The organism is Streptomyces sp. NPDC088794 (assembly GCF_044750545.1).
Taxonomy (GTDB): Bacteria; Actinomycetota; Actinomycetes; order Streptomycetales; family Streptomycetaceae; genus Streptomyces.
On the sequence record NZ_JBIVKB010000014.1, the window covers coordinates 283,028 to 339,179 of the forward strand.

Annotated in this window: 46 protein-coding genes and 1 pseudogene (2 of these 47 cut by a window edge); 20 read left to right on the forward strand and 27 right to left on the reverse strand. The window is 71.5% G+C overall.

Translation table 11 applies throughout. The features are described 5' to 3' along the window. A protein-coding gene (locus ACIP6U_RS34415) for a sigma-70 family RNA polymerase sigma factor (protein WP_401726074.1) crosses the window boundary here: on the forward strand, positions 1–84 show its final stretch. 486 nt of this gene lie to the left of the window's left edge; only the last 84 of its 570 coding nucleotides appear in the window; its start codon lies off the left edge, out of view; it ends in the stop codon at positions 82–84. Positions 85–518: 434 nt separating this feature from the next. Here the strand turns inward: ACIP6U_RS34415 and ACIP6U_RS34420 are convergent, their stop codons facing one another. Both ACIP6U_RS34420 and ACIP6U_RS34425 read right to left on the reverse strand, forming a co-directional pair. Then, a complete protein-coding gene (locus ACIP6U_RS34420) occupies positions 519–1,556 on the reverse strand; it encodes a zinc-binding alcohol dehydrogenase family protein (RefSeq protein WP_401726075.1) in 1,038 nt (345 codons plus the stop codon). Positions 1,557–1,710: 154 nt separating this feature from the next. Further along, positions 1,711–2,073 (reverse strand): helix-turn-helix domain-containing protein, encoded by a 363-nt coding sequence (locus tag ACIP6U_RS34425; protein ID WP_124000724.1) that lies wholly within the window; start codon positions 2,071–2,073, stop codon positions 1,711–1,713. A 123-nt stretch (positions 2,074–2,196) separates the two neighbouring features. On the opposite strand from ACIP6U_RS34425, the gene ACIP6U_RS34430 reads away from it, so the two are divergent. The 3 genes from ACIP6U_RS34430 (at position 2,197) to ACIP6U_RS34440 (ending at position 7,501) form a co-directional block, all read left to right on the forward strand. After that, positions 2,197–5,376 (forward strand): AfsR/SARP family transcriptional regulator, encoded by a 3,180-nt coding sequence (locus ACIP6U_RS34430; RefSeq protein WP_401726077.1) that lies wholly within the window; start codon positions 2,197–2,199, stop codon positions 5,374–5,376. A gap of 121 nt (positions 5,377–5,497) precedes the next feature. Continuing rightward, a complete protein-coding gene (locus ACIP6U_RS34435; protein WP_401726079.1) occupies positions 5,498–6,406 on the forward strand; it encodes an SGNH/GDSL hydrolase family protein in 909 nt (302 codons plus the stop codon). A 174-nt stretch (positions 6,407–6,580) separates the two neighbouring features. Then, positions 6,581–7,501: a hypothetical protein gene (locus tag ACIP6U_RS34440; protein WP_401726081.1), complete on the forward strand. Its 921-nt coding sequence runs from the start codon at positions 6,581–6,583 to the stop codon at positions 7,499–7,501. A gap of 52 nt (positions 7,502–7,553) precedes the next feature. Here ACIP6U_RS34440 and ACIP6U_RS34445 read toward each other — a convergent pair whose 3' ends face one another. After that, entirely contained in the window at positions 7,554–7,937 is a 384-nt protein-coding gene (locus ACIP6U_RS34445) for a hypothetical protein (protein WP_401726083.1), read from the reverse strand. A 133-nt stretch (positions 7,938–8,070) separates the two neighbouring features. After that, the gene (locus ACIP6U_RS34450; RefSeq protein WP_401726085.1) at positions 8,071–9,522 is read right to left on the reverse strand and encodes a PLP-dependent aminotransferase family protein; all 1,452 of its coding nucleotides are present in this window, start codon (positions 9,520–9,522) and stop codon (positions 8,071–8,073) included. A 116-nt stretch (positions 9,523–9,638) separates the two neighbouring features. Here ACIP6U_RS34450 and ACIP6U_RS34455 point away from each other — a divergent pair, with 116 nt between their 5' ends. Together ACIP6U_RS34455 and ACIP6U_RS34460 are read left to right on the forward strand one after the other, a co-directional pair. After that, positions 9,639–10,229: a TIGR03086 family metal-binding protein gene (locus ACIP6U_RS34455; protein WP_401726087.1), complete on the forward strand. Its 591-nt coding sequence runs from the start codon at positions 9,639–9,641 to the stop codon at positions 10,227–10,229. A 97-nt stretch (positions 10,230–10,326) separates the two neighbouring features. Next, entirely contained in the window at positions 10,327–11,202 is an 876-nt protein-coding gene (locus ACIP6U_RS34460) for a DUF3592 domain-containing protein (protein ID WP_401726089.1), read from the forward strand. Here ACIP6U_RS34460 and ACIP6U_RS34465 read toward each other — a convergent pair. Genes ACIP6U_RS34465 through ACIP6U_RS34480 form a run of 4 tightly spaced genes read right to left on the reverse strand, consistent with a single transcriptional unit; the run spans position 11,195 to position 16,766 of the window. Continuing rightward, a complete protein-coding gene (locus ACIP6U_RS34465; RefSeq protein WP_401726091.1) occupies positions 11,195–12,445 on the reverse strand; it encodes a CHAT domain-containing protein in 1,251 nt (416 codons plus the stop codon). The two genes, ACIP6U_RS34460 and ACIP6U_RS34465, sit on opposite strands and share 8 nt — an antisense overlap. Positions 12,446–12,462: 17 nt before the next feature. Beyond that, positions 12,463–14,160, reverse strand: a complete 1,698-nt coding sequence (locus ACIP6U_RS34470; RefSeq protein ID WP_401726093.1) for a hypothetical protein — start codon at positions 14,158–14,160, stop codon at positions 12,463–12,465. Positions 14,161–14,163: 3 nt separating this feature from the next. Continuing rightward, positions 14,164–15,387, reverse strand: coding sequence for a hypothetical protein (locus tag ACIP6U_RS34475; protein WP_401726095.1), 1,224 nt, complete (start codon positions 15,385–15,387; stop codon positions 14,164–14,166). After that, positions 15,387–16,766 (reverse strand): hypothetical protein, encoded by a 1,380-nt coding sequence (locus ACIP6U_RS34480; protein ID WP_401726097.1) that lies wholly within the window; start codon positions 16,764–16,766, stop codon positions 15,387–15,389. Before ACIP6U_RS34480 ends, ACIP6U_RS34475 begins: the two co-directional genes overlap by 1 nt. 113 nt (positions 16,767–16,879) lie before the next feature. On the opposite strand from ACIP6U_RS34480, the gene ACIP6U_RS34485 reads away from it, so the two are divergent. Beyond that, positions 16,880–17,305, forward strand: a complete 426-nt coding sequence (locus tag ACIP6U_RS34485) for a hypothetical protein (protein ID WP_401726099.1) — start codon at positions 16,880–16,882, stop codon at positions 17,303–17,305. A 168-nt stretch (positions 17,306–17,473) separates the two neighbouring features. On the opposite strand, the gene adh is transcribed toward ACIP6U_RS34485, so the two are convergent. From adh to xylB, 7 genes are all read right to left on the reverse strand, one after another. Next, positions 17,474–18,997, reverse strand: coding sequence for an aldehyde dehydrogenase (gene adh / locus ACIP6U_RS34490; protein WP_401726101.1), 1,524 nt, complete (start codon positions 18,995–18,997; stop codon positions 17,474–17,476). Between the two features lie 144 nt (positions 18,998–19,141). Then, the gene (locus ACIP6U_RS34495; RefSeq protein WP_401726103.1) at positions 19,142–20,473 is read right to left on the reverse strand and encodes a GAF domain-containing protein; all 1,332 of its coding nucleotides are present in this window, start codon (positions 20,471–20,473) and stop codon (positions 19,142–19,144) included. A gap of 71 nt (positions 20,474–20,544) precedes the next feature. After that, entirely contained in the window at positions 20,545–21,144 is a 600-nt protein-coding gene (locus ACIP6U_RS34500) for an N-acetylmuramoyl-L-alanine amidase (protein WP_401726105.1), read from the reverse strand. Between the two features lie 56 nt (positions 21,145–21,200). Then, positions 21,201–22,214 (reverse strand): acetamidase/formamidase family protein, encoded by a 1,014-nt coding sequence (locus ACIP6U_RS34505; protein ID WP_401726107.1) that lies wholly within the window; start codon positions 22,212–22,214, stop codon positions 21,201–21,203. Then, complete coding sequence (locus ACIP6U_RS34510; RefSeq protein ID WP_401726109.1) at positions 22,211–23,695, reverse strand: APC family permease; 1,485 nt, start codon at positions 23,693–23,695, stop codon at positions 22,211–22,213. The genes ACIP6U_RS34505 and ACIP6U_RS34510 overlap by 4 nt, the downstream gene beginning before the upstream one ends. Positions 23,696–23,891: 196 nt before the next feature. Further along, positions 23,892–25,136: an ROK family protein gene (locus ACIP6U_RS34515; protein WP_401726111.1), complete on the reverse strand. Its 1,245-nt coding sequence runs from the start codon at positions 25,134–25,136 to the stop codon at positions 23,892–23,894. 37 nt (positions 25,137–25,173) lie between these two features. Continuing rightward, entirely contained in the window at positions 25,174–26,613 is a 1,440-nt protein-coding gene (gene xylB, locus ACIP6U_RS34520; RefSeq protein WP_401726113.1) for a xylulokinase, read from the reverse strand. A gap of 215 nt (positions 26,614–26,828) precedes the next feature. On the opposite strand from xylB, the gene xylA reads away from it, so the two are divergent. Together xylA and ACIP6U_RS34530 are read left to right on the forward strand one after the other, a co-directional pair. Then, positions 26,829–27,995, forward strand: coding sequence for a xylose isomerase (gene xylA, locus ACIP6U_RS34525; RefSeq protein WP_401726115.1), 1,167 nt, complete (start codon positions 26,829–26,831; stop codon positions 27,993–27,995). Positions 27,996–28,190: 195 nt separating this feature from the next. After that, positions 28,191–28,664 carry a hypothetical protein gene (locus ACIP6U_RS34530; protein WP_401726117.1) on the forward strand — a complete coding sequence of 158 codons (474 nt, stop codon included), beginning with the start codon at positions 28,191–28,193 and terminating at the stop codon, positions 28,662–28,664. A gap of 19 nt (positions 28,665–28,683) precedes the next feature. On the opposite strand, the gene ACIP6U_RS34535 is transcribed toward ACIP6U_RS34530, so the two are convergent. The 3 genes from ACIP6U_RS34535 to ACIP6U_RS34545 form a co-directional block, all read right to left on the reverse strand. After that, positions 28,684–30,129, reverse strand: coding sequence for an NF041680 family putative transposase (locus tag ACIP6U_RS34535; protein WP_401726119.1), 1,446 nt, complete (start codon positions 30,127–30,129; stop codon positions 28,684–28,686). A 161-nt stretch (positions 30,130–30,290) separates the two neighbouring features. After that, positions 30,291–31,259: an alpha/beta hydrolase gene (locus tag ACIP6U_RS34540; protein WP_401726121.1), complete on the reverse strand. Its 969-nt coding sequence runs from the start codon at positions 31,257–31,259 to the stop codon at positions 30,291–30,293. Between the two features lie 102 nt (positions 31,260–31,361). Further along, positions 31,362–31,679 (reverse strand): putative quinol monooxygenase, encoded by a 318-nt coding sequence (locus ACIP6U_RS34545; RefSeq protein ID WP_401726123.1) that lies wholly within the window; start codon positions 31,677–31,679, stop codon positions 31,362–31,364. 144 nt (positions 31,680–31,823) lie between these two features. Here ACIP6U_RS34545 and ACIP6U_RS34550 point away from each other — a divergent pair. Together ACIP6U_RS34550 and ACIP6U_RS34555 are read left to right on the forward strand one after the other, a co-directional pair. Continuing rightward, positions 31,824–32,584, forward strand: a pseudogene (locus tag ACIP6U_RS34550) (AraC family transcriptional regulator N-terminal domain-containing protein). 157 nt (positions 32,585–32,741) lie between these two features. Then, on the forward strand, positions 32,742–33,491 hold the full coding sequence (locus ACIP6U_RS34555; RefSeq protein WP_401726125.1) for an SDR family oxidoreductase: 750 nt from the start codon (positions 32,742–32,744) through the stop codon (positions 33,489–33,491). A gap of 215 nt (positions 33,492–33,706) precedes the next feature. On the opposite strand, the gene ACIP6U_RS34560 is transcribed toward ACIP6U_RS34555, so the two are convergent. From ACIP6U_RS34560 to ACIP6U_RS34570, 3 genes are all read right to left on the reverse strand, one after another. After that, complete coding sequence (locus ACIP6U_RS34560; protein ID WP_401726127.1) at positions 33,707–35,047, reverse strand: esterase-like activity of phytase family protein; 1,341 nt, start codon at positions 35,045–35,047, stop codon at positions 33,707–33,709. A 195-nt stretch (positions 35,048–35,242) separates the two neighbouring features. Next, entirely contained in the window at positions 35,243–36,526 is a 1,284-nt protein-coding gene (locus ACIP6U_RS34565) for an SWF or SNF family helicase (RefSeq protein WP_401726129.1), read from the reverse strand. After that, positions 36,523–39,456, reverse strand: coding sequence for a DEAD/DEAH box helicase (locus ACIP6U_RS34570; protein ID WP_401726131.1), 2,934 nt, complete (start codon positions 39,454–39,456; stop codon positions 36,523–36,525). The genes ACIP6U_RS34565 and ACIP6U_RS34570 overlap by 4 nt, the downstream gene beginning before the upstream one ends. A 183-nt stretch (positions 39,457–39,639) precedes the next feature. Here ACIP6U_RS34570 and ACIP6U_RS34575 point away from each other — a divergent pair, with 183 nt between their 5' ends. Continuing rightward, positions 39,640–39,822, forward strand: coding sequence for a hypothetical protein (locus tag ACIP6U_RS34575; protein WP_401726133.1), 183 nt, complete (start codon positions 39,640–39,642; stop codon positions 39,820–39,822). A gap of 246 nt (positions 39,823–40,068) precedes the next feature. Then, entirely contained in the window at positions 40,069–43,470 is a 3,402-nt protein-coding gene (locus tag ACIP6U_RS34580) for a hypothetical protein (RefSeq protein WP_401726135.1), read from the forward strand. Between the two features lie 186 nt (positions 43,471–43,656). Here the strand turns inward: ACIP6U_RS34580 and ACIP6U_RS34585 are convergent, their stop codons facing one another. From ACIP6U_RS34585 to ACIP6U_RS34595, 3 genes are all read right to left on the reverse strand, one after another. Beyond that, positions 43,657–44,511, reverse strand: coding sequence for a hypothetical protein (locus ACIP6U_RS34585; protein WP_401726136.1), 855 nt, complete (start codon positions 44,509–44,511; stop codon positions 43,657–43,659). 135 nt (positions 44,512–44,646) lie between these two features. Beyond that, on the reverse strand, positions 44,647–44,943 hold the full coding sequence (locus tag ACIP6U_RS34590) for a hypothetical protein (RefSeq protein ID WP_401726138.1): 297 nt from the start codon (positions 44,941–44,943) through the stop codon (positions 44,647–44,649). A gap of 114 nt (positions 44,944–45,057) precedes the next feature. Continuing rightward, a complete protein-coding gene (locus tag ACIP6U_RS34595) occupies positions 45,058–45,657 on the reverse strand; it encodes a class I SAM-dependent methyltransferase (RefSeq protein WP_401726140.1) in 600 nt (199 codons plus the stop codon). Positions 45,658–45,809: 152 nt separating this feature from the next. Here ACIP6U_RS34595 and ACIP6U_RS34600 point away from each other — a divergent pair, with 152 nt between their 5' ends. The 5 genes from ACIP6U_RS34600 (at position 45,810) to ACIP6U_RS34620 (ending at position 50,804) form a co-directional block, all read left to right on the forward strand. Next, positions 45,810–46,583 carry an MHYT domain-containing protein gene (locus ACIP6U_RS34600; RefSeq protein ID WP_401726142.1) on the forward strand — a complete coding sequence of 258 codons (774 nt, stop codon included), beginning with the start codon at positions 45,810–45,812 and terminating at the stop codon, positions 46,581–46,583. Between the two features lie 109 nt (positions 46,584–46,692). Next, positions 46,693–49,227, forward strand: coding sequence for a nitrate- and nitrite sensing domain-containing protein (locus tag ACIP6U_RS34605; protein WP_401726144.1), 2,535 nt, complete (start codon positions 46,693–46,695; stop codon positions 49,225–49,227). Beyond that, on the forward strand, positions 49,224–49,661 hold the full coding sequence (locus tag ACIP6U_RS34610) for a roadblock/LC7 domain-containing protein (RefSeq protein ID WP_124000755.1): 438 nt from the start codon (positions 49,224–49,226) through the stop codon (positions 49,659–49,661). The genes ACIP6U_RS34605 and ACIP6U_RS34610 overlap by 4 nt, the downstream gene beginning before the upstream one ends. A gap of 20 nt (positions 49,662–49,681) precedes the next feature. After that, the gene (locus tag ACIP6U_RS34615; RefSeq protein WP_401726145.1) at positions 49,682–50,095 is read left to right on the forward strand and encodes a DUF742 domain-containing protein; all 414 of its coding nucleotides are present in this window, start codon (positions 49,682–49,684) and stop codon (positions 50,093–50,095) included. Between the two features lie 103 nt (positions 50,096–50,198). Beyond that, a complete protein-coding gene (locus ACIP6U_RS34620) occupies positions 50,199–50,804 on the forward strand; it encodes a GTP-binding protein (protein WP_401726147.1) in 606 nt (201 codons plus the stop codon). Between the two features lie 24 nt (positions 50,805–50,828). On the opposite strand, the gene ACIP6U_RS34625 is transcribed toward ACIP6U_RS34620, so the two are convergent. Beyond that, positions 50,829–51,257, reverse strand: a complete 429-nt coding sequence (locus ACIP6U_RS34625; RefSeq protein WP_401726149.1) for a PPOX class F420-dependent oxidoreductase — start codon at positions 51,255–51,257, stop codon at positions 50,829–50,831. Positions 51,258–51,349: 92 nt separating this feature from the next. On the opposite strand from ACIP6U_RS34625, the gene ACIP6U_RS34630 reads away from it, so the two are divergent. After that, positions 51,350–51,763 carry a roadblock/LC7 domain-containing protein gene (locus ACIP6U_RS34630; protein WP_401726151.1) on the forward strand — a complete coding sequence of 138 codons (414 nt, stop codon included), beginning with the start codon at positions 51,350–51,352 and terminating at the stop codon, positions 51,761–51,763. A gap of 125 nt (positions 51,764–51,888) precedes the next feature. Next, on the forward strand, positions 51,889–52,836 hold the full coding sequence (locus ACIP6U_RS34635; RefSeq protein WP_401726153.1) for a DUF6397 family protein: 948 nt from the start codon (positions 51,889–51,891) through the stop codon (positions 52,834–52,836). Position 52,837: 1 nt separating this feature from the next. On the opposite strand, the gene ACIP6U_RS34640 is transcribed toward ACIP6U_RS34635, so the two are convergent. Together ACIP6U_RS34640 and ACIP6U_RS34645 are read right to left on the reverse strand one after the other, a co-directional pair. After that, on the reverse strand, positions 52,838–53,704 hold the full coding sequence (locus tag ACIP6U_RS34640) for an acyl-CoA thioesterase (RefSeq protein WP_401726155.1): 867 nt from the start codon (positions 53,702–53,704) through the stop codon (positions 52,838–52,840). Between the two features lie 37 nt (positions 53,705–53,741). Further along, positions 53,742–56,152: the 3' portion of a DEAD/DEAH box helicase gene (locus ACIP6U_RS34645; protein ID WP_401726157.1), read on the reverse strand. It continues 103 nt past the right edge of the window; only the last 2,411 of its 2,514 coding nucleotides appear in the window; the start codon falls outside the window, past its right edge; it ends in the stop codon at positions 53,742–53,744.

Consider the following 56,152-nt stretch of genomic DNA (forward strand, 5'->3'; position numbering starts at 1 on the left):
CCGCCGGGCACGGTCAAGTCCCGGACCCACCTGGCCCTCAAGGCCCTGCGCGCCGCGCTGGTCGAACGGGGCTACACCCCGTGAGGGGGCTGCACGCCGTGTGCGCGCCCCGTGGAGCCACGATCCGATTCCGAGGGAGGGCGAATTCGGAAAACGGCGGTCGCGTATACGTCGCTAGCGCGCTCCACGATTCGCAGCGGGCTCGCGCCGATTCGCCCGCCGGCGCGCCGCGTCCACCATGCTCCTTTCCTCCTGGGTCAGGAGATTCATGAGTCTCTCGTTGTTGACCCAGTCATTCAGCAGGGCGTGCGAGCCTCCCAGACTCAGGGAGTACGCCCACATGCTCCGCCCTCGCCTCGTTCCGTCCCATTCGGCTGCCCAGCGGAGCAGATGACCCATTCGCTGCTCCGGCGTGAACCTCGTCAATCGCATGCTCGTCACGTTTCCATGGTTACGAGAAGGCCTGTTCTTCTTCCGGTCTGTAGACGGGGCGCAGAACAAAGAGGTTCACGAAAGGCTCAGAATCCGGTGAGCGTCACCTTGCCGATGGTGCTGCCGGACTCCAGGATCCGGTGCGCCTCGCGCAGATGGGCCGCGTTGATCGTGCCGAGGTCCTGGGTGGCCGTGGTCCGCAGGGCACCCTCGTCCACGAGTTGGGCGATCCGGTCGAGGATGTGGTGCTGCGTCACCTCGTCCGGGGTGTGGAACAGCGAGCGCGTGAACATGAGTTCCCAGTGAAAGGAGATGCTCTTCGCCTTCAGCAGGCCGATCTCCACGGGACCGAAGTCGTCGATGGCGAGCAACTGCCCGAACGGCTTGAGCATGTCGGCGTACGCGCCGAGGTTCCGGTCCGTGCCAGCGGTGCCGAAGATGTGGTCCACCCCGCCGGGCGCCACCTCGGCCACCTGCGCCGGCAGCGGGCGATGGTGGTCGACCACGTGCGTCACGCCCATCCGGCGGGCGAACTCGACGGTCTCCGGTCGGGAGGCGGTGCCGATCACGGTCAAACCGGTGAGAGCGCGGGCCAGCTGGGCCACCATGGCCCCGACGCCGCCCGCCGCCGCGGTCACCAGCAGGGTGCCGGTCTCGGCCGAAGCGCCCTCGCGCAGGCCGAGCCGCTCGAACAGGCCCTCCCAGGCGGTGAGGGAGGTCAGCGGCAGCGCCGCCGCCTCGGCGAAGGAGAGCGTGCCGGGCTTGTGGCCGACGATGCGCTCGTCGACCGCGTGGAAGCGGGAGTTGGTGCCCGGCCGGTCGAGCGCGCCGGCGTAGAAGACCTCGTCGCCGACCTCGAACAGCTCCACTTCCGCACCGACCGCGACGACCCGCCCGGCGGCGTCCCAGCCGAGCACCTTGGGCTCGCCGCCCGGGTCGTTGTTCTGCCGGATCTTGTAGTCGACGGGGTTGACCGCGATGGCCTCCACCTGGACCAGCAGATCGTGCGGACCCGGCTGCGGCACGGGCAGTTCGACGTCGACCAGGCTCTCGGTGTCGTCGATCGGCAGGCTCTTGCGGTAGGCGACGGCGGGCATGGTCGTCGTCTTCCAGGTCTCACTCATGGGGGATCTCCTCGGCAGGTGCGGTGGGCCGACGAGGACCGGCGGCCACGACGCGCACGGTACCTATCAGGAGGTAGTAACCATCAAGGGAGTCTACTTCCCAATAGGAACTATTGAGGTGGGGCCGCTGAGAGGAGTCCAGGATGCCGTCGGATCAGGCGGATTCCGGGAACCGGTCGATGTTCTGCTCCACCCAGGTGCGCAGATGGGAGAGCGGCGCGCAGGCGTCCTTGCCGAGCGGGGTCAGGCTGTACTCCACGCGCGGCGGCACCTCCGCGTAGATCTGCCGGTCGACCAGCCCGTAGTCCTCCAGCCGGCGCAGCGTCTGGGTGAGCACCTTGGGGCTCACGCCCTGCAACCGGCCGCGCAGTGCTCCGAAGCGCTGAGGCCCTTCCTCCAGCGCGCCCAGCGCGAGAGCGCTCCACTTGTTGGCGAGCAGGTCCAGCATGTCGCGGCAGGGGCAGGCGGCCGAGTAGACGCTCTTGGGGTCGTCGCAGAGGCCCGATGTCTTCGTCATACGGCAACAGTACCCAACGGGAACCAATGTGCCTTGCCGGTAACCACACCCCTTCTCGTACGGTCACGGGCAGGTTCGGAGACCCCGGATTCGAACATCGGAACCGCTGATGAAGGCTGACGCATGAACGATGACGCCCTGCACCTCCGACTGCTCGGCCGCCTGGAGCTGGCCGACGGGAGCGGTGCCATCGCGCTGCCGGGCGCCGTCTCCCGTGCGATCGTCGGCCGGCTGCTGCTGGCCGGCGGAGCGGTCGTGCGCCGCGACACCCTCATCGACGAGCTCTGGGCGGACCGCGACGCCAAGGACCCGGTCAACGCGCTCCAGGTCCAGGTGGCCAAGCTGCGCGCGGCACTCGCGACCCGCGGCCAGGAGGGGCGGCTCCAGTCGCGGCACGGAGGGTACCGCTTCGCCCTCGGACCGGACGACGAACTCGACACGCTCCGTTTCGAGGCGGCGGTCCACGAGGGGCGCGAACACTTGGCGGCCGGGTCGCACCGGCGGGCGGAGGACGTTCTTCGCAGGGGACTCGCGCTGTGGCAGGGCCGCGCACTGGACGGACTGAAGGGCCGGGTCTTCGACGCCGAGCGGCTGCGCCTCGAGGAACTGCGCCGCAGCGCACAGGAGGACGCCGGCGCCGCGGGCCTCGAACTGGGCCGCGCGGAGGAACTGATCCCCGAACTGACCGCGCTCGTCTCCACCGCACCCCTGCGCGAGCGCTCCCGGGCCCGCCTGATGCTCGCGCTCCACCGCTGCGGACGCCGCGCCGAGGCACTGGACGTCTACGAAGCGGGCCGCAGCCTGCTGAGATCCGAGCTGGGCGTCGACCCGTCGCCCGAACTGCGGTCCCTGCACGCGGAGTTGCTGACAGCCGACCCGCACCCCGGTACGGCGACCGCGGACGCCGTACGGTTGTCCCCGGCGCCCCCCGATTCCCCCGCGACGCCCGCCGACTCCCGCCCGACGCCCGCCGAGGGCGGCCCGGACCACCCGCTGGGCCCGTTCGTCGGCCGCGGCGCGGAACTCGACCGACTGCGTGCGGTCCTCGACCGCGAGCGGCTGGTCACCGTCGTAGGACCGGGCGGTGTCGGCAAGACCCGCCTCGTCCTCGAGGCCTGCGTGCTGACCGAGCCCTCGTACGACGGTGTGTGGTGGGTCGATCTGGCCGCCGCCGACGGCGTGGGCGTCCTCCCGGCGATCGCCGCGGCCCTGGGCCTCTCGGACGCGTCGGTCCGCCCCGACCAGCCCCCGCACGACTACGTGCACCGGCTCACCTCGTTCCTGGCCGGACGCCGGGCGCTCCTCGTGCTCGACAACTGCGAGCACCTGCTCGACGCGCTCGCCCCGCTCGTGGCCGTCCTGCTCGGCCGGGGCCCCGCACTGACCGTCCTGGCGACCAGCAGAGCACCGCTGGCCATCGCGGGCGAGACGCTGTACCCCCTGGCACCGCTGCCCGACGGCGAAGCCGCAGAACTCTTCCGCACCCGAGCCGTCATGATCGACCCGTCCTTCACCGTGGACGAGACGGCGATGGACGACATCCGCTCACTGTGCCGCAGACTGGACGGCCTGCCGCTCGCGGTCGAACTCGCCGCCGCGCACGTGCGGTTGCTGCCGGTACGCGAGATCGAACTCCGCCTCGACAACCGCTTCGCCCTGCTGGCCAAGGGGAAGCGGACCGCTCCCGCCAGACACCGCACCCTGCGTGCCGTCCTCGACTGGAGCTACACCCTCCTGGACACCACCGAGCAGCGGGTACTGACCGAACTCGCCCTGTACGTCGGCGGCTGCGCCCTGGACATCGCCGAGACGGCGATCCCGCTGCCCGGGCCGTACCACCACGAGATCCTGCACGTGCTGGCCCAACTCGTCGACAAATCCCTGCTGTTCACCGTCTCGACGCCCGACGGGAGCCGGCTTCGGATGCTGGAGACGGTCCGCGAGTACGCGCTGGACCGGCTCCGGGAGGAAGGACGGGCGGCCGAGGCGGAGGAACGCTTCATGGCCTGGGCCCTGAGTTCCGTACCCGAGAGCACGGACGGGATCGCGCCCGGCGACCAGGGCGAGTGGAACAGACGGCACACCGCGGAATCCGCCAACATCCGGGCGGCCTCCGACCTCATGATGGCCCGGTCGAGAACGGCTCAGGCGCTGCGGCTGGAAGCACGCCGGGGCAGCTACTGGATCATCAGTGGCCGCGAGGAAGAAGGGATCGACCGGCTCCGGCGCAGCCTGCGGGCGTACGACACCGCGGCCGGACAACGGATGGCGGCACCCACCGAAGAGGACGAACGAGCGCTCTTCTACGCCCTCGCCTGGCTCGTCTGGCTCAACCACGTGGTCGGCCGGCACGCCGAGGGCAGCTGCTTCATCAACCGGTACAGGACGGCCTGGCGCCAGGCGAAGAACCCCGACCTCGCCGTCCTGGGGCCCTGCTACGAGCCGCTCCACGCCATGCTGAAGGGGCAGGCCGACGTGGAGGAACTCTTCGTACGGGCCGAACAGGGCGTAGCGGGCACCGAGTTCCACTGGGAGCGAGCGATCCTCCTGACCAACTGGACGACGTACTGCCTCCAGGTCGGCGACATCGACGGCGCCCGCGGCCATGGCCGGGCCGCCGTCTCGTCGGCACGCGCCTCCGGCGACGACTTCGCCACGGCATGCTCCCTCACGCTCCTCGGCGACGCCGACGAGAGCGCCGGCCTCCGCGACCACGCCCGCGCGCACTGGACCGAGGCGGCCCGCATCCTCCGTTCCATCGGCGCGCGCGGCCAGTACGCGTACGCCGCCCTCAGGAACGTGTGCCTGGACATCGCGGAGGGAGCGGTCGAGAGGGCGGAGATCCGGCTCTCCGAGGTGATCCGGCTCGCCGACGACCTGAGCGCCGACGACCTCCGGGCGGCGGCAGCCATCCTGCGCGGAGCACTGGCCTTCCACGCGGGCCGCTTCCCGGACGCGCAGGCGATCTTCGCCGGTGTCTGGGACAGCCCCACGGCACCTCTCGACCGCCGAGCGATGTCCGCCGTCGGCCTGGTGGCGGTGGCGACGTTCGGCCCACCCACCCCCTCGGCCGCCACCGACGCCCGGCGGTGGATGGACCGCGCCCGCGAGGCACTCGACCGTGTCCGCGAGCCGCTGGCCCGCCGCGCGGTGGGCGCCCTGCTGGACCAGCTGGACGCCTACGTCGAATCCGGCCCCAGCGGCGAGATCGGAGCGGACCGGGTCCGGGCCTGGCTGGCCGGCAACCCGTCCGTACTGGCCGGCTTCACCGGCGTCCTGAACGGCCCGGGCCGGCACCGCTGACCCGTCCTCAGTAACAACCAACAGCAGTACCCATCAGTACGTGAACCTCCTTGACGCACAAGCCGTTTGACGTTTCGCCAGGACAATGCCCCACCCTTCGGGGCCCGACGAATGGAAGGTCTTGAACAAGCAGACCAAGAGATCCCCCGGCCGGCGCGGCCTGCTGCGCGGCGCCCTGGTGGCGAGTTGCGCGCTGGCCCTGTCCGCCGCGGGCGCGACAGCGGCGAGCGCCTCGACACCCGCCCCACGCACCGTCGACTACGTCGCGCTGGGCGACTCGTACGCCTCCGGCCCCGGCATCCCGACCCAGGTCGACACCGCGTGCGCGCGGTCCGACCGGAACTATCCGTCGCTCCTCGCGGCGGCACGGAACTGGCGGCTGACCGACGTCAGTTGCTCGGGCGCCACGACCACCGCCCTTGCCGGGCAACAGGGTGCGCAGCCGCCGCAGCTCGACGCACTCGGTGCGGACACCGACCTGGTCACCCTGACCATCGGCGGCAACGACCTCGGCTTCTCCAACAACCTGGCCACCTGCGCCGGCCTGACGTCCAAGGACCCGACGGGCCACCCCTGCCAGACCTTCTTCACGAGCGACGGCACCGACTGGCTGGCGCAGCGGGTCAACGACATCGCCCCCAGGATCACCGCCGCGCTGGACGCCGTACGGGAGCGGGCTCCGTACGCCAAGGTCGTGGTGGTCGGCTATCCCGACCTGTTCCCGGACGACGGGGTCGGCTGCACGGGTTCCGCCGTACCGCTCGCGGCCGGTGACTTCGCCTACCTGCGGGACACCGAGAAGAAGCTCAACTCGATGCTCGCGAGCCAGGCGTCGGCGAACGGCGCGGGGTACGTCGACACCTATACGCCCACGGTGGGTCACGACATGTGCCGGCCGGCCGGAGAGCGCTGGATCGAACCTCTGGTCGCGACGGCTCCGGCCGCACCCGCGCATCCCAACGCCCAGGGCCAGCAGGCCATGGCCGCTGCGGTCGAGCACGCCCTCCACTGCCGCGCGTACCGCCGTTGATCCGAAGGGGAGAGGGAAGGGGGTGTCGGCTGTCCCGGGAGAGCAGACACCCCCAACTCCCGTGATTTCGCGGCCTCGTGAACCTCTTCGTGGCCACGCCCGTAGCCAGTGCAGTGCCCGCGGCGATCCCGTGGGCCACCGATCGTCGACGCACAGGAACGGATGAACTCAACAATGAGATCCAGGACCGCGATGCGCTTCCCGCTCGACCGTCCCGCCCGCTCGCTCGACCGTCCCGCCCTTTCTCTCGGCAGCCGTGTGGGCACGCTGGGCGTCTCGCTCGCCCTCGGCGCGTTGCTGGCGTCGGGCACGGCAATCTCCCTCGCCGCTCCGGCCGTTGCCGCGACGGGAGACGTCAAGTGCCCGTCCACGGCGTGTGTGCAGGTGGCGTCGGGAGCCGGTTCCCCGGTGGGCATCGCTCCCGACAACGCCGGGTCGGTGTATCTGGCGTACTCCGGAGGCGATCTGCTCAAGCTCGACCTGGCCACCGGAGCGCTCAGCACGATCACCACCGGCCTGGGCAACCTCCGCGGGGTGGCCGTCGCCGACGGCAACGCGTACATCACCAACTTCGAGGGCACGCTTCAGCAGGTCTCCCTCGCCACCGGCAGTCGCCGTACCCTGGCCGCCGGTCTGCCCTCGCTCTTCGGCGTGACGCGCGTCGGCACCACCACCTATGTCACCGACGGCGACGGGGAGATCGTCGCGGTCCCGGACGGCGGGGCGGCGCGCGTGGTGGCCACGGGTCTCGGGTTCTCGTACGGCATCGCGTTCGACAAGGCGGGGCTCGCCTACACCGCGGACATGATGACCGGCCGCATTCTGCAGACGAACGTGGCCACCGGTACGACCCGCACGCTGGTCACCCAGACCTACGAACCCACGTCGATCTCCGTCGGCCCCGACGGCCTGGTCTACTTCATGGTGGCCAACGAGGTGAAGCGCGTGAACCCCACCACCGCGGTCCAGGCCCACGTCACCAATCTCGTCGGGATCGGCAGCTTCAGTTTCTCGCTGGCGGCGTCCGGGGACGCGTACACCGCCGGCAACGGCAACGACGGGCTGTGGCGGATCATCGGCCTGACCGCGCGATGAGCCGCTAGGACCCGTTCGGAGTCACCCCTGGTCCTGGCGCCCTCCGGTCACGTCACGCGTGCGTACCGGTGAGCCGCGCCGTCAGGAACTGTCCGGCGCTGTCCAGCGCGGCGATCGCTTCGTCGAGGAGCGGACCGTGGCCTGGAAGACCTGCGGTACCCCAGGGGTGACCTCCAACGTGACCTGTACGTCCGACGCGGCGGCGACATGACAGGACGTAGACACCACCGTGGAAGTACATGACGACGTACCGGGGTTCGACCCCGTCGACCGTGATCTCGGTGACGGGAACACCGCTCAACTCGCCCGATGTCACGGTCACTTCGGGTGACAGCGGCTGCACCGACGTCAACTCGCGGAGCAGACGCCGTAGTTCGTCGACGGAACTGTCTACGGGGAAGAGGGCCTCCGCCCGCGCCGACCACCACCGCCACACGTTCGCTCATGAGTCCGCCTCCTTGCCGGCGTCGTGCTCCGGCCGCTTGCCAGGTTCGCCGCGGGAGAGGTGAGCGGTCCTCACCGGATTCCGGTGATCTCACGGCCCCAAGTGCCGGGTGCCTCTTGCTCGTTCAGCGGTCCTGGCACGGGCTCAGCACCCGGAGCAGGCCCGCCTCGATGTCCGGCGCGCCGATCGCGCCGTAGCCGAGCGCGAGGCCCGGTCGCGCGGAGCGGTGCGCGGCGACCTCCGCCAGCGTGTGGACCGCCACACCGGACGCGCGGGCGTGGCGAACCTGGGCCAAGAGGGCGTCGGGGTCGGCGAGTGGGCCCCGGGTGAAGGCGGTCACGTGCAGGCCCGCGGCGGACGGCACCAGCTCGACCAGGTCCCCGTGGTCCCCGGTGAGCGCGCGAGTGACGACCTCGTGCCGGGTCGCGTAGACGTGCTGCATCCGACGCACGTGCCGGGCCAGCCGCCCGTCGTCGATGAAGCGGGCGAGCGCCGCCTGCGTGGGAACCGTCGTGTGCCAGTCGGCGGTGTACTTGGCGGTGCGCAGTGCCGTGCGCAGCGGGGCGGGCGCCACCAGGAAGCCGACGCGCAGGGACGGCAGCATCACCTTGGAGAACGACCCCACGTAGATGACATGACCGTCCCGGTCCAGACTGTGCAGCGTCTCGACCGGCCGGCCGCCGAACCGGAACTCGCTGTCGTAGTCGTCCTCGATCACCGCCGCGCCGTGCCGTCGAGCCCATCCCAGCAACGCGGTTCGGCGCCGCAGGGACATCGGCATGCCGAGCGGGAACTGGTGGGCGGGGGTGACGTACACGGCACGGGTGTCCGCCGGCAGGGCGTCCACCACGAGACCTTCGTCGTCCACGGGTACACCCGTGACCTGGGCACCCTGCGCCAGGAACGGCAGCCGGGCCGGTGGATAGCCGGGTTCTTCCACGGCCACCCGGTCACCCGGTTCGAGCAGCACCCGCCCGATGAGATCCAGGGCCTGCTGCGTGCCGGTGGTCACCAACACATCGTCCGGGTCGGCCCGTACGCCACGGGAGAGTCCGATGTGCCGGGCGAGTGCGGCCCGCAGTCCGGCGTGGCCTGCCGGATCGCCGTATCCGGCCGACCCGGACGCCGAGAGGCGCAGTTCCCGGGCGATCAGGGGCCGCCAGGCGTCGTACGGGAAGAGCCGGGCGTCGGGCAGGCCGACCCGGAAGTCGTGGCTCGCCGGGGTCGGTCCGGTGGTCGGCGGGATCGACCAGGGGGACAGGCTCGACCACAGGGCGCGCGGGCGCAGTCCCGGTCCGGTGGGTTCAACGGCCGTCTCGGGCGAGCCCGTTGGCAGCCCGGCCGACCGCACATAGGTCCCGGAGCCGACCCTGCTGTCCGCGTAGCCCTCTGCGACGAGCCGTTCGTAGGCGACGCCGACGGTGTTGCGGGCCACCGCGAGGCGGCGGCTCAACTCCCGGGTCGGAGGCAGCGGTTCACCGGGCCGCAGCAGTCCGTCGTGGATCGCGGCGCGCAGTTGGCGGTAGATCTGACCGGACAGGTCGCGCTGCCCGTCGAGCCTGACGTGCACGTCCATCTCGGTTTTCCACTCCCGGGGTTGGGCTGCTGTCGACCGCCGGCTGTCGATTGGCCCAATCAGTTGGTGTCCTATTGGCTCTGGAGCTGGGCCGCTGGCGATTTTACGCTCCGGCCATGGACATACGAGGACTGGACCGCCAAGCACTGTTACTGGCCGGGGAGTTGGTCTCCCAGCTGAAGACCGATCAGCTGAGGCTGGCGACGCCGTGCCCGGACTGGACCCTGTACGGACTGCTGCGCCATCTGGTCTGCCAGAACGAGGGCTTCGCCGCCTCCGCGCGCGGTGCGGGGGAGCCGTGGGCCGTCTGGCGCGACGGGGACCTCGGCGACGATCCGGCGGGAGCGTACGAGGCGTCGGTGGAGGAGGTCACGGCGGCGTTCGCCGAACTCGACGTGCTGGAGCGGCGGTTCGCGCTGCCGGAGGTGGGCGAGGGCTTCGCCGTCCCCGGGCGACTGGCGCTCGGCTTCCACCTGCTCGACTACGTGGTGCACGCCTGGGACATCGCGGTGACGATCGGCGCCCCGTGGGAGCCCGCCGCCGAACTCACCGCCGCCGCGCTGGACATCGCCGCCCTGGTCCCGGACGAGGGCCGTGGAGCCGGAGCCGCGTTCCGCCGCCGGCTTCCCGTCCCGGACGACGCCGAGCAGGGCGACCGCCTGCTCGCCCTGCTCGGCCGTGACCCGTCCTGGATCTCCCCGGTCTAGAGGAAGCCGAGCTTCTTCGGGGAGTATCACAAAAGGGCTGGTCGGCCCGGCTCGAACCTGGGATCGGTAGGAGTCCCGGCAGCGACAGCCTCGCCGTATGGACGTGCAGACGATGCTCGGGCTGTGGTGGACGGTGCCCGCAGGGCTGGCGTTGGCCGGTTACGTGTGTTCGCTGGCCGGGCTGACCCGGCCGCAGCGGGCGGTGTGGGTGACGGCTCGGGTCGTGGAGGTGCACGCGCCGGGACATGGTGAGCCGGGGAACGACGGGATACCGGTGACGATCGAGTACCAGGACCCGGGCACCGGGCGGGAGTTCAGGCTGCGGCACGAGAACAAGCGGGGCGACCGGGTGCTGGTGGCCTGGGTGGGGCAGGAGTTCCCGGTCCGGTTTCCGCGGCGGCGGCCGGAGCGGTTCCATCTCATGCTGGACAGCGAGGGGCGGACCTCCGGGACCGGCGGGCCGAACTGCATGGTGATCCTGCTGGTGTTGGGGCTGGTCGTCCAGTCGTTCTTCGCGTGGGGCTGGCAGTGGGGGCTGATCTGCGTCGGTGGACTGCTGCTGCTCGTCGCCGCGTTGAGCCGGGACGGCGAGTACGCCCGCGCCCGCGCCGCCCAACTGGCCGCCGGCGTCACCGTCCAGGGCCGCGTGGTCGCCGTCACCAGGGACCTCTACTCCGACGGCGAAGGCGGCGAGAGCGTCAGCCACGCCTCCGTCGTCGCCTTCACCACCCACGAGGGCGTCGAGGTCACCGCGCTGTGCACGCAGGGCATCCGGAACATCGCCAGGTCCCTCGGCCGTGACATCCCCCTCCGTTACGCGCCCGCCGACCCGTCCCTCCTCACCGCCGACCCCGACCACGAACGCCATGAGCGCGCGTCGAACATCAAGTTCATCGCCACCCTGCTGGTCGCCGGGACCGCCTCGATCGGGATGGGCGCGTACTGCCTCCACCACCCCTGGCCCCTCACCTGACGATGCAGGTCAGGGCCGCCCAGAGGAGGGGCGAGTGCTCGATCCGGCCGTCGGCGCGCCACTGGTCGAGCAACTGTCGTTGCCAGACGCCGAGATGCCGGACCGGGTCGTGGTCCTCGTGGGCCGCGTCCACGGCGACCACGGCCTCCGTGAGCGGCCGAACGGACTCCGGCAGACCGGCCAGGCGGTGGAAGGCGAAGCTGGTGGGGAGCACCCAGCGGGTGGCGGTGACGAGGTGGGCGCCGTTGTGGATCATCGCTGTCGCCAGGCCGAAGGACTCGGCGAAGCGGAGATCGCCGCCGCTCTCGCAGGCGATCAGCGCGACGCGCGGCGGTGCGGGCCAGAGGTGAGCGCCCGGCACACCGTCCGCGCGCAGCGGGAGCGTGCCCAGGAGAAGGTCCTTGGCGGACAACGGGCGGTGGGTGCGCACCGGTTCGGCCATCCCCGTGGTCTCAGGGCCGCAGCACAAGTGAAGGGTGACGTCCTCGCTCTGCCCGCCCTCGACCGGGGCGCCGCTGACGTGACCGACGTACATCAGGCGACGGGCACCCTTGCGCAGCGCCTCGCCCAGCCAGTCACGGTCGAGGTCGATGCGACGGAAGGCTTCGGCGGGGGTGGCGACGGACGGTAGGACGGTGCCCGCGTCGAGCCTCCGCCGCACGAGGGACAGCAGCGCCGGGTCCGAGACGGGCTGCCCCAGGACCGAGCCGAGCGGGGAGTCGGCGCGGAAGCCGGGGACACGGGGGTCCAGGACGAGAACCACGGCGTCCGAGTCCGGGTCCGGGTCCTGATCGGTCGGGGTGGTGCCCGCCCGCCGTAGCGACGCCGGTGCCGTGGTGGCGATGTCCACGAGGTCGATCAGGCGTACGTCGCTGTCGTCACCGTCCACGGCCAGCAGCTCCCACGGGACCTGGGCGACCCGGGGCGACGGCTGGAGCCGCATCAGCGGACGGCCCAGCTGGGCCGACACCTGGCGGATCTGGTCGGTCAGGCCCGGCGGCCACAGCACCTCGGCCAGCATGCGGGCGAGGCGGAACTCCTCCTCGTACGTGGCCAGTGCGCCGGACGCGAACACGCGCCGCATGCCCTCCGTACCGCCGCCCGGCAGTTCGGCGGCCAGCGCACGGATGGCCTCGTCCACGTCCGCCCCCGGGGCGTACCCGGTGCCGAAGCCCTGCGCCCCGCGGGTCCACGTCCAGGTCATGTGCAGATCACCGGCGTCGGCGAGGCGGACCTGGACCACCGGACGGTTCGGGTCGGTCAGATCGTCGGCGGACAGAACGGCACCTCTTCCTCGCTCACGATCCGCCGGTGATAGCGGAACTCGGCTGCCTGGACGTACTCCTGGAGCGCGGTACGGCCGCCCGCCTCCGCCCACATCACGATCTTCGGCGGCGGTGCGACCCGCAGACCGACGGAGGCGGCGGCCTCGGCCGCGATGCCGCCCAGCGTCAGCGGAGCTCCGTCATCGGGGGCGTACGTCTTCATGGCGGCGTCCGTTTTCATGGCTGCGTCCGGGAAGACCGCGGCCGCCTTGCCGGTGGTGGAGGTACGGCTCAGTGCCAGGGAGGCGCCCGCGCACCGGTGTTCCACCAGCTCGAAGATCAGCCCCTGGTCGTTGCTGCGGAGGGCCAGACGGAAGACCAACTGCATGGCTTCGTCGGCCAGTTGGAGCCACTGGCTGCGAGCGTGGGCGGTGGCGAAGTCGTAACGGGCCGCTTCCAGTGTCAGGGCGGCGGGCAGGGCGAGGGAGAGCGCGTTGGCGAGCGAGGCGCGTTCGTGGACGCCGTGGTCGGTCCGGTTCAGGTTGTCCTCAAGGGTGCGCGCGAGCATCAGGTCCACCTGGGCGCACCGCTCGTACACCCCGCGCTCCTGGTACACGTCCCGCGCGCCCTGGGCCAGCCGCTTCATCTCGTCGATGTCGCCCCGCTCGTACGCGTGCCGGGCGCCCAGCAGCATGGTGTCGGCGGCGGCGATCGAGGCACCGACCTGCTGGAAGCGGGCCAGGCTGGACGCCGTCAGAGCGGCGGCGCCGGCCGCGTCCCCGCGGTGCGCGGCGATGGCGGCACGGGCCTGTTCACAGACCGCCAAGTCCTCGGCCTGGCCCTGCCGTTCGAAGATCTCGGCGGCCGCCGCGTACAACTCCTCCGCGCGGTCGAGGTCTCCGGCCCGCAGCGCCGCGTAGGCTCGGTGGGAGAGCACCTGTTGGCGCCCCGCGTGGTGGCCCAGCGCCAGATAGGCCTCCTCCGCGCGGGCGAAGTAGTCCTCCGCCTGCTCGAACCGAACCGTCGAGGCGCAGACGACCCCCAGGCAGTCCAGCAGATACGGCTCGGCCGACGGCGCGTCGGCCAGCAGGGCCGAGGCCAGCTCCTCGGCCGCGCCCCACGCACTGCGGTCGATCAGCAGATGCACCCGGCTCAGGCCGATCTCGGCGGTACGCAGTCCCTCGGGGTCGTCGAACTCGGACAGCAGGGCCGTCGCCTCGTCCATCGCTTCCTGCGCCTCGTCGAACTGCCCGGTCCTGCGCAGCAGTTCGACTCTGGCCAGGAGTGTCTTCAGCAGGACTTCCAGCCACAGCCGGCGGCCGTTCGGTCCCATCGGCACGGACGCGATGCCCCGCACCAGATCGAGGGATTGCCCGATGGACAGGCCCGCCCCGGGCAGATCCGTGGCCGCGAGCTGAACCGTCCCGATGTCGGACAACAGATGCCCGCGCAGGAGCTGTACGTCGGGGGAGTCCTCGAACGACTCGGCCACGGCGAGGAGTTCGCCGTAGACGGCCAGCGCGGCCGGGAGATCCGGGGTGAGTTGATGGCGCTCGGCGAGCGCGAAGCCGCTGTCGAAGGGCTCGCCGTAGCTGAGCGCCGCTGCCTGCTCTTCGTGTTCCGCCGCGTCTTGCGGGCCTTGAGGGTCTTGAGCGGCTTGAGGGTCTTGAGGGTCTTCCGGCTCTTCCGACACGGGCTAGAAGTCCTCCTCCATGGCAGTGGCGGCCACGATCTCGGCGACGAAGGGGAGGTCCGGGTGGGCGGCCTCGTTGTCGTGCGGTGCCGCCGCGACGCCGAGCCGGTGCCGGGCCAGGGCTCGTACCGCCTCACGTGCCGCACGATCATCGGCGGCGCCCGGTCCCGGGTCGAACCCCGGCAGCAGGATGCCGACTTCGATGCCCGGTGTCGTCGAGGCCGGGATGTCCAGGTCCGCCCGGCCGGCCCACATGTCCTCCTGCCTGGCCAGCAGCACGCGGTTCGGCGGGCTGCCGTCCACGCGGACCTCCGCCGCGAGGCGCACCTCGCCCGAGGGGGCCGCGCTGTCGGCGACGACCTCGACCTCGATCCGCCGCTCGGCGCCGAGCGCGTACGCGGTCCAGGACACGGCGTTCTCGGCGGCGTCGACGAAGCCGGGCGGACAGCGGCACCAGTCGTTGGTCCCCGAGCCCCGGGCGACCACGCGGCCGGTCGCGGTGCGGAGACTGCCTGCCGCGAGGGCGAACTCCTGCTGCGCTACGAAGAGTTCGGCGAGGTCGAGCGTCGTGGCGGTTGTGGCGGCCGTCCTGTGGTCCTGTTCAAGGGTCGACCGGAGGCGCCGTAGCGACTCCCCGTCCAGCCCGGCGTTGTCGGCCGCGTCGTCGATCAGCCTTAGGACACGGTCCAGTTGGCGAGGCGGGGCTGCCGACCGTCGCCAACGGATCAAGGGGTCGAGCGCGGCCAGGTGCTCCTCCAGCAGTTCGGCACCCTCCAACTCGCCTGATTCATCGAAGAGTTGCTGGCATTCGTGGGCCAGTGCGGCCAACTCGAGGCCCAGTACGTCCGGTTCGAGCGCGGGAATCCCGTCCAGGTGCGACGTCGGCCACCAGCGGGCCGCCCAGTGCCCGAGGGCGAGGCGGGCGGCGGCCTCGGCGAGGGCGGTGGGCTGCTCGGGCAGCGCCGGCTCGGCGGCCGGGGTCCCCGACGCGAAGGCGTCGACAGCGGCGGCCGCACCCTCGCCGTAGACCGCCCACAGCCACTGCTGGGCCAGCCCCACGTCGTGGATCTCCGCTGCCGGCAGGCCTGTTGGGCCGAGCACGGGCCAGGTCAGGACAGCGCCCGCGACATCGAGAACGGCCCGGGTGAAGGCGGGCCCGGCGGCGGTTCCCGCGAGGCGTACGGTGCCGTCCTCGGCCCGAGTGATGGCACAGCGCTGGTCAGGCATCATGCGCTCCTCGGCTCGGCGGAGTGCGCGGCGCTCGCGGCGGTCGCCGACAGGGCGCGCAGTGCCGTACGGACTCGTGCGCGGTGGTCCATCATCACCGAGCGGGCGACCCCGTCGAGCACGCCCCAGGCCGATGCCGCGTCGGGCAGTGCCGCGTCGCGGACGTCGCGCCCGTGCAGCCGTACCCAGAGGCGCCGCATGTACGCGGTCCACGGGGTGCGCAGGTCCTGGGCGAGGGCGTTCAGCACACCGCCGTCCGGGTCGGGGCGGGGGGAGACGGTCATCCTGCGGGCGCGAAGAACCGAAGCCTCCCGCTGCCAGCGGGAGTTGACGATGCGGTGTGCCGCCGTCGACCCCGCCACGGAGGTCCCGGTGCCCAGCGGATCGAGGCCCACCGCGAGTCGGCCGCCGAGCACGACGGTGACGCGCAGGCTCTCGTCGTACAGGCCGAGCGGGGCGCAGCTGCGGCCGGCTTCCCGCCGGACGAGCTCGGGCACGGTCGGCAGTTGCTCGCGGTGGGCCGATGCCTGGAGCACGGTGAAGAGCCGCTCGAAGAGGGTGCGGTCGAACGGCGCGGGGAGTGTGGCGGTCGAGGCGCTCCGGCCGACCTCGGGGCGCGGGGGCACGCGGTGCGCGGTCAGTCCGAGGTGCGGGGGTACGTCGGCGCGGTCCCAGACGTCGACCGGGTGCGCCGCCCACAGGGCTCGCCCGACGAGGCTTCCGTGCCCGGCCCGGATCATGGCGGCGAAGGCGGGCGAATCGGCTCCCGCCGTCCCCGCCGCACCGCAGGCTTCGAGAACCTCGGCCGCCAGGCCCGTATCGAGGGGATCCGATACCGCTTCGCGTCCGTCCCACGCCGTCGCCAGCTCGGCGTCGAGCCGGGCGCGCCGGGCGGCGTCCGCCAGATGCTCCCTCAGCGCCTCCACGGTCCGTCCGCCGGAAGCGTCCACGACGTCTTCGAGTACCGCCCTCGCCACCGCGTCCGCGCCGGGTCCCGGCGCCCCGTGCTCGGTCGCCAGCTCGAAGCACCGCTGGAAATACAGGTCCTGGGGGTTGCCCGCCACGATCCCCAGGGCCCGGCGGGTCTTCTTCAGCAGCGTGAACCACCGTGCCGTCGCCTCCAGAACCGCGCCGGACTCCCGTATCAGCGCGTCGAGTCGCTCCGCCTCCTGTGCGTCGAGGAAGTCGGCGGCGAGCTCCGGACGCAGCGCGGGCCGGACGATCAGCGGCAGCACGATCAGCTTGACCGTCCGGGTCAGCGGCGCGCCACCGGGCCCGCTGAGCGCCTGGGGACCCGGCCCGAGGCCGCGCCAGGCCCTGTCGATGACCATGGCGCGCGGACGGCGCTCGCCGGTCGACGGCCGGCTCGGGGACGACATGATCAGAGCGTACGTCCTGGGGGAAGTGGTGGTCGAACCTGGGATCGGTAGGCGCTGCCCGCCTCCTAATGTCCACATCACCAGGCAGAACGGACCGGAAGGGCAGGCACAGCATGGGAATCTTCGGCAAGGGCAAGAGCCGCGAGGAGAAGGCCGCCAAGATCGCGGAGCAGATGGCGAGCGGTAAGGGTTTCTACGGCCGTATGACGCGCGCGACGCTCGCCAGTGAGGACTACGCCAAGCTCCAGCAGTCGCTCGGCGCGTACCACTCCGGTGCCACCGCGCAGCAGTTGCTCGCCATGGGCGCGCCGACGGTCCCCGCCGTAGTCGTGTCGATCAGCGACACCGGCAAGATGGTCAACTTCGACCCGGTCGTCGACCTGGTCCTCCAGCTGACCGGGGTCACCGCCGACCCGATCCGGCTCCAGACCCTCGTCTCGAAACTGCGCATCCCCCGCGCCGGTGACCAGATCCTTCTGATCGCGGACCCCGCCAACCCGGGCGGCTACCTCTACGCGGGAGACGGAACAACGCCGTGACGACAGCGCCGTCGGCCGAGAGACAGCGGCTCTGACGTGACCGACGGGGAGAACGGTCCCGCGCCGACACAGGTGTCGAAGGTCGGTCCCTGGGCGGCTGCCTGGAGCGCAACGAGGCGTCCAGGCAACCGACTTCGGGCTTTCGAAGACCCCGCCCTTCTTCGGGCTCTAGAAGAACCCGAGCTTCTTCGGGCTGTAGGAGACGAGCAGGTTCTTGGTCTGCTGGTAGTGCTCCAGCATCATCTTGTGGTTCTCGCGTCCGATCCCCGACTGCTTGTAGCCGCCGAACGCCGCGTGCGCCGGGTATGCGTGGTAGCAGTTGGTCCAGACGCGGCCCGCCTGGATCGAACGGCCCGCGCGGTACGCCGTGTTGATGTCCCGCGTCCAGACACCGGCACCGAGCCCGTACAGCGTGTCGTTGGCGAGCTTGATGGCGTCGTCGAAGTCGTCGAAGGACGTCACGGAGACGACCGGACCGAAGATCTCCTCCTGGAAGATCCGCATGCGGTTGTCGCCCTCGAAGATGGTCGGCTGGACGTAGTAGCCGCCCTTCAACTCACCGTCGTGGTCGATGCGTTCGCCGCCGGTGAGGACGCGCGCGCCCTCCTGCTTGCCGATGTCCAGGTAGGAGAGGATCTTCTCCAGCTGGTCGTTGGAGGCCTGGGCGCCGATCATCGTGTCGGTGTCCAGCGGGTGACCCGACTTGATCAGCTCGGTGCGGGCGACGGCCGCCTCCATGAACTCCGCGTAGTGACCGCGCTGGACGAGCGCCCGAGAGGGGCACGTGCACACCTCGCCCTGGTTGAGCGCGAACATCGTGAAGCCCTCGAGCGCCTTGTCGCGGAAGTCGTCGTTCTGCGCCCACACGTCGTCGAAGAAGATGTTCGGCGACTTGCCGCCGAGTTCCAGCGTGACCGGCTTGATGTTCTCGGAGGCGTACTGCATGATCAGCCGCCCCGTCGTGGTCTCACCCGTGAACGCGACCTTCGCCACCCGCGCGCTCGACGCGAGCGGCTTGCCCGCCTCGACACCGAAGCCGTTGACGATGTTCACCACACCCGGCGGCAGCAGATCGGCGATCAGGCTCATCCAGTAGTGGATGGACGCCGGGGTCTGCTCGGCCGGTTTGAGGACGACCGCGTTGCCCGCGGCGAGGGCGGGCGCCAGCTTCCACGTGGCCATCAGGATGGGGAAGTTCCACGGGATGATCTGCGCGACCACACCCAGCGGCTCGTGGAAGTGGTACGCCACCGTGTCGTCGTCGAGCTCGCCGACCGAGCCCTCCTGCGCGCGGATCGCGCCCGCGAAGTACCGGAAGTGGTCGATGGCCAGCGGGATGTCGGCCGCCAGCGTCTCGCGCACCGGCTTGCCGTTCTCCCAGCTCTCGGCGACCGCCAGCGACTCGAGGTTGGCTTCCATCCGGTCGGCGATCTTCAGCAGGATGTCCGCGCGCGCCGTCACCGACGTACGGCCCCAGCCCGGCGCGGCCGCGTGCGCCGCATCCAGGGCTCGCTCCACGTCCTCGGCCGTGCCGCGCGCGATCTCGGTGAAGGACTGCCCGTTCACCGGTGACGGGTTCTCGAAGTACTGCCCCCGCGCCGGCGGCACGTACTCGCCGCCGATGAAGTGGTCGTAGCGCGCCTGGTAGGAGACGATCGCGCCCTCGGTACCGGGCGCCGCGTAACGGGTCATGCTGGTCGGCCTCCTTCAGCACCGCCGCCCGCCGTTGGGCAGCGTTCCTCGGGACGCTAGGAGCGAGGACGTTGCAACTACGTTGCCGTGCCGCAGCGCACCTTGCCCCCACGGCACCCCCCTTCCCAGGGCACCGCCCATGTCCTACGGCGCCCAACCGCCCCGGCGCGACGCGGTTCCCGTCCAGTCCGCCGGCGCCGCCAACTCGGACTCCAGCGCCGCCAGCCGCGCCCGGACCGCCGCCGTCGGCCGGACCACGGACAGCGCCCGCCACACGTCGAGGTCGTCCTCGCCCCACGGCGCGTGCGCCCAGTCGGACAGCAGGTCGGGATCGCGGCGGGCGATCAACGCCGTACGCAGTCCGTCGGCGAGGCGGTGCCTGAGCCGCACCACCGCCGGGGCCCGGGACCCGGGCAACAACGGCCCGGTGTACGCCGTCGCGGCCGCGGTGACCGCCCCTGTCTCCAGCCGCCGCTCGACGACGGCGACGTCACTCTCCACGGGCACGGTGAGCCGGTACGGCCGCGAATCGAGCAGCCCCGGGCCCAGAACCCTGCGCAACCGGGCCAGTTCGGCGCGCAGCGTCACCGGCGTCACCGACTCGTCCTCGTACAGCGCACACAGCAACTCGTCGCCGGTCAGCCCCTCGGGATGACGGGCGAGCAGCACGAGGATCTCGCTGTGCCGCCGGCTGAGCCTTATCGCGTGCCCACCCGTGACCAGGTGCGCCTCGTCCCGGCCCAGCACCGTCAACTCCAGCGTGTCCGCGGCCGGCCACTCCGGCGCGAGCAGCGCCAACTGGCTCTCCGCCGCCCGCGCGACCGCCTGCACGAAGCCCAGGCTGTGCGGATGCGCCAGCCCGTCCCCGCCGGTGATGTCCACGGCACCGAGCACCCGCCCGGTGCGCGGATCGTGCACCGGAGCCGCCGCGCACGTCCAGGGCTGCACCCGCCGGGTGAAGTGCTCGGCGGCGAAGACCTGCACCGGCCGGTCGACCGCCACCGCCGTCCCCGGCGCGTTCGTCCCCATCGCCGTCTCCGCCCAACGCGCACCCGGCACGAAGTTCATCAGCCCGGCCTCACGCCGGGTCGACGCATGCCCCTCGACCCACAGCAGCCTGCCCTGCGCGTCGCACACCGCGAGCAGATGCTCGCCGTCGGCCGCGAACGTCCCCATGAGCTCACGGAACAGCGGCATCACCCGCGCCAGCGGATGCTCGGCCCGGTAGGCGCCGAGGTCACCGTCCGTGAGATCCACACTCGCCGTGCCGTCGGGCCCCACCCCCGCCCGCCTGGAACGCCGCCACGACTCGGCCACCACCGAACGCACCGGCCGAGGCACCGTGCCCTTCTCGGTGAACGTCTCGTGCGCGCGACGCAGCATCCGCGCGTGCTCGGCAGGGTCGGCCCCCGGTTCGAGGGCCACCCACGGATCGGTCAACTGGGCCTCCTCGAAGGGCGATGCGGTTGGGGACATCGTCACTCCGGGTACGCGCGCCGACAACCTTTTCGACCGGGCCCACCGCAACGATGCGCGTCGGCTCGCCCTCAGGCGAAGTTGACCAGCCTTATGTAGCGCGTCCAGTCCCAGTTGGGCCCGGGATCGGTGTGGTCCGTCCCCGGCACCTCGTAGTGACCGATGATGTGCGCCCGGTCCTTGGCGATGCCGTACTTGGTGCAGATCGCCGCCGTGAGTCTCGCGGACTGCTCGTACAGCGCGTCGGTGAACCAGGCCGGTTTGTCCACCCACCCTTCGTGCTCGATGCCGATGCTGCGTGTGTTGTAGCTCCAGTTCCCCGCGTGCCAGGCGACGTTGGCCTCCCGGACGCACTGCGCCACATGACCGTCGGCGGACCGCACCAGGTAGTGGGCGGACACTTTCTTCTGCGGGTTCTTGAAGATGGCGAGCGTGTCCGTGTACGTCTCCTGCGTGACGTGGATGACCACGCGGTTCACGGCGTAGGAGGCGGGGCGGTCGGACACCGTGTAGTTGGAGGTGCTCGCCGGCTGCCATTCGGCGCCCGGATAGTCGCCGGCCAGGGACTGCGCGCCGGCCCGTGTGTCGGGGAGTAACGCGTACGGGACGGCGGCGAGTGCGGTGCCCTTCAGGAACCGTCGCCGGGTGGTGCTCGGTCTCGCTTGCTCCATCGAGCCGCGCCTTTCGGTCGTGACGTGTCTTTCGGCCGTGGGGTGTGGCGGGCCGCTCAGCCCAGCAGCGTGGCCGCGGTCTCCCGCAGCCGCGCATGCACTCCGCGGTGAGTCTCGCGCGCCGGCAGCCACTGCTTGCGGAGCTTGGCCACGCACGTGTAGTTCGTGTCGCACACGTTGGCCAACGGCGACTCCACGGCCTGGGTCGCGAACTGGTACGCGTCCAGCTCGCTGAACCCGTAGTCGCGCACCAGCCACTGCACCAGGTCGAGCTGGGATATCCGGAACGCGTCCTCCAACGGACGAGCCGAGCCCGTCGAGATGATGTGCGTGTCGGACTCGATGCGCGGCCACGGGGTGGCGATCCCCTTGAGCAGCTCGACGATCACCATCGTGTTCATCGCGCACTCGACGGCGACGCCACAGGTCTCGCCCTCGCCCTGCCTCGCGTGTCCGTCACCCAGGCTGAGCAGCGCGCCCTCCACGTTCACCCCGAGGTAGCAGGTCACGCCCGCCCGCATCTCCGGTGTGTCCATGTTCCCGCCGTGCGCGTCGGGCACCAGGGCCGAGCGCACCTCCAGATTCGCGGGCGCCACACCGACCGTGCCGTGCATGGGGTCCATCGGCAGCTCGGCCTCGAAGTCACTGTCGTGCGCCCGGAACAACGCCGTGCGCCGCGTCCGGTCCAACTGCCAGATCCACACGGTCTCCGGCAACGGCGGCTGGAGCGTGGCCGTGGTGTGCGTGGAGGTCAGCGCGCCGAACAGCGGGACCGTGGTCGACGCCGCCCAGTCCCGGGCCGGCTCGATCGACACGAAGTGCACGGCCACCGTGTCGCCCGGCTCCGCGCCCTCGACGTGGAAAGGGCCCGTCTGCGGATTGAGGAACGGGAACTCGCACACCTCGGACACCAGGTCCTTCTCGGACCGCACCCGCCCCGCGAAGCAGTCCTCGGTGTACAGGTCGAGAACCGTGCCGGGCGCGATCCGGGCGACGGGCGGCGCGCCGCCGAACGTCCAGGCGTACTCGCCCGGTTCGGGCCGTACCGTCAGGATCCTGGGGTCGTTCATCGCTGTGCTGCTCCGTTCTGCGGAAGGCCGCTCGGGGTGGGGTCGTCGAGATGGACACGGGCGGTCTCGGCTATGCGCTCGGGATGGCGCCGCATCAGCACGACGAGGACCACGATCCCGGCCGCCATCCACACCCCGACGACCGGGCCCGCGTAGGACACCGGGGCGGTCAGTTCGGAGACGAAGTCGAAGACGGGCAGGCCCGCGGCGGTCAGCAGGGCCGGCACGAACGCGACGATGCCGAGGACGGGCAGCACCAGGTGCCGCACCGGTTTGAGCTTCGCCCGCCCGCGGCGCAGGAAGTAGCCGGCACAGGCCAGGTTCACGACGATGTACACGCCGATCACGACCGTGACGATCACCGTGGCCAGCAGCAGGAACGCGGTCACAGGGTCGTAGCCGAACCCCAGCCCGAGCACCGCGCCGACCGCCACCACCGTCTGCACGGCGATACCGGCGACGGGGGAGCGGTACCGGGGATGGAGCGAGGCGAAGAGGCCGGGCAGGACGCGTATGCGGGCCAGGGCGAAGGCCGTCCGCGTCGAGACGTTGGCGCACGCGTTGGCGTTGGCGATCGTGGAGTTGACCACCGCGAGGAACACCAGCACCCAGAAGAAGCCGAAGGATGCCCGCGCGACTCCCTCCCAGGACGCGTTCCCGGATGCGCCGAAGGCCGCGAAGCGGTCCGGCCCGAAGTACACCGTCATGGCATACGTCGTGACCACGTAGAACAGGCCGATCGACAGAGCCGCGCCGAGCACCGCGCGGTGCATCGTGCGGCGCGGGTTCCTCGTCTCCTCCGCCAGCGGTGCCGCGGCCTCGAATCCGGCGAAGGCCAGCACCGTGTACACCGACCCGGCGAAGACCCCGCTGATGCCCTCGTGGTCCGCGGGCGTGTGGGACGTGCCGAACACCGACAGGGTGTTGTCTCCGCCGGCCTTGCCGATCAGCCAGACGGCGAAGACGAGGAAGACGAGCACCTCGAAGACGCCGAGGACCGTACCGAACCGGGCCGACGCGCGTACCCCGAAGTAGCCGGCGGCCGCGATGATCGCCGCGCCCGCGAGCGCCCACGGCCACCACAGGTCCGTTGGGTACGAGGACCACTCCTGGTGCAGCGTCCCCGCGGTGGTGAAGCCCAGTTGCAGAAGCAGCAGCGGAGGGATCAGCGCCTCGACGAACACGTAACCCCAGCCGACGAGGAAGCCCACGGCGGGGTGCAGGCCCTGCGCCGCGTACGTGGCCACCGAACCCGCGCTCGGGAGTTCCCGCGCCAGCTCGGCCACGCAGGACGCGGTGAACAGACAGGCCACGAGTGCGATCAGAACCGCGAGCGGCAGACTGCCGCCCGCGAAGGCCGCACCGGACGGAATGGACGCGGCGACCGCCGCGGCCGGTGCCATGGCCGTGATGCTCTGGAACAGGACCTCGCGCAGTCCGATCGCGTCCGGCCTGAGGCCCGCTTTCGCTTCCCCCGACATGTGAATCCCCCTCAATCCACGCCGACTTGCTCGGCATCGCCCGTCGGAACGGGTGTGCCTCGCGTGAATCACGGTACGGCGCTCGTGGGTCGGGCAGAAGGGCACAGCGTGGTTCGGTGGACGACGCCTCGACTGTGGATAACTCGCTCACCCGCAGGGGTGAACAGCACCGGATTCAGCGGAGATTGGGGCGGGGTCAGGCCCGTCCCGCCACCGCCGTCGGGTCGTCGAGGACCGCCCGTACCACCGAGTGCGCGGCGCCCAGCAACGGCCCGTCGGACCCCAGCCGCGACACCGACACCGGACAGGCCGGCCCCGCGGTGCGCCGGTCCAACTCCGCCTCCAGCGAGGGCAACAGCCAGGGCGCGAGCCCGGCCAGCGCACCGCCGAGCACCACACTCTCGGGGTCCAGCAGATTGACCGCCCCGGTCAGCGCGATGCCGAGTGCCGTGCCCGCGTCCTGCAGCGCACGCCGTACGTCCTCGTCGCCCGCCGCCGCCCGGTGCGCGAGCAGCCCGACCCGGTCCTCGCCCGGCTCCAGGCCCGCCGCGCGCAACACCGCCTCCTCACCGGCGTACTGCTCCAGACATCCGCGCCCGCCGCACGCGCACCCGGGTCCGTCCGGCCACACCGGCACATGCCCCAACTCGCCCGCGAAACCGCGCGTTCCGCGCAGCAGCCCGCCGGCCACGACGACCGCCGCGCCGATGCCGATCTCCGCCGACACGTGCAGGAAGTCCAGTGGAGTGTCCTGGCCGAGCCAGAGTTCGGCGAGCGCGCCGAAGTTGGCCTCGTTGTCGACGGTCAGCGGGAAGTCCGTGGGCAGCAGCGCGCCGAGATCGGTGTCGTGCCAGTCGAGGTTCGGGGCGCGCATGACCGTGCGGGCGTCGCGCGCCACCAAGCCCGGGACGGCCACCGCCAGACCCGCGGGCCACAGCCCCTCGCGCTCCGCCTCGGCGACGACCCGGCGTACCAGGTCGGTGAGTTCCTCGATCACAGGGCCGGGGGAGCGGCCGCGGTTGGCGCCGTGCCGCACGGCTCGCGCGCGGACCTGCCCGCGCAGATCGACCGCGCACACCGCGAGATGGTCGACACCGATCTCGGCGCCGATGCCGGCGGGACCGTGCCCGCTGACGGCGAGTGCCGAGCCGGGACGGCCCACGCGGCCGGGCCGCTCGGGGCCCAGCTCTTCGAGCAGGCCCGAGCGGATGAGTTCGTCGACCAGGGTCGACACGGCCGCCCGGGTCAGACCGATGCGCGAGGCCACGGCGGCCCGGGAGAGCGGCCCCTCGGCGCTGACGGCGTGCATGACCCGGGCGAGATTGCGGCGGCGCATGCCCTGCTGCGTGTCGGGCAGCGCCCGCGCGGTGCCGACCGGACGGGCCTCGTGCGACGGCCGCCCCGGGCCGTCGGGGTGGGCCTCGTGCAGCGGTGCGGTCATGCCTGGGTCAGTCCTCGGTCGCCGTCCGTCGGGGAGTTCAGTCGGTCCCCCGTTCCAGCAGCGGGGCCGCGTCGGAGAGTACCCCGGCGATCCTGGCCAGCGTCGCCTCGTCCCGCTCCACCGCTTCGAGGACCGGTCCCGCGGCCGTGTTCCAGCGCCGGGCGACGGCGGCCGGATCCTCGCCGGTCAGCACGCCCGCCGCCTGCGCCGCGGCGCCGAGCGCGACCAACTCCTTGGCCTCGGGCACCTGGACGGCCCGGCCCGAAAGACGGCGTACGGTCTGCTGCCAGGCCGCGCCCCGGGCGCCGCCGCCGATCAGCAGAAGGGGAGCCGAGCGGTCTGCGTCCTCGTCGAGGACCAGGTCCAGCGCCCCGAGCAGGGAGTGCACCGCGCCGTCGTAGGCGGCCTGCAGCACCTGGCCCCCGGTGGTGTCGTGGCGCAGCCCGTGCAGCAGGCCCGAGGCGTTCGGCAGGTTCGGGGTGCGCTCGCCGTCCAGGTAGGGCAGGAGCGTGACGCCGGTGACGGGTTCGACGGCCTCGCGGTCCAGGCCCAGCAGGGCGGCCACGCGGTCGACGGCGAGCGTGCAGTTCAGCGTGCAGGCCAGCGGCAGCCAGTCCCCGTGGGCGTCGGCGAAGCCGGCCACCGTGCCCGTCGGATCTACGGGCCGTCGCTTGGAGACGGCGTACACCGTGCCCGAGGTGCCGAGGCTGAGCACCGGTGTGCCGGGACGCAGCCCGAGGCCGAGCGCGGCGGCGGCGTTGTCACCGGTGCCGGGAGCCACCAACGTGCCCTTGGAGAAGGGCAGTTCGTGGCTGTCGCGTACGGTCCCCGCCACCTCGCCGGGCCGTACCACGCGCGGCAGCAGCGCCGGATCGAGGCCTACGTGCGCGAGGGTCTCCTGGTCGTACGACTCCGTCCCGGCCGCCCACCAGCCCGTGCCGGAAGCGTCACCGCGGTCGGTCGTGCCCTGTCCCGTGAGGCGCTCGGTCAGGTAGTCGTGGGGGAGACGCACCGCCTTCGTGGCACGGACCGCCTCCGGTTCGTGCTCGGCCAGCCAGGCCCACTTCGTGACCGTGAAGGACGCCCCGGGCACACTTCCGGTGCGCTCCGCCCACGCCTTCGGGCCGCCCAGCTCCTCGATCAGCCGACGGGCCTGCGGCGCCGAGCGCACGTCGTTCCACAGGAGAGCCGGGCGCACCGGCTCGCCCCGCTCGTCCAGCGTCACCAGACCGTGCTGCTGGCCGCCGATCGACACCGCCGTCGCCTCGCGCGCCGCGTCACCGCACTGGCGCAAGGCCTCGCACAGCGCGTCCCACCACTGACGGGGGTCGCTCTCGCGGCCCGCCCCGGAGGAGACGGTGTGCGGCGCCTGACCGCTCGCGACGATCCGGCCGGTGGCCGCGTCGACGACGAGCGCCTTGGTGGACTGGGTGGACGTGTCCACGCCGACGACGAGCGGACCCTCGGCTGCTGACATCGGGCTCTCCCTTTTTCCGCGGCTCTGCGGGCTCTGACCTGCTGTTTCGAGGGCGCCAAGGCCTGGGCGACCCGGACCGCACCCCTTCGGGGACATCTTGTCCCTTCCCAGGGATGCGTCCGCATACTAATTTGTAAACCGCCATGACGAAATAGTCGCAAGCGAGCAGTCACCGGCAATCAGTGAGCAGTCGCAAGCAATCAAGGAGCCGCGGCATGAGCTACCAGCCCACCCCCGACGACAGGTTCACCTTCGGGCTGTGGACCGTCGGCTGGCAGGGAAGGGACCCGTTCGGCGACGCCACGCGGCGTGCCCTCGACCCCGTAGAGTCCGTGCAGCGCCTGGCCGAGCTCGGCGCCCACGGTGTCACCTTCCACGACGACGACCTCATCCCCTTCGGGTCCTCGGACAGCGAGCGCGAGTCCCACATCAAGCGCTTCCGCCAGGCACTCGACGCCACCGGCATGAAGGTGCCGATGGCCACCACCAACCTCTTCACCCACCCGGTCTTCAAGGACGGCGCGTTCACCGCCAACGACCGCGACGTGCGCCGCTACGCGCTGCGCAAGACCATCCGCAACGTCGACCTGGCGGTCGAACTCGGCGCGCAGACCTACGTCGCCTGGGGCGGCCGCGAGGGCGCCGAGTCCGGAGCCGCCAAGGACGTGCGCGTGGCCCTCGACCGCATGAAGGAGGCCTTCGACCTCCTCGGCGAGTACGTCGTCTCCCAGGGCTACGACCTGCGCTTCGCGATCGAGCCCAAGCCGAACGAGCCGCGCGGCGACATCCTCCTGCCGACCGTCGGCCACGCCCTCGCGTTCATCGAGCGCCTGGAGCGCCCCGAGATGTACGGGGTCAACCCCGAGGTCGGTCACGAGCAGATGGCCGGGCTGAACTTCCCGCACGGCATCGCGCAGGCCCTGTGGGCGGGCAAGCTCTTCCACATCGACCTCAACGGCCAGTCCGGCATCAAGTACGACCAGGACCTGCGTTTCGGCGCCGGCGACCTGCGTGCCGCCTTCTGGCTGGTCGACCTCCTGGAGACCGCCGGTTACGCCGGTCCCCGGCACTTCGACTTCAAGCCGCCGCGGACCGAGGACCTCGACGGCGTATGGGCCTCGGCGGCGGGCTGCATGCGCAACTACCTCATCCTCAAGGACCGCGCCGCCGCCTTCCGCGCCGACCCGGAGGTCCAGGAAGCCCTGAAGGCCTCGCGCCTGGACGAACTCGCCCAGCCGACCGCCGCGGACGGCCTGCAGGCGCTGCTCGCGGACCGCGGCGCGTTCGAGGAGTTCGACGTCGAGGCGACCGCCGCGCGCGGGATGGCCTTCGAGCACCTCGACCAGCTGGCCATGGACCACCTGCTGGGGGCCCGCGGCTGACACCGTCGGCACCTGTCGCACGCGCACGCGTGTGTGGCTGACACCGCTCGTACACGCGTGCACGCGTGTGTGCTTGCGGCGATGCACACACGCGTGCGTGCGTTTGCTGCGGAATCGTGCGGTCCACGGCATGGGCCCGTATCAACTTCCGCGTGGGGGTCGCCTCATGTCCGTTCCGAGGCGACTCTGGACGGTATGGCCATGCCGCCCGTACCGCCTCAGCCGCCCGGACCGCCGGGTGGCCCGCCGCCTTCGGGCGGTGGCTTCGGACCGCCCTCGGACGACTTCGGCCCCGGTTACGGGGCCTATGGGAACGGAGGAGGACACGAGCCGCCGACCCAGGCGGGTTGGCAGCCGCCACCGGAGCCGCCCAGAAGGCGTCGGAACCCGCTCTTCCTCCTCCTGGTCGGCGTCGCGGCGGTCGCGGCCGTCGTCGCCGTCTTCGTGTGGATGGCCTCCGGCAACGACGACTCGCCCGGCAAGAAGTCACCCGCCGAGAGCAGCGCGAGCTCCAGCGGCTCGCCCAAGCCGTCCTTCAGCATTCCGACCACCCTGCCGAGCGAGTTGCCCAGCGGTCTCCCCACGAAGCTGCCCACCGAGCTGCCGAGCGGCATCCCGAGCGAGATCGAGTCGCTGATCCCGTCCCTGGGGGACATCGACCTGCCGTGACGTCGGCTCAGCTTGGCGTTTAACGTGGGCGGGCTAGGTGTTCCTTGAACGACTCGGCGCGTTTGACCGTCTTGCCGACGTCGTGGTGCCTGGCCTGGTGCTTGTTCTTCGAGCCGGGAGGCCGTCCCGGCCCTGGCCGGGACGGTTTCGGTGCGGCCGCTGGACGGGCCGTAGTCGCGCGGACGTTGCGAAACCCCTGCCGCACCCGGGCGGGGGTGAGCCGGGGGGGGGGCTCGGCCGGCCGTTCCCAGGGCCGGCGCAGGTCTTCGGCGAGGTGTCGGGCCAGGCGGAGCTGGGTGTGGGCGGCAATGATGAGCCAGGTCCACAGGTCGGCGGTGTCCGCGTGACGGACCTTCGGGGCGGTCCAGCCGAGGGTCTGTTTCATGAGCCTGAAGGTGTGCTCAAGATCGAATCTGCGGAGGAAGGACTGCCACCAGCGCTCCACGTCCGCCGGTGTGGCGGCGGTGGCCGAGCACCACGGCCAAACCGGTTTCGGGTCACGATCGCCCGGCAGGCGCTCGACCTTCAGGCGGATCAACGTGCTGTGCAGGATGGGAAGTTCCTCTTGCACGAGGCTCAGCCAGGGGCCGCGGTGGGTGAGTCGGGGGTGCATCCGGTCCCAGGCTCTGGCCTCGGCCTTGCCGTGGCGGGTGGTGTCCGTGACCGTGGTGATCTCGGGTTCGTGCCAGTTGTCGGGCTTGGCGAAGGCCAGGACGCCGCCGTGCCGACGCGGCCGTCCGCCCTTCGGCCCGGAGCGGGCGGGGCCGGGGTCGCGGAGCATGACGCGGTCCGAGCGCAGGCGTCCGACCAGGACGACGGGCAGGTCCGCCAGGGCGTGGGAGAGGTAGGCGACGTCGTAGCCGGAGTCCATGACGATCCAAATTTCCGGATCACCGGCCTGCCACTGCTGGGCCTGGATCAACTGCTCGACGACGTCGCGTAGTTGGGCAGCGGTGACGGCGGTCGCGTCGTCCGGCGGCCCGAGGCGCACGGCGTCCAGCAATGCGACCCAGGAGGTCCGGCCGGTCTCCACGGCGACGAAGGAGTATGGCCAGCCCGGCACGAACTGATCCGTCGTGCGGTCTCGGCGCCCGTAGACGTGGCAGAACAGCCGGTCGTCGCTGGTCGGGGCGTCCGGGTGGAGCCAGTTGCTGACATCCACGGCCAGCACGATGCGCCCGTCGGCCGCCTTCGGCAGCGGCAGGCCGGCCAGCGTGCGCCGCAACCGCGCCGGCTCCTGCCAGCCCCGGTCCAACGCGGCATACAGGGCCCCGTGCCCTCGTCGGTGCTCGACCGCCAGGCAGAGCTCGACCAGGGTCTTCACCGGCCCGTCCGTACACAAGATCGCGTCGGTGAGCTCGAACAGCGCGTCCGCGCGGGCGTAGAGACAGTCGTAGAACTCGACCCGAAAGCGGGACAAGACGCTCAATGCCTCGCCTGCGGACCCAACGACGGGGGGACTCATACACAGCGGCCGTTCTCTCGTGCTTCGTTACTCGATATCTCGAAGCGTGGAGAACGGCCGCGTCACGGTGCCGCCTGTTCCCAGGGATCTCAGCAGGTCGAGTGACCCGCGACGTTAAGCGCCAAGCTGATGCACACTGCATCATCAGGTTTTCGGTGGCGTTATGCGGCGGGGTTCGTGGGCAGGACTCGGGCGAGCCAGTCGGTGCGGGTCCGGCGGGACGTGGCCGAGATGTGTGCCTGCGGGTACAGAGCGTCGAATCCGTGGAAGCCGCCTGCCCAGACGTGGAGTTCGGCCTGGCCGCCCGCCGCCCAGATGCGGGTGGCGTAGTCGGTGTCCTCGTCGCGGAAGACTTCGGCGGAGCCGGTGTCGATGTAGGTGGTCGGCAGGCCCGCGAGGTCGTCGGCCAGGGCAGGTGAGACGTATGCGGGTACCTCGTCGTCGGTGAGGTCGCCGAGGAGGCAGCGCCATCCAAATCCGTTCATCTCGCGGGTCCAGACGCCGGGCCCGTTCGAGTACTGGAGGCTGGAGGTGGTGGTGTTGCGGTGGTCGAGCATGGGGCCGATCAGGACTTGGGCGGCGATCGTCGGGGTGCCGAGGTCGCGGGCCAGCAGGGTGACGCCGGCGGCGAGGCCGCCGCCCGCGCTGGCGCCTGCGACGATGATCCGGGCGGGGTCGATGCCCAGTTCGGCGGCGTGGTCGGCGATCCAGAGTAGTCCCTGGTAGCAGTCTTCGACCGGGATCATGCCGGAGGCCTCGGGCGCGAGCCGGTAGTCGACGGAGACCACGACGGCGCCGAACTCGTCGAGCCACTCCAGCGGGATGTCGATCTGTGAGAAGCGGTCGCCCATGACCATCCCGCCGCCGTGCATCCAGTAGACGCAGGGTGCGGCGGTGGTGCGATCGGTGTTCGCGGGACTGAAGACGGACAAGGGGATCATGGTGCCGTCGGGACTCGCAGCGGTGACCTCGCGCCGGTCGATCGCGCGACCTTCGAGGAGGGGTTCGACGGGCATCGAGGAGAAGGGGCGTACCTGCGCCAGCACTTCCGGGCTGAGCTGGGACATCAGCGGCATGTCGGCCAAGAGCTCATGCAGTTCGGGGTCAAGGGCGGGTCGTGCTGTGGTCATGGTCGTTGCCTTTCGTGGGTGGTGGCGGACGGTCGGGCGAGGAGGGGGTCGCCTCGGCGGGCACCGAGGCGGCAGGGGCTGGGGTCTGGGGTGTTCGGCGGGTCAGAAGGCGGCTTTGCCGCGGACCGGGACGTAGTCGGTGTACTGGGATTCCTTGGCCAGCAGTCCGTCGATCTGCGCCACGATGGCCTGGGCGGCCTCGCCGGCGAAGATCCGGTGGTGGTCCTCCTCGCTGGTCCAGCCCTCGGTGACGTGGACGACATCGGGGGCGGACGCGGAACGGGAGACGAGGTAGACGACGCAGTGTTCGCTCGCGCCGGGGCTGCCCTCGTCCAGGCCGGTCAGCAGCAGGTCGACCAGCCGGTCCCCCATTCCGGGCCTGGCGGTCAGTGTGGCGTTGAAGCCGTACTTGGCAAGCATGGAGATCTTCTTCCGTGTTGATGGAGTGATGTAAATCCATTCAACCGGTTTGACCTGCTGAAACGTTAGAACGATGCTCTCTGCTACTTGCACAATCCTCGCAGCTACGGGAGCCCGGATGCCGAATGGTGCTGCAACGGACGCGTGTACCTCGAAGAGCTCCGCACCCTGCTGGCCCGGCATGCCCGCCCCGACTGGACCATGGCCATCGACGGTGTCCTGATCTCGAAGGTCGACCGGCCGGATCCGCCGGCGCCCTCCATGTCCGGCACGGTGCTCGCAGTCATCGCCCAGGGCGCCAAACGCCTCGCGCTGGGCGATCGGGTCTACGCGTACGGCGCCGGGCAGTACCTGGTCGCATCCGTCGACCTGCCCGTCACCGGGCAGTTCACCCAGGTTGACCCCGAGCGGTCGGCCCTCGGCTTCGGTCTCACGCCGGCGGAGGTACGCCGTCGGGGATCGCCGTCAGCGACGCTGCGCCCGCGCTGCTCGACGCGGTGGTCCGGCTGCTGCGCCTGCTCGACGCCCCCCAGGTCGGCCTCGCCGACAGCGGCCTCAGCCATGTCTCCCGGGCCGTGCGCTGGATCCGCGAGCACTACGCGCAGCCCTTCCGGGTCGAGGACGTGGCCCGCCTGTCCGGCATGAGCGTCTCCGCCTTCTACCGCAACTTCCAGGCGGTGACCGCGATGAGCCCCATCCAGTTCCAGAAGCAGATCAGGCTTCAGGAGGCCCGGCTGCTGCTCGCCACCCACCCGGGCGATGTCACCGGTGTCGGCCACCGTGTCGGCTACGACAACCCGTCGCAGCTCAGCCGCGAGTACAGGCGCCAGTTCGGTGCACCCCCGAGCCAGGACGCGGCCCGCCTGCGGAACACCGCAGGCACTCCCGCGGGCATTTTGCCCTGAGCTGGGTTGCACCTCGGAGGAGAATCATGCAAGAGGAAGCGAGGATAGTTCTACTATTTGTGCAGGTCAGAGCGATTCAATGGGATCACGAGTTCTTCCGCGGAGCAGGAAAATGCCTGTCCGTCCGCGGATCCCACCACATCGTAAGGATCACAGCATGAAGACAGTTCTGATCACTGGTGCCTCATCCGGATACGGGCGGGAGACCGCCCTGTACTTCCACGCACAGGGGTGGAACGTCATCGCCACGATGCGCACGCCGCGTGCGGGCGTCCTGCCCGAGTCGGACCGGCTCCACGTCGTCGAGCTCGACGTGACCAAGCCCGAGTCCATCACCGCCGCGTTCGAGGCGGCCGGGCCCATCGACGTCCTGGTCAACAACGCGGGCGTCCCATCGATCGGCGTGTTCGAGGGCACCCCCATGGCCCGAGTGCGGGAAGTCTTCGAAACCAACACGTTCGGCGTGATGGCGACGACGCAGGCGGTGCTGCCCCAGTTCCGCGAGCGCGGCTCCGGCGTGGTGGTCAACGTGACCTCCAGTGTGGTGCTGGGCCACATGCCGCTCTCGACCGTCTACAAGGCAAGCAAGATGGCCATCGAGGGGTTCACCGCGTCCCTCGCGCTTGAGCTCGCGCCCTTCGGCGTGCAGGCCAAGACGGTTGAGCCGGGCGCCTGCCTGACGACGAACTTCGCGGCCAACGCGACGAAGGGCGCCTCGCTGGACGAGCTGGTCCCGGCGCCCTACGCACCATGGGCGAAGAAGGCCATGGGCGACTTCACGGACCAGGACCTGTTCACCAAGGAGAGTGACGTCGCCGAGACAGTGTGGCGTGCCGTGCACGACATGACCGGCCAGCTGCGATTCCCGGCCGGTCCCGACGCGGTCCGGCTCGCTCAGGCGAAGTGACCACCAGCAGGCATGATGACGCCGCACTGATGCCACGAGTCGGCCACACACAGGCAAGTGGCCGGCTCGCTGTCCAGCACCCACCCCGGCGAACGGGAACCCGACCAACGACGAAAAGCCGGACTGCAGTACGGCAGACGGACACCCCTGGTCGAAAGCCCTGTGCGGAGGGGCGCCAGGCACTGGCGGCCAAGGCGCGAGGTTGAACGCCAAGCTCAGATGCCGTGCGGCAACCGCACGTAGGTGACCGTCGTCTCGATCCCGCTGTCGACCAGCCGGCCCTGTGCGTCGAATGCCTCCGCGCCGTCCGTCATACCGAAGTCGTTGTCATTGATGAGGGCGATCGTGTCGCAGTCCACGCGCGCGACGCCCTCGATCTTCTGGGGCACGCCGGCGACCGTGCCCAGGTCGACGACCAGCTTCTTGGCGAGCACCGGGACGCCGGCGGCGGCCGGGTCGTCGATCTCCTCCAAGGAGGGCGACGTCGAGTCGTCGTCGTAGGCGCCGCCCAGGATGTTCGCGCTCCGCCCGAGCTTGACCACCTGGAGCCGCGCGGCCTTGTCGGTACGCTCCTCGACCAGCAGCCGGTCGTTGTCCAGGGCGACGACGGAGGAGATCTTCAGCTCGGAGGTGTCGTCCTCGCTCGGGTCCACGACGTTCACCGGGGCGAAGCGGTACGCGTACTCGGCGGTGACCGCCTTCTTCTTGGGCGAGAAGCGCAGCAGGCGGGTGTTGAGGGAGCCCTTGGCGGTGTCGTCGTCCGGCACCGACAGCGGGCTCTGCAGGGCGATCACCAGGTCGCCGCCGGGCAGTTGGGCGAGTCCCTCGAAGCCGCGGTTGATCTGCCGGTGCAGGTAGACGGCCGGCAGGGCCTCCACCACCGGGTAGTCGGCGCCGGTGAGGTGCAGCCCCTTGGGGACGTAACGCGTGAGCACCTTCCCGCGCGCGGAGACGTGGACGATCGAGGGTCCGTACTCGTCGACGAGCCAGAAGGTCCCGTCCGCGGCACGCACGATGCCCTCGGTGTCCAGCCCGTTCGGGTTGTACGACAACGGGGTCTGGGCGTCGTAGGAGTACGGCGCCTCGTCGCGCCCCTCCTGGTTCGACAGCCCGGTGACGGCCTTCCCCGAAGACGTGGTGATCGGGAGCGCGTCGAGCACCTTCACGGAGCTGCCGGACACCCGGATCTTCACGATCGCCGGATCGAACCCGGGCACCGGGAACGTACGGCGCTTCTTCCCGGACACCTTGATCTGGCCGTTCGGCCCGCGGTCCGTGACCGTCCAGAACTCGCCCTTGCGGCCCGCCGGGTAGATGTCGCTGCCGATGCCTCCGAGATCGACGCCCCGGTCGTTGGCCACGGTGCCGGGCAGCAGGGAGTTGCTGAACGGCCCGAGCGGGATGTCGCCGAGCGTGGCCGTGTGGATGACGTGCGCGGTCCGCGACGGGGCGCCTGCGGCCGGGCCGGCCGCCACGAGGGCCGCGATCACGGCGAGCGGAACACCTGCCGCCATGGAACGTCTGATGCGGTGCGGGCCGGTGGCGTGCGGGGACATCGGGCCTCCTGAGTGACAACTTCGTAGACAGCGGCCAGATTTCGGCCCTCCGGCGAACGTGCCGCTACCAAGAGGTGAACTGGGGGCGTCGGCTGACCGAGCACACGGGCCGACCGTGTCGCTGGTGAGGGCCCGGGTGGGCACATCCTGCTCGCGGATCCGGTGCCGCCCATGTGCGCCGAGGCGACGCCCGTCTCAGGAGCCCGCCTCCCCGGACGTCGGCTCCAAAGCGGCCAAGGCGGTCGCCGGATCCCTGGACGTGCCGGAGACGGGCACCCAGCGCCCCTGCTGCCTGCGATACGGCCACCAGCGGCCGTCCCGCCCCAGGCGCAGTTGATTCGGCGAGCCGACGACGGTCCATCGGTTGCCCCGCATCCGAAGTGCCGGACGTTCGTCGTCGTCCCAGGCCGACTCGAGAGCCGCACGCGCGCGTGTGAGCGTTTCGCCGGAGAGAGACCACTCCTCCTCCAGCACGGACAGCGAGGTGGTACCACCCACGTGCCAGGCCTCTACGGCCGCGGTCAATTCCTCCTGCCCGCGCCCCGATCCGACGGCGAGCCGGTGCAGGACCTCCTCGTCCTGGGCATCCACGGCCAGCCGGACGGCATCCTGGGTGACCGTCAACTCCGGCTCGGCGACCGGCTGTTCCGATCCGGCGCGGAGAGCCTCGGCGAGCAGCCGACGTGCCTCCACCGCCGTCCGGGCGATCAAGTGGCGCAGCGCGGCCGGATCGACGCCCTGTCCGGGTGGGGCCTCGGTGTCCAGCGAGGGCGGCACGGCGGGCGACGCGGGCAGCTCGGGCGGGTTGGGCAGGGGCGGCAGGATGTCGCCGGCCGCGTAGGCCTCGGCGGCGTCCACTCCCGGCGGCCCGGCAGGAGCCTCGGCGGGGGCGGCGCTGCGGGCCTGGAGGTCGTCCAGGAGGGTGCGTTCGGCCCGTCCGCGTATCAGCAGCAGGACGAAGGGGTCCTCGTCCAAGAGTCGCGCCAACTGGTAGCAGAGGGCCGCCGTGTGCCCGCAGTGGTCCCAGGCGCCGCAGTCGCACTCCGGCTCCAACTCGCCCATACCCGGCAGCAGTTCGACGCCGGCGGCCGACGCGTCCTCGACCAGGTGCGGCGGCATCTCCCGGTCGAGGAGGGCCGCGACGTGCCCGGCCCGCTCGACGGTCATCCCCAGCAGGCGGTCCCACTGCTCCTCGGAGAGTTTCGCAAGGAGGACGTCGGCCCGGTGAGCTGTGCGGTCCCGGCCCTGGACCACGGCCGTGATCCTCCCCGGCCGCACGGACACGGCACCCACCGCTCCGGCGCGCGCGAGCCTGCGCCCCGCCTTGAGCTGCTGCGAGTCCAGCGTCGCGTCCTCCAGCGCCTTCAGCCACGCCTGGCCCCACCACGTCCGTGCGAAACCTCGCCCCTGCGCGGGTGGCAGCGCGGCGAACGTCCGCTCCATGTCACCGTCATACGCATCACCGTCATACGCGTTCATCGCCCGCCCCCTCGCAGCTCGACCAGAGCTGCCAGCTCCGTGTCCGTCAGTTCGGTGAGCGCCGCCTCGCCGGTGCCCAGCACCGCGTCGGCCAGTTCTCTCTTGCGGTCGAGCATCTCGGCGATGCGGTCCTCGATGGTCCCCTCGGCGATCAGGCGGTGCACCTGCACGGGCCTGGTCTGGCCGATCCGGTACGCGCGATCCGTGGCCTGCGCCTCGACGGCCGGGTTCCACCAGCGGTCGTAGTGCACGACGTGCTCGGCCCGAGTGAGGTTCAACCCGGTGCCGGCGGCCTTCAACGACAGCAGGAAGACCGACACTTCACCCTCCTGGAAGCGCCGCACCATCGACTCGCGCTCGGCGACGGGCGTCCCGCCGTGCAGGAACTGCGTCCCGATGCCACGGGCCGCCAGATGCCGCTCCAGGAGACGTGCCATCTGCACGTACTGGGTGAACACCAGGATCGACGCCCCCTCGGAGAGGATGGTGTCGAGCAACTCGTCGAGCAGCTCCAGCTTTCCGGAGCGTCCGACGATCTTCGGCCGCTCCTCTTTGAGGTACTGCGCCGGGTGGTTGCAGATCTGCTTCAGCCCGGTCAGCAGCTTCACCACGAGTCCGCGCCGCACCATGCTGTCGGCGGCCGCGATCTCCGCGAGCGTCTCGCGCACCACCGCCTCGTACAGACCGGCCTGTTCCGTCGTCAGCGACACGGCACGGTCGGTCTCGGTCTTCGGCGGCAGTTCGGGAGCGATCCCCGGATCCGACTTGCGGCGCCTCAGCAGGAACGGCTGGACGAGGCGCGCGAGCCGCTCGCCGGCCGCCGGGTCCTGGCCGCCCTCGACCGCCTGCGCGTAACGGGTGCGGAAGGTCCCGAGCCGGCCCAGCAGCCCCGGGGTCGTCCAGTCGAGGATCGCCCACAGCTCCGAGAGGTTGTTCTCCACCGGGGTGCCGGTGAGCGCCACGCGTGCGCGTGCGCCGATGGAACGCAGCTGCCGCGCGGTCGACGAGTACGGGTTCTTCACATGCTGGGCCTCGTCCGCCACGACCATGCCCCACGGCACCTCGGCGAGCCGGGCCGTGTCCAGGCGCATCGTCCCGTACGTGGTGAGCACGAACTCCCCGTCGGCCACCCCCTCCAGGCTGCGCCGCGCCCCATGGAAGCGGCGCACCGGCGTGCCCGGCGCGAACCTCTCGATCTCGCGCTGCCAGTTGCCCAGCAGGGACGTCGGACACACCACGAGCGTGGGACCGGCCGACGGCTCTTCCGTCTGCCGGTGCAGATGGAGCGCGATCAGCGTGATCGTCTTGCCGAGCCCCATGTCGTCCGCCAGACAGCAGCCGAGCCCCAAGGACGTCATGCGGGCCAGCCAGCTCAGCCCCCGCCGCTGGTAGTCGCGCAGCGTGGCCGAGAGCGCGGCGGGCTGTGCCACGGGCTCCTGCGCCTCGGGATCCGCGAGCCGCTCCCGAAGGGCCGCCAGCCACCCCGTGGGTTGTACGTCGACCAACTGGCCGTCCGCCTCCGCGGAGCCCGTCAGAGCGGCGCCCAGCGCCTCCACGGGCGTGATCTTGCGTTCCTGCCGACCGCGGGCGCGCCGGACCTCGCGGGGATCCACGAGCACCCACTGGTCGCGCAGCCGCACGACGGGACGGTTCGCCTCGGCGAGTCGGTCCAGTTCCTCGCGCGTGAGCCGCTGATCGCCCAGCGCGAACGACCAGTCGAAGGCGAGCAGCGCGTCGGCGGACAGGAACGACGGCGTGTCCGAGGCCAACCGCCCGGTCCTCGGCGCGTCGTCCGGCGGACCGATCACGGCACGAGTGGTCAGCTCGCGGGCGAGTTCCCTCGGCCAGTGCACGTCGACACCGGCCGCGGCGAGCGCCTGGGCGCCCGCTCCGAGAAGCTCGTTGACCTCCTCGTCGGCCAGCTCGACCGCGTCCGGCACGCTCGCCGACAGCAACGGTGCGAGCGGCGGCCAGGCCCGCGCCGCGCGACGGAGGGCGAGCAGGGCGTCCATACGCGCGCGTGGACCGAAGACGCCGGATCCGCCCCACACTTCGGTGGCATCGGCCACGAGACCCGGGTCGGTCACGCCGTGCAGCTGGGGAACGGCCCGGAAGGTCAGCGTCCCCTCGTCCAGGGCAGGGTTCGCGAGGCCGTGCACCTCGATCCGCAGCGAGATCCGTACGCCGGCGTCGTGGCCGGCGGAGACATTGGCGGCCCAGGCGCGCTGCTCGGGCATGTGCCGCGGCTCGCGCGCCGCGTAGGCGGGTCCGCCCGTCACGAGCGGGGCGGCGGGGGAGCGGGGCAGGGTGTCGGCCACCGCGTCGAGGAAGGCGCGCAGCAACGGCTCCGGATCGGGCAGCCGTGGCGGCGCCGACCCGTCGACCGGATCGCCGTGAGCCTCGACCGGCACGGCGTGGGCCTCGGGCGGCATCGTGGCGGCCAGCCGACGGATGCGGTCGACGTCCTCCGTGGACAGCGGGCCCACCCGCCACGCGTCGTGGTCCTCGGGGGACAGACCTGGCAGCAGCAACCCCCGTGCCACGAACTGCAGGGCCAGCACGGAAGCCGCGCCCCAGAACACGCTCCCGCGGTGTCCGTTCGCGTCAGTACGCGCACGCGTGAGCACCGGCAGCGCCGCCCGCACGGGCAGGACGACGGCGCGCACGCTCGTCGGCAGGACCCCCTCGTCGCCCGGCACAACGACGGTCAGGTCCTCGGTGGACCCGGCCGTGACGAGGGGCGGCGCGGTGCCGTCGGGCCGCCAGAAGGCGACGCTGCCGGTACGGGCCGGATCGCCCGGGACGAAGACGGCGCAGCAGCGGGCCAGTTCGGAGATCTCGGACGGTGTTGCCGCAGGGACACTCTGCACAGCGATACCGAACTCCTCAAATTTGACTACCAGGCCCTGAGGTCGCCGAGGGTACAGCATGGGAACGATCCACCGGAGCGGCCGATCCGTGACCTGGCCGAGTCCGGGATTGGGTAGGAGGGTCTCAGGGACGAGTAGGGGTCGCGCCTCAGGGATGTCTCAGGGTCGCCGTTCGGAACTGTGCGCGGCGCGGACCCGTTTTCAGGACAGAGAGCGGCCCCGGCCGCGAAGGAGGCGACGTACATGTCGAAGAAGGCGAAGATCGCCGCAGGGGGTGTGGCGGTCGGGCTCATCCTGTTGATCTGGCTGCCGTGGTGGGCGACGCTCCTGATCATCCTGGGAGTTCCGACCGCCGCGTACCTCACGTTGGACCCTTCCCAGCGGCGCAGGCTGCGCCGGGTCAGCCGTAAGGAGCTGGGTCGCTGACCGGACCGGCACGGAGAGACACCGACGCAGAAAGACACCGGCACGGAGAGGTGCCGACGCGCGGCGGCCGCGAGGCGGGCGTGGGCACAGGAGTCGGTCGCATCGCCGTCCGCGGGCTGTGGGACGTACGGTCCGCGGACGGCGAGTGCCGTGTACCCAAAATCGTTTGCGTGCCGGGCGCGCGGCACCTCACCATGACCGCATGAAGCATGGAAAGGAGGCCCAGCGACTCCACGGTGAGCGCTGATGGCCCGATACGAGGCGTCCCCGACGCCGTCCGGACAGCCCCAGACCCCGCCGGCGCCCCTGACGCCCGCCTGGCTGAGGACCCACTTCGCCCCCTTGCCGTTCCCGGCACGCATGAGCGCCCTGGCGCGCTATGCCCGCACGCTCACGCCACACGCGTACGAGACCCTGCACCACGCCCTCGACGCCGGCGACGGGGACGAGCGGCACACCGCCCTCTTCCTGGCCGTCGTCCGCCGCGATCTTGAACGCGTGGCCGAGGCTCTCGCCGACCCGCTGCTGGGCCGCCGCGCGCGTGCTGCGGCCATCCGACTCCCGATACCCGAACAGGCCCTGGAACGACTGGCGTCGAGTGACATCAGGGCCACTCGCCTCGACACCTACCGGCTGCTCAGGCGCAGCCGCCGCCACACCCTGGCCGCCGGACTGCTGCCCGGCGTCTTCGAACGCCACGGGCCTCGGGAGGCTGCCGAGCTGCTGCCCGCATGTCCTCCGGAGACCGTGGCGGCCTGGCTGCCCCGGCTCGAACCGTCCGCCGGCACGATCAACTCCCTGGCGCGCACGGCGCCCCAGGCCCTCGCCGCGTATCTCGCGGCACAGAGCGACCAGCAGGCGCGGGAGGCGTACGCCTTCGACCGCAGCCATCGCGTGGCCGCGACGGTCGCCGCGCGCCGTGACCCGGACGCGGCGGTCCTGCTCCTGGAACGGGCCCCCGATCTGCTCACCGCGCGTGGAGTCCTCTCCGCGCTGTACCGGCCCGCGCAGGCCGCAGCCGTTCTGCGAGCGGCTCCGCCGTGCGAGGACGGCCGTCGTCGCGAACGGCCCGTGCCCGGGGGACCGTTGCCGCCCTCCCTGCGACGGATCCTCGTCGCATCGCCCCCGGCGGATCTCCTGGTGCTCGCCGAGCACTGTCCCGCCACCGGCAGCCGGTACGCCGGGCCCGGCCGCCAGGAGGCGGCCCCCGACGCCCTGTTGCTGCTCCTTCCGCCCGTCGAACGGCGTCGGATCGCGGAGCGCCGCCTCTCGCGCCACCGATTGAGTGCCGCCTTGGCCCCGGCGCTCGCCGCGCTGGACCCCGCCGACCGCGCGGCCTTGATCGAACCCCGGCTGAAGCACTCACGCAGGCCCTGGTACTCGGCCCGATGGGCCATGACCCTCCCACTGGCCGACGGCGAACCGCTGCTGCGGGAACTCGCCGAGAACCACCGCGTCCACCATCGCGCCCATGCCTGGCCCGCCCTGCTGGCCTGCGCGGAACTCCAAGGCGACCCCGCGGAGTTCGCCCGGGTCGCCGCCGGCTGCGAACGGGCCTGGCACGACCGGGACGAGGTACGTCGCCCGGCACTGCAACAACTCGCCGGCACCGCACCCCACCTGCTCGCCGCGCTGCCCGAACAGGTGCTGCGCGATGCCGTCCGCACCACCGTCCAGTCACGCGACTCGACGACCGACACCCTCGACGCGGCCCGAACACTGCTCCACCGCGTCGTCGAACGAGCCGCAGCAGTCGGTGACATCGCACGCGCGGCGCTGGCCGTCGCCCTCCTGGGCGAGGTCGCGTCCGCGCCCCGGCACACCGGCCCGCTGACCCCCGTGCGCGTCGACGAGGCAGCCGCCCGCGCCATCTGGGCCACCACGGCCCTGCGCACACCGCAGCGGCCCGAGGCGGGCACGGCCTACGCCGAACTCCTCAGGACACACCTGACCGAGCTGCCCGACCTCGACGCGCAGACGCGGCGCATCGCTGTCGAGGGCGACGACCCGGTGCTCGCGGCCCGCGCCGCGGCTGCCTGGGTGTGGCCGCCAAGGCTGCGGGAGCAGCGCTGCGCCGAACTGATCGCCCTGGACGCCACTTTCGCCACCGTGCCCCTCGTCCTGCGAACCGTGGCGGCACGCAGGACGACCCTCCTGGATCCCGTCCTGGCAGCCGCCGGCGGGGAGTTCAAGGGTCGCCTGCGCCTCCGTGCCACGCCTTGGACACCGCGGCTCAACCCCGGGGTGCTCGGCCGGTGGCTGCCGCGGCAACGGGACGCGTGGAGCGAGCATCACGCGTGTGTGGCCGCCGACGAGATGGCCCCCTTGGACGTCCGCACGGACGCGACGCAACTTCTCGGAGATCCGGCACAGTTGACCGCGCTCGCCGAGCAGGCGTCACAGCCCGTGGCAGCCGCGGCGCTCACCGCACTGGGCGAGCTCGCCGGACGGGCGGCCGAGGACGCGACCGAGGCGTCGGCCCTGCGCGATCTCCTGCTGCGGCACGCGGCGACCGGTGGTGTGCGGGGGCGGGCCGCGATGGCAGCGATCCGGCGCCTTCTCGCGCGCCTGCCCGACGACGAGGCGGTACGCCTGCTCGCCCCGGTGGCCCGCGCGGCTGACGCCCCGGTGGGCACCCGTAAGGAGGCCGCCCGAGCACTCGGTTCCCTGCCGGGCGACGACGCCTTCGAGGCGCTCGTCGAGGCCTGGGACCAGCCCGACGGGCACCCCGATGTCCGGGCCGTGCTGGCACGTGCGTTGCTGCCCCATATCGACCGGCCCGGCGTGACCGACCGCCTTCTCGGCGCGGTCCACGAACCTGCCGTACGCGAAGCCGTCGTGCACGCACGCGTACGTGCGGTGGCCACCTCCAAGAGGCTGCCGTACACGGCCTTCCTGGTGCGGATCGTCGAGGAGGGCGACGACGAGTCGGCGGCGGCCACGTGCGGTGTCCTGCCGTCGTGGCTCGGCGCGGACACGCCGGACGGGATCCGCGTGCTCGCGGACACCGTGGCGGACCCGGAGCGATCCGGCCGGGTGTGGCACGCCGCTGCCCGTCACCTGCTGCGCCTGCCACCCGGACCGGAGTCGGAGACCGCCGTCCGCCGCGCGTTCGGCCTGCTGGAGGAGCGGGCCCGCGCGCGGGACCCCCTGGTGCGTACCGACGCCCTGCGCAGGCTGCACGCGATCGCGGACGACGTGCGGCCGGGTGTCGGCGGCCCGCAGGCGCTGCGCGTTCTGGACGCGCTGATCGACACCCTGGAGGCGGTCGGCCTGTCGACCGACGCCGCGCGCCTCACCTGGGACGCCGCCCTGCACGACATCGGCCGCGGCAGATACGTGGCGGACCACTGGACGAGGCTGGCGCGACTGTGCGAAGCGGCACCGACACGCCTGCCGGTGCCCACGTACCTGACCGTGGACTTGGGGCGGGCACGCGCGCGAGAGGTCGCGCTCGCCGCGGCACGCACGTTGGGCGCCCACGACACGGCCCTCTCAGGTCAGTTGGCCCTCGCGTTCGTCCGGGCCGGTGGCCGAGCCGCACAGTGGGAGGAACCCTGGAGGGCCGAACTCGAAACGCTGCGGGCCCACCAGGATCCGGACACGGCGATGGGCGCGCTCCTCGTCGACCCGGACGCGGGACGATGAGTCCGGTCAGACCGCACGCGTGCGTGACGTGGCCCGGTTGCGCCGGACCACGTGGGCTCCTCGCGCGAGTGAGCGTGACGCCAATTTGATGGAGGACGGCGTGCGCATGGCAGTGGGCCTCCCGCGCGCGTGGGCGTCACCGTCGCCCCTACGCGCGGGAGCTCCCTACACGCGTGACGCAGCCGTTCAACTGGGCCGTACGGCCATCTTGTCGAGCGCCTCCAGGAGACCCGGCAGCTCCGGTCCGCGGCCCACCGGCAGGACCTCGCCCGGTTCCTCGTCGAGCAGTACGAACGCGATGTCGTCGGTCCTGGCCACGAGCGACCAGCCGGGACCGTCGGCACGCAGCGTCCGTGCCTCGCCCGGGGCGAAGGACGACCGCACGCGGCCGAGCGGCGGCGGGGACTCCACGTATCCCCGTGCCTCCGAGAGGACGCGTCGGATGCCGCTGTGGCCGGGCTTCTTCTCGGTGCCCTCGTCCGGGCCCTGATCGGCCTTCTCGGCCCCGTCGGGGTCCGTGGTGGCCTCCGGGACCCGGAAGTCGGCGTCGTCGATCTGCTCGCGCCACACGGCCCACTGGAGGGCGATCTCGTCGGCGCCCAGCCGTCGTTGGGCCGGCCCCCACGTCGTCGTGTCCGGCGGCGACAGCGTGGGACCGTCCACGACGTCGGGACCCGGGTCGTGCGGATCCGGCACTCCGGGAGCCGCGACGGCGACCGCCAGGGGCCAGCCGGGCAGGGCGGCGACGACCGTGCGCTCGGTGGGCGAGAGGTCGTACTCCATGCCGCAGTCCCAGGACGCGATGGCCACGGCGACCAGGGAGACGTCGTCGACGACGACGGTCCACCGGGCGCCGTCGCCGTCCTGGCCGAGCACCAGGCCGTATCCGTCGGCGAGCGGCGCGAGGCCGAGCGCCGCGCAGGCCTCCGGATAGTCGTCGCCCAGCACGCTCGGGAACTTCGCCGGCGTCAGCAGTACCGCCGTGAGCACATAGAGCGCGTCGTCCTCGGCGGCGACGGCGTCCTCGTCCGTCCCGGCCATCCCAGCCTCCCCATCGGTTCGTCCAACGGCGCGCACCCTAATGCGACCGGAAGCAGCTTGTCACGACTGCCCAGCGACGCGGACCTGCAGTTTTCCGGGTGCACGGGGCGAATCGACCGCGCAATGCCCCGCGCGTCAGTCCGCGGGGAGCCCGAGGAGCGCGCGGGCCACGTTCTGCGGGGACTCGTCGCGCTCCCGCGCGAGAGCGACGACGGCCCTGCACGCGAGCTCACTGACACCGAAGGACAGCGCCTCCGGCGACACCCAGCCGGCCGCCTCGTCGATCCGGTCCTGGTCGTCCTCCGCGCGGGCCGAGACATAAGTGGCCGCGGCCTCGAAAAGATTGTGCGGATGTTTGTCCCGGCCAGGGTCCACCTCCACGCGCAACGCGTTGCGGACTCTGGAACCGGACCTGCGCACCCTGCCCCACATGTGAACCACCTTCCCCCTACGTGGTCGACTTTGCTCAACGCTCATCTCCTGCTACTCAACGTAGAGTTGGAGTTCCCCCAGCAGAAGGGTCCATGGCGATCCGCCGCCGTGACGTCAGCCTTCCCGCACGGCCAGTGCCAGGAAACGGGCGTCCTCGTCGACGTAGGCGATCATGCGCCAGCCCGAACCCGCCAGCAGGGAACGAAGGTTGGGTTCGGCGCGCAGGTCCTCCGGGGTGATCTGCCGGCCCTGGCGCGCCGCGAGTGCCGCCCGGCCGATCGGATGGAACAGCGCGAGCCTGCCGCCGGGGCGCACGGCGCGTGCCAACTCCCGCAGATTCTCGGTCGGATGCGGCAGGTGGGCGATGAGCCCGGCCGCGAACACAGCGTCCAGCGACCCCGACCGCACCGGCAGCGCGGACACGTCGGCGAGCAGCAACCGCCCCTGACGGTCCCTGCCGGCGGCCACGGCGGCCTGGAGCATGGCAGGTGTCAGATCGGCGCCCAGGACCACTCCGGAGGGCCCCACGGCCGTCCGCAGCGGCGGCAGGGCCCGCCCCGTGCCGCAGCCCGCGTCCAGCACGCGGTCGCCCGCACGCAGTCCCAGCTCGGCGACCGCCGCCGCGTAGGCGGGACCGTCGTCCGGGAACCGGCTGTCCCAGGCCGCGGCGCGCGGGGTGAAGAACTCCCGGACATGCGTGTGGTCGTCGCTCATGTTCCGCATGATCCCTCACCGACACGGATGATGCCGCAGCGCGCACGTTCGAGCTGGACACGATCGTTCAGGGGTACCGCTGTGTCATATTTCAATACCTTTCGAAATGCGCCCTCATTGCGCGCCCCTGCCCCGACTAGCGTCCCGGGGTCATGGGACACCTGGACCACGCAACCTTCGGTTGGCTGACCCCCGTGCTGTCGTACGTGATGGCCTGCATCGGGTCGGCCCTCGGGCTGCGCTGTACCGTCCGCGCGCTCGGCGCCACCGGACGGTCGCGCCGCAACTGGCTCATCACCGCGGCCTCGGCGATCGGCACCGGCATCTGGACCATGCACTTCGTGGCCATGCTCGGGTTCGGCGTGAGCGGCACCGACATCCGCTACGACGTGCCGCTCACCATCGCCAGCCTGCTCGTCGCCATGATCGTCGTCTGCGCGGGCGTGTTCGCCGTCGGCTACGGCAAGGACCGCACCCGCTCGCTCCTGCTCGGCGGCCTCACCACCGGGCTCGGGGTCGCGAGCATGCACTACATGGGCATGGCGGCCATACGGCTGCACGGCGCCGTCCACTACGACCCGGCGCTCGTCGGCCTGTCCGTCCTGATCGCCGTCGTCGCCGCGACGGCGGCCCTGTGGGCGGGGCTCAACATCAAGTCGCCCGTCGCCGTCTTCGGCGCCTCGCTCATCATGGGGGCCGCGGTCGCCAGCATGCACTACACCGGCATGTTCGCGGTGAGCGTCGACGTCACCCCTTCCGGCGCGGCCCTGCCCGGAGCCACCGCGATGCAGTTCATCTTCCCCCTCGCCGTCGGCCTCGGGTCCTACCTGTTCCTGACCTCGGCCTTCGTCGCGCTGTCGCCGACCAGCGCGGAGCGCGAGGCATCCGCCTCCGCCCAGCGGCCGGTCGAGAGCGCCTTCGGCTAGCCACCACCGGATCGACGGCACGCCCCGAGGCACCGTCGCGAGCGCGTCGCCGACCCCGACGGCCGCGGCCCGACGGCCCGCCCCCGAACCACATCCGAGCGAGGAGGCCATGCGTACACCCCGTAGGACGCCCGCACTTGGCGCCGAGACGCCGAACACATCTCCCGCGCGCGGTCGTCGCGCGCACGCAGGACCGCCTGCCGACGAACACCCGGAGGACCCCGCGGGTGCGCTGCCGGACGAGGCACCCGAGCGTGACGGGGGCTGGCGAATAAGGCCGCGGACCGTAAGAGCCAAGATCGTCTGCCTGCTGATGGTGCCGGTCGTCTCGCTGCTGGCCCTGTGGGCCTTCGCCACCGTCAGCACCGCTCAGGACATCGCCAGGCTGCGGCAGTTGCAGCGCGTCGACTCCGAGATCCGCACACCCGTCGCGTCGGCCGTCACCGCCCTCCAGGCCGAGCGCACGGCCGCCGTGCGGTACGCGACCCGCCCGTCCGCCGCAGCGAGCGGCGACTACAAGAAACTCGCGGACCGCACCGACCGGGCCGTGGCCGAACTCCGGCTCGGCGGCGACAGCACCGTCGCCGACAGCGAGGAACTGCCCCCAGGAGTGGCCCGACGGCTCGACGCGTTCGTCACCGGCGCCGAACGGCTGCGCACGCTGCGCGCCGCGGTGCTCGACCGGCGCACGGGCTGGGACGAGACCTACGGGCAGTACACCGGCACCATCGCCACCGCCTTCGCGGTCGGCGGCGCCCTCACCAGCATCCAGGACGCCGACCTCGGCTCCGACGCACGCGTACTGCTCGAATTCTCCCGCGCGGGAGAGGCGTTGGCCCAGGAGGACGCACTGGTGGCCGGCGCGCGCCTCGCCGGCGGCCTGCACGGCGAGCGGCTGCGGCTGTTCACCGGCGCCGTCGACACACGCCGCGCCCTCACCGACTCGGCCGTCGCCGACCTGCGCGGCCCGGAAGGCAGCGCCTGGCGGCACCTCGCCGCAGGCAGCGCGTACGAGGCCCTGGGCACCGCGGAGGACAAGGCCATCGCCGGCACCCCCGGCCCGCTCACCGCAGCGCCCTCGAACAGCTGGGACACACCCCACGCACGCGTGCAGAACGGCATGCGGACGATCGAGGAACGGGCGGGGCAGGACGTCGCGAACCGGGCCGACCCCTTCACCCGCGGTCTGCTCACCCCGGCCGGTGCCGCGGTCCTGTTCGGCCTCGCCGCCGTCGCCGCGTCGCTCGTCATCTCCGTACGCATCGGCCGCGGCCTCGTCGTCGAACTGGTCGGACTGCGCAACAGCGCCCTGGAGATCGCCCGGCGCAAGCTCCCCGAGGCGATGCGGCGGCTGCGCGCGGGTGAGGAGATCGACGTCCACGTGGAGGCCCCGCCGGGACCGCCCGCCGAGGACGAGGCGGGCCAGGTCGCCGAGGCCCTCGGCACGGTGCACCGCGCCGCCCTGCGCGCCGCCGTCGAACGCGCCGAACTCGCCAGCGGCATCTCCGGAGTGTTCGTCAACCTCGCCCGCCGCAGCCAGGTCCTCGTGCACCGCCAACTGAGCCTGCTGGACAGCATGGAACGCCGCTCCGACGACCCGAACGAACTGAGCGACCTGTTCCGGCTCGACCACCTCACCACCCGTATGCGGCGCCACGCCGAGAGCCTCATCATCCTCTCCGGAGCCGCGCCGGGCCGGGCCTGGCGCATGCCGGTCTCGCTGACCAACGTGGTGCGCGCGGCCGTCTCCGAGGTCGAGGACTACGCACGCGTGGAGGTACGACAACTCCCCGAGGCGTCCGTCCTCGGCACGGCCGTCGCCGACCTCACCCACCTCCTGGCCGAGATCGTCGAGAACGCCGCCCAGTTCTCGCCGCCCCACACACGCGTGCGCGTCAGCGGGGAACCCGTCGGCAACGGCTACGCGATCGAGGTCGAGGACCGCGGCCTCGGCATGGGTAGCGAGACGCTCGCCGAGGCCAACCGCCGCATCGAGCAGTCCGAGGCACTGGACCTCTTCGACAGCGACCGGCTCGGCCTCTTCGTCGTCAGCAGGCTCGCCGCCCGGCACGACATCAAGGTGCATCTGCGCACCTCGCCCTACGGCGGCACCACCGCCGTCGTCCTGCTGCCCACCCCGCTGCTGCACGGCGGCGCGGCGGAACGGTCAGCGGCGGAACGTTCATCCGAGAGGGCGGCCGCAGGCAGGGAACGGTTCGCGGAACGCGAGTACGCGCGCGTGCCGGGCGCCGCCCTTCGCCAGGAGTCCGTCCCGGCGCCGGCCGAACGGCCCGCGCTGGTGCCCAATGCGCCGGCCGCGGTGGAGGAGACGGCGCCCGAAACCCCACCACCCGGAGTCACCACCTTGCGCCTGCACCGTCCCCCGGACGACGTCGAGGAGTCCGACGACCTCCCACGCCGCGTACGCCAGGCGAACCTCGCCCCGCAACTGCGCAGGCAGCGCCCCGAAGAGCCCGACCGGGCCCCCGCGTCCCACCACGACGACGGACGCACCCCCGAAGTCGTACGGGAACGCATGGCGGCGTACCGCGACGGCTGGGCCCGCGGCGGCGGCAGGCAGCCCGGGCGCGGCGCCACTCCGCATTCCACAGCGCGCAGGGACAGTGAAGGAGATCCCGCATGATCAAGGACCCGAGCATGAGGGCCGCCACGCAGTCGGGCGAACTCGACTGGCTGCTGGACGACATGGTGCTGCGCGTGAGCGAGGTACGGCACGCCGTGGTGCTGTCCAACGACGGCCTGGCCGTGGGCGCCTCGACCGACCTGCACCGCGAGGACGCCGAACACCTCGCGGCGGTCGCCTCCGGCTTCAACAGTCTGGCCAAGGGAGCCGGCCGCCACTTCGGCGCCGGAGGCGTGCGCCAGACCATGGTGGAGATGGACGACGGCTTCCTGTTCGTGGCCGCCGCGGGCGACGGCTCCTGCCTCGCCCTCATCACCGACGTGACCGCCGACATCGGCCTGGTCGCCTACGAGATGGCGCGGCTGGTCAAACGCGTCGGCGAGCATCTGTACACGGCACCGCGCGTCGCCGCGCGGCCCCCGGCCGCCGGATAGGGCGAGGGCGGTTCGCGCACATGATCGAGGACAGGACAGGCGCCCCGCACGAGCCGGGCAGCCAGTGGTACGACGGTGAGGCCGGGCCGCTGGTCCGTCCGTACGCCATGACGGGCGGGCGCACCAGGTCAGGACCCGCGGGGGTCCGCTTCGACCTGATCGCCCTCGTCACCCTGGACGCGAGTGCTCGCGGCATCGACGACGACCCCGCGCTCGGGCCGGAACACCGGGCCCTGATCGACCTGTGCCGCACGGAGACGCAGTCGGTCGCGGAACTCGGCGCGGGCGCCGATCTGCCCGTCGGCGTGGTCAGGGTGCTCCTGGGCGACCTGCTGGAGCGCGGTTGCGTCACCGTCAGCCGCCCGGTGCCCCCCGCGCAGCTTCCTGACGAACGGATTCTGCGCGAGGTGATCGAAGGGCTGCGAGCGCTGTAGCCGAAGTGCACGACCATCCGACGGTGAGTTCGCCCCCATCCGACGGTGAGTTCACCACCATCCGACGTTGCCGGTACTCCCGTCCTCCCGAGAGAAGTGATCAATGGACTCCGAGCACTCCGATGCCGCGGGCGGCGAGACGGCCGCCCTGGCGCTGAAGATTCTGGTCGCCGGCGGATTCGGCGTGGGCAAGACCACCCTGGTGGGCGCGGTCAGCGAGATCAAACCGCTGCGCACCGAGGAACTGCTCAGCGAGGCGGGCCAGTTGGTGGACGACACCGACGGCGTCGACCAGAAGGTCACGACCACCGTCGCCATGGACTTCGGCCGCATCACCATCCGGTCTGGCCTGTCCCTCTATCTCTTCGGCACGCCGGGCCAGGACCGCTTCTGGTTCCTGTGGGACGAGTTGTCACAGGGAGCCCTCGGCGCGGTCGTCCTGGCGGACACCAGGCGCCTTGAGGACTGCTTCCCCGCCGTGGACTACTTCGAGCACCGGCACATCCCGTTCGTGGTGGCCGTCAACTGCTTCATGGGCTCCCGGAGGTACGGCCCGCAGGACGTCTCGCGCGCCCTCGACCTCGACCGGGGAACCCCGGTGGTGCTGTGTGACGCCCGAGACCGCGACTCCGGGAAGGAGGTGCTGATCCGGCTCGTCGAGTACGCCGGGCGGATGCACACCGCCCGGCTGCTCGACTCGGTCGGCTGACGCGGCCGCGATACGGCCGTGAAGTCAGCTCGCGACGGCCTTCTCCGCCAGGATCTTGTCGACCGCGATCCGGACGAGGAGCTCCCCGGGCACACCGTTGCGCTCCCCGAACTCCCCGGCGCGCTCCTCACCCATGTAGCGCGCGCCGATACGCCCGGCCCAGTGCCGCAACTCGTCGAGATCCTCCGAGATCCGGGCGCGGCCCTGCAGCACCACGTAGTCGAACGGCGGCCGGTCGTCGTCCACACACAGCGCGGCCCGACCGTCGCGGGCCAGATTCCGGCCCTTGACACTGGTCTTCGCGGTGTTGAACACGATGTCGTCCCCGTCCAGCAGGAACCAGATCGGCGTCACATGCGGGCTGCCGTCGGCCCGGACGGTGGAGAGTTTCGCGGTGCGGGTGCCGTGCGAGACGAAGGCCCGCCATTCCTCATCGGTCATCTTCTGTGCCATGCCCCCATCCTCCTTGCTCGCGCGCCAGTGGTGGGGAAGGCTGGCGAGGGATCCTCCCACGAGGGGGAGTCGGCACACGGGGAGTCGGAGACATGGGGCAGAACGAGGGACTCGGCTGGCTGCTGGACGACCTCACCGAGCGGGTCGAGCACGTACGCCACGCGCTGGTCCTGTCCAACGACGGCCTGGTGACAGGCGCGAGCACGGGACTGCGCCGCGAGGACGCGGAGCATCTCGCCGCCGTCTCGTCCGGACTGCACAGCCTCGCCAAGGGCTCGGGGCGCCACTTCAGCGCGGGCGGGGTACGCCAGACCATGGTCGAGTTCGACGACGCGGTGCTGTTCGTCACCGCGGCCGGCTCCGGCAGCTGCCTGTGCGTGCTCAGCGGGGCCGACGCCGACATCGGCCAGATCGCGTACGAGATGACCCTGCTCGTCAATCGGGTCGGCGAGCATCTCGGCGTGGGGGCCCGGCAGCCCGAGCGATCACCGGCCACAGAGGCCTGACCTGCACGTTCGTCAGCTCCCGCAGAGTTATCCACAGGCTCGCCGCGAAGTCCGCGGAATTGGCTACGGTTTTTTCCGAGGCCACGCGGACGGCGCGGGCCCCGCACTCCACGGGGGAGACGAGCATGTCAGGCAACACCGTCACGAAACCGCAGTCCCTGTCCTTCGCACCGAGTCGCGCGGCCAGGGAACTGGAGCTCAGGCGAGGCGAGTTCGACCTCGCCGTACACCTCGGCTGCGTCAGGACCGTGCCCGACGAAGGGGGCGGAGGCCGGCGGGTCGCCCGCACCGAGATCGACCGGCTGCGCACGGAGGAGGGCTATCCCGAGGCGTTGCGGAAGCGCGTCGAAACGGTGGGCACGAAGCAGGGGGCGGACCTGCTGGAGGTGACACCCGCCAGGTTCACCCGACTGGCCAGGCTCGGCGTGGTCGTGCCGGTCACCTTCTACCTCAACCGCTACCGGGCCGTGGTCTGGCTGTATCTGGCCGAGGAACTGCGGCAGTTCGCCGCCGACGGGGACAGCACGGGCCTGCTCAGCGGGACGACGCCGTCCGGACTGCGCGAGCAGCTGGAGGCGGGGCTGGATCTACGGGCCCGGAACTGGCGGGGACGACACCTCGGGTTCCTGCTCCGGCAGGCCGACGGCCACCCCTGGGCACGCGCGGCAGCCGTGGCGTCCCTGCTCGATCCCGTCCAGGTCGCGGAGATCGTCCAGGATCCCTACGAGCGCTCCCACTTGAACCGATTCCGGCCCAGGCCAGTGACGAACGGAGCCCCCGGCTCGCCCTCGGCACAGCTCGCCGAGCGGATCATGACTGCGGACCACCCGGACGAGATCGGCTGGCTGCGCGCCGACCTCGCACAGGCGGTGAGCGAGGCCCGCACGGACCACCCGGCACCGCGCCCCGCACCGAATCCGACGGGAGAGCGGCCGACACCGCATCCGGCGGCGCCGCGACAGACTCCCCGGCCGACGGCACCGCCACCGGTCGCGCAACACCACGACCCCGCACACCAGGAGCCGGAGCGTTCCCGTGGTCTGCTGAGCCGGCTGCTGCGCAGAAACCCCTGAACTACAGCGCCCTGAACAGCCCTTCCTGGACCACGGACACCAGCAGCCGTCCCTCGATGTCGTAGATCCGCCCACGGGCCAGACCCCGGCCACCCGTGGCGATCGGAGACTCCTGGTCGTACAGGAACCACTCGTCCGCGCGGAACGGCCGGTGGAACCACATGGCGTGGTCCAGTGACGCCATGTCGAAGTTCCGTGGACCCCACAGAGGTTCGACCGGGATGCGGACGGCGTCCAGGAGGGTCATGTCGCTGGCGTAGGTGAGCGCGCAGGTGTGCACGAGCGGGTCGTCACCCAGCGGCCCGACCGCGCGCATCCACACGGCACTGCGCGCCTCGGCGCCCTTCAGGTCCTCGGCGCTCCAGCGCAGCCGGTCCACGTAGCGGATGTCGAAGGGCTGACGGCGCGCCATCCGCTCCAACTGCTCGGGCAGCGCGCCCAGATGGGCCCGTACCTCTTCCGCGACGGTCGGCAGGGACTCCGGGTCCGGGACCTTGCGGGCGGGCGGCAGCTGGTGCTCGAAGGGTCCTTCCTCAGGCTTGTGAAAGGAGGCGGTGAGATTGAAGATCGTGCGGCCCTGCTGCACGGCGGTGACCCGACGGGTCGTGAACGACCTGCCGTCCCGCACCCGTTCGACCTCGTACACGATCGGTACGCCCGGGCGGCCCGGGCGCAGGAAGTACGCGTGCAGGGAGTGCACCGGACGGTCGCCCTCCGTGGTGCGGCCGGCGGCGACCATGGCCTGGCCCGCCACCTGGCCGCCGAAGACCCGCTGCAGGGACTCCTGCGGGCTGCGGCCACGGAAGATGTTGACCTCGATCTGCTCCAGGTCGAGCAGGTCGACCAGTCTCTCGGCCGGGTTCGTCATGCGTGGAGTTCTCCTTGGCTCACGGCTGTCCGACGGCTCACAGCTGACCGACGTCGGTGACACGGACGACCGCGTGGCCCTCCGCGTCGGAGGCCGTGAGGTCGATCTCCGCGCTGATGCCCCAGTCGTGGTCGTCGTTCGGGTCGTCGAAGATCTGGCGGACGCGCCAGAGGCCGTTCTGCGGCTCCTCCTTGATCACGAGGAGCTTGGGGCCGCGGGCGTCGGGACCGGTGCCGAGGTCGTCGTACTCGTCCCAGTACTTGTCCATCGCCTCGCCCCAGGCGTCCGCGTCCCACCCGTGGTCGCCGTCCAACTCGCCCAGCTCGTCGACGTGGTCGAGGGCGGCGAGCTCCACGCGGCGGAACATGGCGTTGCGGACCAGGACGCGGAAGGCACGCGCGTTGGCCGTGACGGGCTTGACCTCGTCGGCCTTCTCCTGGGCCTCCTCCGCCGTCATCACTTCCGGATTGGCGAGCTGTTCCCACTCGTCGAGCAGGCTGGAGTCGACCTGGCGGACCATCTCGCCGAGCCACTCGATCAGGTCCTGCAGATCCTCGGACTTGAGGTCGTCCGGGATGTTGTGGTCCAGCGCCTTGTACGCGCTCGCGAGGTAGCGCAGCACGATGCCCTCGGTGCGGGCCAGCTCGTAGTGGGACACCAACTCCGTGAAGGACATGGCCCGTTCGTACATGTCACGGATGACGGACTTCGGCGACAGCGGATGGTCGCCCACCCACGGGTGGCTCTTGCGGTACGTGTCGTACGCGTGGAAGAGCAGTTCCTCCAGGGGCTTCGGGTACGAGATGTCCTGGAGCCGCTCCATGCGCTCCTCGTACTCGACGCCGTCCGCCTTCATCGCGGCGACGGCCTCGCCCTTCGCCTTGTTCTGCTGGGCGGCGAGGATCTGCCGCGGGTCGTCCAGGGTCGACTCCACGACGGACACCATGTCCAGGGCGTAGGACGGCGACTCCGGGTCCAGGAGCTCGAACGCGGCGAGCGCGAACGTGGACAGCGGCTGGTTGAGGGCGAAGTCCTGCTGGAGGTCCACGGTGAGGCGGACGATGCGGCCCGAGGCGTCCGGCGTGTCCAGCTTCTCGACGATGCCGCCGTCCAGCAGCGAGCGGTAGATGGCGATCGCGCGCCGGATGTGCCGCAGCTGCTGCTTGCGCGGCTCGTGGTTGTCCTCCAGCAGATGACGCATCGCGTCGAAGGCGTTGCCCGGCCGGGCGATCACCGACAGCAGCATCGTGTGCGTCACCCGGAAGCGGGACATCAGCGGCTCCGGCTCGGAGGTGATGAGCTTCTCGAAGGTGGCGTCCGTCCACCCGACGAAGCCTTCCGGTGCCTTCTTGCGGACCACCTTGCGGCGCTTCTTCGGGTCGTCGCCCGCCTTCGCGAGCGCCTTCTCGTTCTCGATCACGTGCTCGGGGGCCTGCGCGACGACGAAGCCCGCCGTGTCGAAGCCGGCGCGTCCGGCGCGTCCGGCGATCTGGTGGAACTCACGGGCGCGCAGGGTGCGGACGCGATTGCCGTCGTACTTGGCCAGGGCGGTGAACAGCACTGTGCGGATGGGGACGTTCACGCCCACACCGAGCGTGTCCGTACCGCAGATGACCTTGAGGAGACCGGCCTGCGCGAGCTTCTCCACCAGCCGCCGGTACTTGGGCAGCATGCCGGCGTGGTGGACGCCGATGCCGTGCCGGACGTAGCGGGAGAGGTTGCGGCCGAACTTGGTGGTGAAGCGGAAGTTGCCGATCAGCTCGGCGATCTGGTCCTTCTCCTCGCGCGTGCACATGTTGATGCTCATCAGCGCCTGCGCCCGCTCCACAGCCTGCGCCTGGGTGAAGTGGACGATGTAGACCGGGGCCTGCCGGGTCTCCAGCAGCTCGGTAAGGGTGTCGGTGAGCGGGGTGAGCCGGTACTCGTAGGACAGCGGTACGGGCCGGGTCGCCGAGCGGACCACCGAGGTCGGGCGGCCGGTGCGCCGGGTGAGGTCCTCCTCGAACATCGAGACGTCGCCGAGCGTGGCGGACATCAGGATGAACTGCGCCTGGGGCAGCTCCAGGATCGGGATCTGCCAGGCCCAGCCGCGGTCCCCCTCCGCGTAGAAGTGGAACTCGTCCATGACGACCTGGCCGACGTCCGCGCCTTTGCCGTCGCGCAGCGCGATCGACGCGAGCACCTCGGCCGTGCAGCAGATGACGGGCGCGTCGGCGTTCACGGACGCGTCGCCGGTCAGCATGCCGACGTTCTCGGTGCCGAACATCTTGCACAGCTCGAAGAACTTCTCCGAGACCAGCGCCTTGATCGGAGCCGTGTAGAAGGTGACCTCGTCCCGGGCCAGCGCGGCGAAGTGCGCGCCCGCCGCGATCATGCTCTTGCCGGAGCCGGTGGGCGTCGACACGATCACGTTCGCACCGGAGACCACCTCGATCAGCGCCTCCTCCT

Bases quoted from the DNA above. Each gene is read 5' to 3' on its own strand.
- ACIP6U_RS34605 (WP_401726144.1), top strand. From the start codon at position 46,693: ATGCGTACACCCCGTAGGACGCCCGCACTTGGCGCCGAGACGCCGAAC.
- ACIP6U_RS34440 (WP_401726081.1), top strand. From the start codon at position 6,581: ATGAGATCCAGGACCGCGATGCGCTTCCCGCTCGACCGTCCCGCCCGC.
- adh (WP_401726101.1), bottom strand. From the start codon at position 18,997: ATGACCCGTTACGCGGCGCCCGGTACCGAGGGCGCGATCGTCTCCTAC.
- ACIP6U_RS34530 (WP_401726117.1), top strand. From the start codon at position 28,191: ATGGCCATGCCGCCCGTACCGCCTCAGCCGCCCGGACCGCCGGGTGGC.
- ACIP6U_RS34635 (WP_401726153.1), top strand. From the start codon at position 51,889: ATGTCAGGCAACACCGTCACGAAACCGCAGTCCCTGTCCTTCGCACCG.
- ACIP6U_RS34590 (WP_401726138.1), bottom strand. From the start codon at position 44,943: ATGTGGGGCAGGGTGCGCAGGTCCGGTTCCAGAGTCCGCAACGCGTTG.
- ACIP6U_RS34585 (WP_401726136.1), bottom strand. From the start codon at position 44,511: ATGGCCGGGACGGACGAGGACGCCGTCGCCGCCGAGGACGACGCGCTC.
- ACIP6U_RS34480 (WP_401726097.1), bottom strand. From the start codon at position 16,766: ATGTCGTCCCCGAGCCGGCCGTCGACCGGCGAGCGCCGTCCGCGCGCC.
- ACIP6U_RS34475 (WP_401726095.1), bottom strand. From the start codon at position 15,387: ATGCCTGACCAGCGCTGTGCCATCACTCGGGCCGAGGACGGCACCGTA.
- ACIP6U_RS34555 (WP_401726125.1), top strand. From the start codon at position 32,742: ATGAAGACAGTTCTGATCACTGGTGCCTCATCCGGATACGGGCGGGAG.
- ACIP6U_RS34615 (WP_401726145.1), top strand. From the start codon at position 49,682: ATGATCGAGGACAGGACAGGCGCCCCGCACGAGCCGGGCAGCCAGTGG.
- ACIP6U_RS34515 (WP_401726111.1), bottom strand. From the start codon at position 25,136: ATGACCGCACCGCTGCACGAGGCCCACCCCGACGGCCCGGGGCGGCCG.
- ACIP6U_RS34450 (WP_401726085.1), bottom strand. From the start codon at position 9,522: ATGGACGTGCACGTCAGGCTCGACGGGCAGCGCGACCTGTCCGGTCAG.
- ACIP6U_RS34500 (WP_401726105.1), bottom strand. From the start codon at position 21,144: ATGGAGCAAGCGAGACCGAGCACCACCCGGCGACGGTTCCTGAAGGGC.
- ACIP6U_RS34595 (WP_401726140.1), bottom strand. From the start codon at position 45,657: ATGAGCGACGACCACACGCATGTCCGGGAGTTCTTCACCCCGCGCGCC.
- xylB (WP_401726113.1), bottom strand. From the start codon at position 26,613: ATGTCAGCAGCCGAGGGTCCGCTCGTCGTCGGCGTGGACACGTCCACC.
- ACIP6U_RS34535 (WP_401726119.1), bottom strand. From the start codon at position 30,129: ATGAGTCCCCCCGTCGTTGGGTCCGCAGGCGAGGCATTGAGCGTCTTG.
- ACIP6U_RS34430 (WP_401726077.1), top strand. From the start codon at position 2,197: ATGAACGATGACGCCCTGCACCTCCGACTGCTCGGCCGCCTGGAGCTG.
- ACIP6U_RS34455 (WP_401726087.1), top strand. From the start codon at position 9,639: ATGGACATACGAGGACTGGACCGCCAAGCACTGTTACTGGCCGGGGAG.
- ACIP6U_RS34485 (WP_401726099.1), top strand. From the start codon at position 16,880: ATGGGAATCTTCGGCAAGGGCAAGAGCCGCGAGGAGAAGGCCGCCAAG.
- ACIP6U_RS34610 (WP_124000755.1), top strand. From the start codon at position 49,224: ATGATCAAGGACCCGAGCATGAGGGCCGCCACGCAGTCGGGCGAACTC.
- ACIP6U_RS34495 (WP_401726103.1), bottom strand. From the start codon at position 20,473: ATGTCCCCAACCGCATCGCCCTTCGAGGAGGCCCAGTTGACCGATCCG.
- ACIP6U_RS34600 (WP_401726142.1), top strand. From the start codon at position 45,810: ATGGGACACCTGGACCACGCAACCTTCGGTTGGCTGACCCCCGTGCTG.
- ACIP6U_RS34570 (WP_401726131.1), bottom strand. From the start codon at position 39,456: ATGCTGTACCCTCGGCGACCTCAGGGCCTGGTAGTCAAATTTGAGGAG.
- ACIP6U_RS34630 (WP_401726151.1), top strand. From the start codon at position 51,350: ATGGGGCAGAACGAGGGACTCGGCTGGCTGCTGGACGACCTCACCGAG.
- ACIP6U_RS34460 (WP_401726089.1), top strand. From the start codon at position 10,327: ATGGACGTGCAGACGATGCTCGGGCTGTGGTGGACGGTGCCCGCAGGG.
- ACIP6U_RS34560 (WP_401726127.1), bottom strand. From the start codon at position 35,047: ATGTCCCCGCACGCCACCGGCCCGCACCGCATCAGACGTTCCATGGCG.
- ACIP6U_RS34575 (WP_401726133.1), top strand. From the start codon at position 39,640: ATGTCGAAGAAGGCGAAGATCGCCGCAGGGGGTGTGGCGGTCGGGCTC.
- ACIP6U_RS34640 (WP_401726155.1), bottom strand. From the start codon at position 53,704: ATGACGAACCCGGCCGAGAGACTGGTCGACCTGCTCGACCTGGAGCAG.
- ACIP6U_RS34540 (WP_401726121.1), bottom strand. From the start codon at position 31,259: ATGACCACAGCACGACCCGCCCTTGACCCCGAACTGCATGAGCTCTTG.
- ACIP6U_RS34620 (WP_401726147.1), top strand. From the start codon at position 50,199: ATGGACTCCGAGCACTCCGATGCCGCGGGCGGCGAGACGGCCGCCCTG.
- xylA (WP_401726115.1), top strand. From the start codon at position 26,829: ATGAGCTACCAGCCCACCCCCGACGACAGGTTCACCTTCGGGCTGTGG.
- ACIP6U_RS34545 (WP_401726123.1), bottom strand. From the start codon at position 31,679: ATGCTTGCCAAGTACGGCTTCAACGCCACACTGACCGCCAGGCCCGGA.
- ACIP6U_RS34420 (WP_401726075.1), bottom strand. From the start codon at position 1,556: ATGAGTGAGACCTGGAAGACGACGACCATGCCCGCCGTCGCCTACCGC.
- ACIP6U_RS34510 (WP_401726109.1), bottom strand. From the start codon at position 23,695: ATGTCGGGGGAAGCGAAAGCGGGCCTCAGGCCGGACGCGATCGGACTG.
- ACIP6U_RS34425 (WP_124000724.1), bottom strand. From the start codon at position 2,073: ATGACGAAGACATCGGGCCTCTGCGACGACCCCAAGAGCGTCTACTCG.
- ACIP6U_RS34625 (WP_401726149.1), bottom strand. From the start codon at position 51,257: ATGGCACAGAAGATGACCGATGAGGAATGGCGGGCCTTCGTCTCGCAC.
- ACIP6U_RS34565 (WP_401726129.1), bottom strand. From the start codon at position 36,526: ATGAACGCGTATGACGGTGATGCGTATGACGGTGACATGGAGCGGACG.
- ACIP6U_RS34580 (WP_401726135.1), top strand. From the start codon at position 40,069: ATGGCCCGATACGAGGCGTCCCCGACGCCGTCCGGACAGCCCCAGACC.
- ACIP6U_RS34505 (WP_401726107.1), bottom strand. From the start codon at position 22,214: ATGAACGACCCCAGGATCCTGACGGTACGGCCCGAACCGGGCGAGTAC.